Consider the following 57,671-nt stretch of genomic DNA (forward strand, 5'->3'; position numbering starts at 1 on the left):
ACCGGCGCACCCGACTCCACCAGCGCCCGCACCTGCGGATCCTCCGCAGCCCGCCCACCCGCACGACGCGTCGCACCGAACGCCACAAGCTCCGCATTCCGGAACGAGATCTCCTGCCGCGCCCGCGCGAAAAACTCCGTATCGCGCGGATTGGCACCAGGCCACCCACCCTCGATGAACCCCACCCCGAACTCATCCAGATGCCGCGCAATCGTCAGCTTGTCCGCCACCGTGAGGTTGATCCCCTCACGCTGCGCACCATCACGCAACGTCGTGTCGAAGACATGGAAGCTGTCGTCGACGCGAAGGCCGGCGGGAAGACTCTCCTCGGCGGCTTCGTGCGCCTCGTTGGTCGTCATGCTGATCTGACTCCTGTCGGGTGAGTGGCTCCGAACTCATGGCTCCACTTGCCCCCGTCGCCGCGCCGCTCGCTCCGGCCGAGGTGGGGCCGGGAAACGAAAAGACCCCTCGCGGGTGCGAGAGGTCTGCGCGCGGGTCTGGGGCACGATGGCCGCCGCCGCGGATGGTTCCACGGTTCAGCGATCACTGCGGACCGGCGCGCTGCTGTCCATAATCATGTCGGAAGCGAGCACGCTCGCAGTTTGCCATACGGGCCCGGGGCCCGGCGGTGGGGTCTCACCATCCGGGCGCCCACGACCTGCGCTAATGCGAAGGAACCGGTTCCGCTTCTGCTCGCCGGGGTTCTGATTCGACCCGGTTGAGATCGATATCGCGCGTCTCGCGCATGGTGAGGTAGACGACGAGGGACACCGCCGCGCATCCGGCCACGTACCAGTAGAAGCCGGATTCGATCCCCGCCTTCTTGAACCAGAGCGCCACGTATTCGGCCGTCCCGCCGAACAGCGCGTTCGCGACGGCGTACGGCAGGGCGACGCCCAGGGCGCGGATGCCGGTCGGGAAGAGCTCGGCCTTCACACAGGCGTTGATCGAGGTGTAGCCGGTGACCACGACCAGCGCGAGCAGGGCCAGGCCGAAGGCCGGCCAGAAGGTGCCCGCGTGCTTGAGCATCGTCATGATCGGCACGGTCAGGAACGTGGAGCCGACCGCGAAGGTGATCAGGAGCGGGCGGCGCCCGATCCGGTCGGAGAGCGCGCCCGCCAGCGGCTGCAGACACATGAAGACGAACAGGGCGCAGAAGCTGACGAGCGAGGCGGTGGACTTGTCCATGCCCGCGCTCTTGGAGAGGAACTTCGTGAGGTACGTCGTGTACGTGTAGTACGCGACCGTGCCGCCCATGGTGAGCGCCATGACGAGGAGGGCCTCGCGCTTGTGCCGCCACAGCGCCTTGAGGGTGCCCCGGTCCTCGTCGCGGGCCGCGCCCGACTCCTCGTACACCTCGGTCTCCAGCATGCTGCGGCGCAGGTAGAAGACGACGGCCGCGCCCAGGGCGCCCACGATGAAGGGGATGCGCCAGCCCCAGCTGTGCAGGGCCGCGTCCGAGAGGCCCCGCTGCATGACGATCTGGAGGCCGAGGCCGACGAGCTGGCCCGCGGTCATCGACACGTACTGGAAGCTGGAGGCGAAGCCGCGCCGCTTCGGGTCGGACGCCTCGGTGAGGTAGGTGGCGCTCGCCGCGTACTCGCCGCCGACCGAGAGGCCCTGCAGGAGCCGGGCGACCAGGAGCACCGCCACTCCCCCGTAGCCGGCGACCGCGTACGTCGGGGCGATCGCGATCAGGATCGCGGAGGCGGACATCAGGGTGACGGTCAGCGTGAGGGCGGCCTTGCGGCCCTTGCGGTCGCCGATCCGGCCGAGCAGCCAGCCGCCGACCGGCCGCATGAAGAAGCCGACCGCGAAGATCCCCATGGTGTTCATGAGGTTGGCGGTCTCATTGCCCTTCGGGAAGAACGCGTCCGCGAAGTACACCGCGAACGTCGCGTAGACGAACCAGTCGAACCATTCGACCATGTTGCCGGCCGAACCGACCCAGATCTTCTTCCAGTGCTCTCGTCCCATGGACGCTCACGGTGGCCCAGGCCGCCCCGACCGGCAAGGCATGCGGGCGCAACGATCGGGCCTACTTACGTGCGTTGCGTTCCCCGCATCAGCGACTCGTCCACGAACTCCCTTACGTGGTCGAGGACTTGGGGCCGTCCCGTGCCGGGGAGGCCGACCGCGACATGCACGCTGAACCCGTCGAGCAGCGCGCGAAGGCGGGCCGCGAAGCGGTCGGCGTCCACCGGGCGGAACTCGCCGCGCGAGACGCCCTCGGCGATTATCGCGACCAGGTCGCGGTGCCAGGCTCCCTCGATGGCGGCCTGCCGGGCGCGGGCGGTGCCCTCGGCGTTCTGCGAGCGGTTCCAGACCTCCAGCCACAGGATCCAGTGCGGATCCCGGGGCCCGTCGGGGACGTACAGGTCGACGTAGGCGTCCAGGCGTTCGCGGGCCGTGCCCGGCCGCGAGAGGAGTCCGCGCCGCTCGGCGCCCAGCCGGCCCTCGCTCCACTCCAGGGTCTGGAGCAGCAGCTCGTCCTTGGTGCGGAAGTAGTAGAGGAGGTGGCCGCTGGACATGCCGACCTCCCGGCCGAGCCCCGCCATGGTGAGCCCGTCCAGACCCCGCTCGGTGATGGTGGCCATGGCGGCGGCGAGGAGCTCCTCGCGGGGCGGGGCGGTGTTGCGGCGGCGGGGGGCGGGACTCATCACCCGTATGTTCTACCCGATGCCCGCCCCGCCGGACCGCGCGGTCAGACCTTCGGCTGCTGCTGGGTGATGCAGTGGATACCGCCCCCGCCTGCGAAAATCGTGCGGGCGTCGACCAGGGTCACCGTCCGCTCGGGGAAGAGGCGGCGGAAGATGCCCGCCGCGATCTCGTCGCGCGGGTCGTCGAAGGCGCACAGCACCACTCCGCCGTTGCAGAGGTAGTGGTTGATGTACGAGTAGTCGACCCAGCCGTGCTCGTCCGTCACGACGGTCGGAGCGGGGATTTCGACCACGTCGAGGGCGCGGCCGCGCGCGTCGGTCTGGGAGCGGAGCAGCGCCACGTTCTCCTTGCAGAGCTCGTGGTCGGGGTGGGCCGGGTCGGGCTGGGTGTGGGCGACGACGACACCGGGGCGGGCGAAGGCGGCCACGATGTCGACGTGGCCGAGGGTGCCGTAGCCGTGCGGGGGGTAGTCGGCGGTCAGGCCGCGCGGCAGCCAGATCGCCTTGCGGGTGCCGAGCATCGAGTGGATCTCCGCCTCGACCTCCTCGCGGCTCCAGCCGGGGTTGCGCTCGGGGCCGAGCTGGACGGTCTCGGTGAGCAGCACCGTGCCCTCGCCGTCGACGTGGATGGCGCCGCCCTCGTTGACGAGCCGCGAGGTGTACGTCCGCGCGCCGGCCAGGTCCGAGACGTGGGCGCCGATCTTCGCGTCGTGCTCCCAGGTCGCCCAGTCCTGGGCGCCCCAGCCGTTGAACATCCAGTCGACGGCGGCCAGTTGCCCCGTGCCGTCGGTGAGGAAGGTGGGTCCGATGTCCCGCATCCAGGCGTCGTCGAGCTCGCGCTCCACCACGTCGATGCCGTCGCCCAACAGGGCCCGCGCGTCGGCCAGTTGACCGGGGCCCGCGATCACGGTGACCGGCTCGAAGCGGCGTACGGCGCGGGCGACGGACGCCCAGGCCGCGCGGGACTCGGCAAGCTCGGCGTCGTTCGGGAAGGTGACGTTGGGGCCCGGCCACGCCATCCAGGTCCGCTCGTGCGGGGTCCACTCGGCGGGCATGCGGAAGCCGTCGGCGGCAGCAGACATCAGGGGGTCCTTACAGGAAGTAGAGGCGGTTGAGGGACACGGAGTCGGCGGGCTCGGAGCGCAGCGGGTCGCCGTCCAGGGTGACGAGGCCGGTGCGGCCGTCCACTGCGACGGCTCCGGTACGGGAGTTGAGCAGCAGGTCGGCGGGGCCGATGCCGCGGGTGCCGCGCACCGCGACCCGGCGGCGGCGGGTGGGCAGCCGGTCGTTGCCCTGGTCGAGGGCGGCGCGGGCGACGAACGCGACGGACAGTTCGGCCGCCGCGGCGCCATGGGCGCCGAACAGCGGGCCGAGGACGAGCGGTTCGCAGGTGTCGGTGGCCGCGTTGGGGTCACCGGTGACGCCCCAGGCGGGGAAGCCGGACTTGAGGACCATCTGCGGTTTGGCCCCGAAGTAGGCCGGGCGCCACAGCACGATGTCGGCCATCTTGCCGACCTCGATGGAGCCGATCTCGTGCGAGAGCCCGTGCGCGATGGCCGGGTTGATGGTCAGCTTCGCCATGTAGCGCAGCACGCGCGCGTTGTCGTCCTCGGGGCCGTCGCCCTCCAGGGGGCCGAGCTCCGCCTTCATCTTGCCGGCCATGGCGAAGGTGCGGCGCACGGTCTCGCCCGCGCGTCCCATGCCCTGCGCGTCGGACGAGGTGATGCCGATGGCGCCCAGATCGTGGAGCACGTCCTCCGCGCCCATCGTGCCGGCCCGGATGCGGTCGCGGGCCATCGCCGCGTCGCCGGGCAGATCGGTCTTCAGGTCGTGGACCGAGACGATCATGCCGTAGTGCTCGGCCACCGCGTCCCGGCCGAACGGCAGGGTGGGGTTGGTGGAGGAGCCGATGACGTTCGGGACGCCGGCCATCTTCAGGACGTTGGGCACGTGCCCGCCGCCGCAGCCCTCGATGTGGAAGGCGTGGATGGTGCGGCCTTCGAGCACCTTCAGGGTGTCCTCGACCGAGAGGCACTCGTTCAGCCCGTCGCTGTGCAGGGCTACCTGGACGTCGTGCTCCTCGGCGACGCGCAGGGCCGTGTCGAGCGCCCGGGTGTGCGCGCCCATGTCCTCGTGCACCTTGAACCCCGAGGCGCCGCCCTCGGCGAGCGCTTCCACCAGCGGGGCGCCGTCGGAGGACGAACCCCGGCCCAGGAAGCCGATGTTGACGGGCCAGGCGTCGAACGCCGCGAACGCGTTGCGCAGCGCCCAGGGCGAGTTGACACCGACGCCCCAGACCGGGCCGAACTCCTGGCCGATGACGGTGGTGACACCGGAGGCGAGCGAGGCCTCCATGATGCGCGGGGAGAGCAGGTGGACGTGGGTGTCGACGGCTCCGGCGGTGGCGATGAGCCCCTCGCCGGAGACGATCGAGGTGCCGGTGCCGACGACCACGTCGACGCCGTCGAGGGTGTCGGGGTTGCCGGCCCGCCCGATGGAGCAGATCCGTCCCTCGCGGATGCCGATGGACACCTTCCGGATGCCCTGCACCGCGTCGATCACCACGACGTTGCTGATCACGACGTCACAGGTCGCGCGGACGGCGGCGGCCTTCAGGTGCAGTCCGTCGCGGGCGGTCTTGCCGAACCCGGCCAGGAATTCGTCGCCGGGCCGCTGGGCGTCCGACTCGACCCGGACGGTCAGGCCCGAGTCCCCGAGCCGGATCCGGTCGCCGGTGCGGGGGCCGTGCACACCGGCGTACTCGTACGGGTCCATCACTTGTCTCCCTCGCCGGGGCCGGTTCCCAGGTATCCGCAGGCGGCGGCCCTGCGCAGGGCCTCCTGCTTGGCGCCGGGCGCGTCCAGCGGTCCGTCGACCAGGCCCGCGAAGCCGATCGCGATCCGGTCGCCGCCGATGGGGACCAGGCCGATCTCCTCGCTCTCGCCGGGCCCGAACCGCACCGAGGACCCGGCGGGCACGCAGAGCCGCATGCCGTAGGCCGCCGCGCGGTCGAAGTCGAGCCGCGGGTTGGCCTCGAAGAAGTGGAAGTGCGAGGTGACCGAGACGGGCACGGCGGCGGTGTTGGTCACGGTGAGCCGTACCGCCGGAGCCGTTTCCCGGTAGCCGTCGCCGGGCAGCAGCGCGCCGGGGGCGGCCGGTCCCGCCGTGCCGCCGATGGGGTCGGACACCACCGCGAGCCGCGAGCCGTCGTCAAAGACGGCCTCCACATGGACCTCGGTGACCACGTCGGACACGCCGGGCAGCACGTCGTCGGGGCCGAGCACGGACCGGGCCGCCTCGATGGCCTCGGCGAGCCGCCGGCCGTCCCGGGCCGCCTCGCAGACGGTGTCCGCGATCAGCGCGGTCGCCTCGGGCACATTCAGCCGCAGCCCGCGAGCCCTGCGGGCCCTGGCCAGTTCCGCCGCACCGAACAGCAGCAGCCGGTCACGCTCCGTCGGGGTCAGTCGCACGCCACCACACCTCCTGTTTGAACGTCACTCTAACCAGAGATTTCGCAGACCGAAAGCATTGACGTCCGAGCTTGACATGGGTCACATTGAGCGCCACTCAAACCCCCCGGGAGCCTTGAGAGCTTGGGGCAGGTCTTCAACCGCCGTGCGCGGGGCGGCGGCTACTGGTACCGGTCCGGCTGGAACCCGCGTGCCGTGGGCGTGGGCGTTCGGCGCGGGGCTGCTGGCTGCCTCACTGCCCAACTGCCGGGGCCCCCTGCTGACTTGGACCGGCGGGGCGGACTGCGGCTTCCTGCTGTCGTGGGTGGTGGGAGGGGCGGCGTACCTGGCGCTGACGGCCCGGCCCCGGGCAAACAGAAGGGCCGCCACGGACGCGAAGTCCGAGGCGGCCCTGATGGAGAGCTGAGGGCCCAACCAGCGCCCCAAGGGGCGCGGGGAACTGCGCGACCAGCCCCCGACGGCCCGCGGTCGACATACAACCGGCCGTTCGCTCAGCCGAGCTGATGCATCCAGCCGTGCGGGTCCGCGGCCCGCCCGGTCTGAAGGTCGAGCAGCGCCTTGCGGAGCTTCATCGTGACCTCGCCGGGCTGCCCGTCGCCCTGGGTCCAGCCCGCGCGGGCCGACTTGACCGAGCCGACCGGGGTGATCACCGCGGCGGTGCCGCAGGCGAAGACCTCGGTCAGGGTGCCGTTCTCGTTGTCGCGCTTCCAGTCGTCCGTGGAGATGCGGCCCTCGACGGCCTCGTAACCGAGGTCGCGGGCGATCTTCAGGAGGGAGTCGCGGGTGATGCCGGGGAGCAGCGAGCCGGTCAGCTCCGGGGTGACGATCTTGGGCTTTTGATCAGACGCGGCTCCGTACACGAAGTACAGGTTCATGCCGCCCATTTCCTCGATCCAGCGGTGCTCCACCGCGTCCAGCCAGACCACCTGGTCGCAGCCGTGCTGGGCGGCCTCGGCCTGGGCGACGAGGGAGGCCGCGTAGTTGCCGCCGGTCTTGGCCGCGCCGGTGCCGCCCTTGACGGCACGGACGTACTCCTCGGACAGCCACACCGAGACGGGCTTCACACCGCCGGGGAAGTAGGCGCCGGCCGGGGAGGCGATCACGATGAAGAGGTACTCGTTGGCGGGCTTCACGCCGAGGCCGACCTCGGTCGCGATCATGAAGGGGCGCAGGTAGAGGGAGGCCTCGCCGGTGGACGGAACCCACGCCTTGTCCTGCTGGATCAGCGCGTCGCAGGCCGCGATGAACAGGTCGACGGGCACCTCGGGCATGGCGATGCGGCGGGCCGAGGACTGGAAGCGCTCGGCGTTGGCCTCCGGGCGGAAGGTGGCGACCGTGCCGTCCGGCTGGCGGTACGCCTTGAGCCCCTCGAAGATCGTCTGCGCGTAGTGCAGCGTCATGTTCGCCGGGTCCATGGAGAGCGGCGCGTACGGCACGAGCTGGGCGTCGTGCCAGCCGCGGCCCTCGGTCCACCGGGCCGTCACCATGTTGTCGGTGAAGTGGCGGCCGAAACCGGGGCTGGCCAGGATCGCCTCGCGCTCCGCGTCGGACAGCGGGTGCGAGGTGGGCTTGAGCTCGATCGTGGGCGTCGTCATGAGTGCTGTGTCCTTCACCGGTGGATAGTGACGGACCGCGCTCACGCCGCGTTGTGCCTGGACGTCCGAGCTGCTCCGGATGCCGCGGCCCACGTCCGATTATCGCTCGTGGTGGGGCCTTGGACATAACGGTGTGATGTGCGGTCCGGGGATGATGGTGTCACCCGTTGGCCGCATGCGAAAAGCCGCCGGGTGCGAAACGCGACCCGGCGGCTGTGCTTGTGAGACGCGTGGGGTCAGCCGGCCACGCGTACGGCGAGCGCGTCGCCGATCTCTTGCGTCGTACGGACCGAGCTGCCGCGGGCCGCCAGGTCGGCGGAGACGGCGGCCTCGATGCGGGCGGCCTCGGGCTCGTGTCCGAGGTGGCGCAGCAGCAGGGCGACGGAGAGGATCGTGGCCGTCGGGTCGGCCTTGCCCTGTCCCGCGATGTCCGGCGCGGAGCCGTGCACCGGCTCGAACATCGAGGGGAACTCGCCGCTCGGGTTGATGTTGCCGGAGGCGGCGACGCCGATGCCGCCGGAGACGGCCGCGGCGAGGTCGGTGATGATGTCGCCGAAGAGGTTGTCGGTGACGATCACGTCGAAGCGGGCCGGGTCGGTGACGAGGAAGATCGTCGCCGCGTCGACGTGCAGGTAGTCGGTGGTGACCTCGGGGAACTCCTCGGCCACCTGGTTGAAGATGTTGGTCCACAGGTGCCCGGCGTAGGCCAGCACGTTGTTCTTGTGGACCAGGGTCAGCTTCTTGCGGGGGCGGGCCTGGGCTCGGGCGAAGGCGTCCCGGACCACGCGCTCGACACCGAAGGCGGTGTTGACCGAGACCTCGGTGGCGACCTCGTGCGGCGTTCCGGTGCGGATCGAACCGCCGTTGCCGGTGTACGGGCCCTCGGTGCCCTCGCGGACCACGATGAAGTCGATCTCGGGCTGACCGGCCAGCGGGGTCGCGACGCCCGGGAGCAGCTTCGACGGCCGCAGGTTGACGTAGTGGTCGAAGAGGAACCGGAGCTTCAGCAGGAAGCCGCGCTCCAGGACGCCGGACGGGACCGAGGGGTCGCCGATCGCGCCGAGCAGGATCGCGTCGTGCTGCTTGAGGGCGGCGACGTCGGCGTCGGTGAGGGTCTCACCGGTGGCGTGGTAACGCCGGGCGCCGAAGTCGAACTCCCTTGTCTCCAGCTTCACATCCGACGGAAGGACGGCGGTCAGGACCTTGAGGCCCTGGGCCACGACCTCCTGGCCGATGCCGTCACCGGGAATCACTGCGAGATTGATGCTGCGAGAACTTGCCGACATGGTGGCACCCTACTCCTCGTCCCAGCCACTGACACGCGGTGTCCATATGGTGGACGGCCTGGAACTCTGCCCAGTGAAACACGGGAAAAGCATGGGGAGTTGTACGCCCCCCGTTCATCCTCTCGTCCATCCTTCGGTGAGCATCACGTCGCCTCGAAGGAGGACGTTTCCCGCCATGGACATTCCGAGATTCGGCATCCCCGAGAAGCTCGCGGGCCGCATGAGCATGGCCGAACAGCACGAGTACCTGCGCGGCAGGCTGACCCGTCGCGGGGTGCTGCGCACCACCGTCGCCACCGCCGCGGCCGCCGGGGCCACTGTCGCCACGGCCGGCGCGGCCTCGCCCGCCTACGCGGCGCCGACCGCATTCACCTCCAACTCCCGCCACGGGGTGGACGGTTCGCTGGCCGCGCCGTTCGGCAGGCATCTGGCGTACGGCGCGGACCCCAAGACCCAGATGCGGGTCTCCTGGCAGGTCCCCTTCGCGGTGAAGAGGCCGTACATCCGCATCGGTACGGCCCCGTGGTCGCTGAGCCGGAAGATCGACGCCGAGGTGCGCCACCTCGCCACGCCCGCGCTGAACGGCGGGAAGATCGCGGCCGCCGAGCAGTTCTACGTACACGCGGGCCTGGACCGGCTGCGGCCGGGCCAGACGTACTACTACGGGGTCGGCCACGACGGCTTCGACCCGGCGGACCGCCGCAACCTGGGCACGCTCGGCACCTTCACCACCGCGCCCGCGCACGCCGAGAACTTCACCTTCACGGCCTTCGGCGACCAGGGCGTCAGCTACCACGCCCTCGGCAACGACCAGGTGATCCTGGGCCAGAACCCGGCCTTCCACCTGCACGCGGGCGACATCTGCTACGCCGACCCGTCGGGCTCGGGCCAGTCCTCGGACACCTACGACGCGCGCACCTGGGACCAGTTCCTCGCGCAGACCGAGTCGGTCGCCAAGACCGTGCCGTGGATGGTGACCACCGGAAACCACGACATGGAGGCCTGGTACTCGCCGCAGGGCTACGGCGGCCAGAACGCCCGCTGGTCGCTGCCGGCCAACGGTCCGGACCCGGTCAATCAGCCCGGTGTGTACTCCTTCGTGCACGGCAACGTCGGCGTCGTGGCGCTGGACGCCAACGACGTCTCGTACGAGATCCCCGCCAACTTCGGCATCAGCGGCGGGAAGCAGACGCGGTGGCTGGACAAGCGGCTCGGCGAGCTGCGCGCCGACCACGCCGTCGGCTTCGTCGTGGTCTTCTTCCACCACTGCGCGTTCTCGACCACCAGCTCGCACGGCTCCGAGGGCGGGGTGCGCGACGCGTGGGTGCCGCTCTTCGAGAAGCACCAGGTGGACCTGGTGATCAACGGCCACAACCACGTGTACGAGCGCACCGACGCCATCAAGGGCAACAAGGTGGGCCGCAAGGTCGCGATCGGCGAGCGCACCGACCCGACGCGCGACGGCATCGTGTACGTCACGGCTGGTGCGGCGGGCCGTTCGCTGTACAGCTTCCCCGTGCCGGACTCGTACGAGGGCCATGTCGCGGACCGCGAAAGCGTGGACACGTACCACTGGGTCAAGGGCGGCGCGAAGGCCACCGAGACCGTGGAGTGGTCGCGGGTCCGCTACACCAACTACTCGTTCCTCGCGGTGGAGGTCGAGACCGGGCGGCATCCGAGGATGAAGGTCAGCGCACTCGCCGAGACGGGTGAGCGCATCGACCACTTCGAGATCGCGCGCGGGCGGTAGGGGCTCAGTGCCCCGTGGCGCCGCCGTTGTCCCTGCGGTCCAGTGCGCGCTGGAGGGCGGCGGCGGCGTTCTTGCGCTCGGACTCGCTGCTGCGCGAAGAGTGACGGACGCGGCGGACGGGCTGCTTGGTCATGGGAATTCGACTCCTCTGCTGGGAGGTCCGGGGCAGGCCCCGGCGGATGCAGTGAGGTGCCGGAAGGGGCGGGGAGCGCTGCCGCAGGGGTTGCCTGCCTGGGGGCACTGCGCTCACGACCGCCATTCGCCGGATCAGCGAGACGTTCGGCTCCTACAAAGCTAAGCGCTGGGCTCGCGTCTGTCTCCACAATTACTCGGACTTCCTACTATCTGAGACGGACTGCCGGGCAGAGGTGGCGCCCGGCGCGCCCGGCCGTTGACCGAGTGTTCACACATCCCTCCCCGCAGAGGTCTGGCTCCAGACCAATGAGCGGCGCACTCTTGCGCTCGATGTGCCGCTGGGGCACCGGAGAGGCGCGGGCGGATGACACCGATCAGTCGTAGGGGATTCGTGGCACTCGGCGCGGGCGTGGCGGCCGGAGCCGTACTGCCCTCGGGGACGGCCGGGGCGGTCGGCTCGGCCGCCACCGGCACGGCGGCCGCCTCGGCGACCGGCACCATCAAGGACGTCGGGCACGTGGTGATCCTGATGCAGGAGAACCGCAGCTTCGACCACTACTTCGGCCGCCTCAAGGGCGTCCGGGGCTTCGGCGACCGCAGCGGGATCCTGCTGCCGGGCGGGCAGCCCGTCTTCAACCAGCCGAACGGACTCGGCCGCCAGTACCCGTGGAAGCTCAGCGCGACCCCGGCCGCGGGCGGCGCCGACGGCGAGACCCTCGCGCAGTGCGACGGCGATCTGCCGCACAGCTGGTCCTCGCAGCACTCGGCGTGGAACAAGGGCCGGATGGACAACTGGGTCTCGGGCGTCGGCAACGTCCGCAGCCTCGGCCACCTCGACCGGGACGACATACCGTTCCACTACGCGCTGGCCGACAACTACACCATCTGCGACGCCTACTTCAGCGCCACGCTCAGCGCCACCGGCCCCAACCGCACCTACCTGTGGAGCGGCAGGGTCGACGGCTCCAGCTACGACGGCGCCGACGAGTCGGGCCTGACCTGGGAGGCGTACGCCGAGGCCCTTCAGCGCGCCGGGGTGAGCTGGAAGGTCTACCAGAACGCCGGCGACAACTACGGCGACAACGGCCTCGCGTACTTCTCGAAGTTCGCCTCCGCGCCCGCCGGCGACCCGCTGCACGACCGGGGCATGGGCTCCGTCCCGGCCGTCACCGGCTCGACCCCCGACGACATCGCCGCCGCCATCCAGGCGGACGCGCTCGCCGGGACGCTCCCCCAGGTGTCCTGGGTGGTCGCCAACCAGGCCTTCTCCGAGCACCCGTACGCCCCGCCCGGCGACGGCGCGCACTTCGTCGACCTGGTGTACCGCGCGCTCGCCGCCGCCCCCGACGTCTTCGACTCGACGGTCCTGTTCCTCAACTACGACGAGAACGACGGCTTCTTCGACCACGTACCGCCGCCGTCCCCGCCCGCCGGGACGGCCGGGGAGTTCCTGGGCGGCATCCCGTACGGCCTCGGCTTCCGGGTGCCGATGCTGGTCATGTCGCCCTGGACGCGCGGGGGTTGGGTCTCCTCGGAGGTCTTCGACCACACGTCGGTACTGCGCTTCATGGAGACCTGGACCGCCGCCATCGGCACCCCGGCGGCCTGCCCCAACATCAGCGACTGGCGCCGCAAGGTCACCGGCGACCTGACCGGCGTCTTCGACTTCGCGTCGCCGGTGTACGGCATGCCGTCCGGGCTGCCCGCGACCTCGGTCATCGGCATCGGCACCTGCGGCCCGCTGCCCAACCCCGCGCCGCAGACCAACGCGCTGCCCGCGCAGGAGCCCGGCACCCGCCCGGCCCGCGCGCTGCCGTACCAGCCCAACGGCAACCTCGACCGGTTCGAGTTCGGGTCCGGCGGGCAGATCCTGGCCTGGTTCGCCATGGCCAACCAGGGCGCCCCGGCGACCAGCGCCGCGCACTTCTCCCTCCACCCCAACGCCTACCGCGACACCACCCCGTGGCAGTACACGGTCGACGCGGGCGCCATCGCCACCGACTCCTTCAACATCGGTACGGGCGCGGGCTCGGGCAGGTACGACTTCACCATGGTCGGCCCGAACCGCTTCCTGCGCCGCTTCACGGGCGACGCGACGAGCGCGGGCAAGTCCATCGAGGTGGCGGCCCGTTACGGAGTGGAGCCCGGCACGGGCAAGCAGGCCGTCTGGTTCAGGATGACCAACTCCTCCGCCGCTGCGGTGAAGTTCACCATCACGTCGAACAACTACCGCGCGGACGGCCCCTGGACGTACACGGTCCCGGCGGGCGGATCCACCGAGGACTACTTCAACGCGGTGGCGTACCAGAACGGCTGGTACGACTTCACGGTCACGGCCGATGCCGACGCGGCGTGGTCGCGCCGGTACACGGGCCACATCGAGACCGGCGCGGTGTCGGTGAGCGGCTGACGGCCCCCGCGCACCGGGGTGCACACCGTCCCCATCCGCCGCCGAGCTCAAGCTGCTTATGAGTACGAGCGCGGATGTGGCGAGGTGCACCCCGCAGCACAGTGGAGGCCATGAACGGCCTCTACGCACTCAAGCCCTGGTACGCGGACCGCCTCGGCGGCATCCGCGGGGCGCTGGCCCGGCGCGGGGTGTCGCCCGACACCCTGACCGCGGCCGGCGTGGCGAGCGCCGCGGGCGCGGCCGCCGCGCTCGCCCTGCTGCCCGCACCGCTCGCCGCACTTCCGGTGGCCGTGCTGCTCGCGGCCCGCCTGGCCTTCGCGAACCTGGACGGGGCACTCGCCCGCGACACGGGACGTACGACGAGGCGCGGCGCGCTCCTGAACGAACTGGGCGACCGCGCGGCCGACTTGACGGTGCTCGCGGGCTTCCTCCCGCTCGCCCCGCTGTGGCTGGTGGCGACCGCGGCGCTCGCCGCGACCCTGCCCTCGTGGATCGCGCTGGCGGGCGCGGCGGCCGGCGCCCCGCGCCGCAACGGCGGCCCGGTCGGCAAGACCGAGCGCTGCCTCCTGGTGGTCGTGGCGGCCGCCTCGGGCTGGGCGGTCCCGGTGCTGGCGACCGTGGCGATCGGGTCGGCGCTCACCGCGGCGGTCCGATTCGGCTGGCTGTGGCGGGAGTTGGCGGCATGAGCACGCCGGGTCGTACGGTCGCGGTGGTCGCCGGGGTGCTCGGCGCGGGCGGTCTCGCGGTGGCGGTGCTGCCGGCCCGGGTGCGCATGCGGGCGGAGCTGCGCAAGCGCTGGCGCACCTGGGCGCTGGCGGCGCCGGTCTGTCTCGGCGCGCTGTTCCTGGGCGGCGGCGGGGCGTGCGCCCTCGCGGCGGCACTGGGTGTGGTCGCGGTGACGGAGTACGTACGGATGGCGGGCCTGGGCCGGGCCGAGCACGCGGTGCTCGCCGCGGCGGCGGTGGCGCTCCCGGCGCTGGCCTGGACGGCCCCCGCGGCCCTCGACCCGCGCACGGCGGGCCTGCTGCTGCTCGCCGGGGCCCTCCCCGCCCTCCTCTCCGGCAACACGGAATCCGGCTTCACCGGCGCCGCGCGCACGGTCTTCGGACTGCTGTGGACCGCGGTCCCGCTGACCGGTCTGGTGACGCTCGGGGACACGGCGGTCGCGGTGGGCCTCGCGGTGGCGCTTGGCGATGTGGGCGCGTGGTGCGGCGGTACGTTCCTGGGCCGCTGGGGCATCCTGGCCCGCCGGCTCTCGCCGCTCTCCCCCGGCAAGACCTGGGCGGGAGTGCTGGGCACGGCCGTCGCAACTGCCGCCGCACTCCTGGCGGTCGGGGCCTGGACGCCCGCCCTCTGGGCGGCGGTGGCCCTCGGCTGCGTCCTGGGTGACCTGCTCGAATCGCTGGTGAAGCGGGAGGCCGGGCTGAAGGACGCGGGCAGCTGGCTCCCCGGCTTCGGCGGCCTCCTCGACCGGATCGACTCCCTGCTCCTGGCGCTGCCGCTCGCGCTGGCGGTGACCCGATGACCATCACCTCGACCCGTGTCACCCCGGCCCGGCCGCGCCTGGCCGCATCGCTCCGGCGCGCCCTGTGGTGGTGTGCGCTGACCGTGACCGGCGGCGTCGAACGGCGCGGGCACCTGCCGCGCGGCGGCTGCGTCGTGGTGGCGAACCACTCCTCGCACGCCGACACCGCGGCCCTGCTCGCCGCGCTCGACGCCCGGCACACCCCGGCGATCGGGGCGGCCGCCGACTACTGGTTCGCCTCGCCGTGGCGGCGCCGGATCTGCCGCAGGCTGGCGGCGGGCTTTCCGGTACGGCGCTCCGGCGGCGGCATGGACGACCTGCTCGCCATGGCCGAGGGGCTGCGCGCGGGCCGGGCGGTGGTCCTCTTCCCCGAGGGCACCCGGGGCCGCGACGGCGAGCTCGGCCCCTTCCATCGGGGTGCGCTGGTCCTGGCGGAGCACGCGGGCGTGCCGGTGGTGCCGGTCGGCATCGCGGGCACGGACCGGCTGCTCCCCAAGCACGGCCGGTTCCGGTCCGCCCTGATCCGGGTGCGGATCGGCGCGCCGCTGCCGCCGTCGGCCACGCCCGAACAGGCGCGGGCGGCGGTGGCCGCGCTCCACGCCCGTACGAACGCGGAGGCGCTGCGGGACTCGGCCGTGCGGCGCCGGGTGGCGGCGGTGGCGGCCTCCCGGGCGGGGCTGCTGCTCGCGTTCGGCTGGGCGTTCGCGGAGGCGCTGAGCTGGCCGCTGATGCCGGAGCTGCTGCTCGCGGCGCTCTGCGCGGCGGCACCCCGCCGGGCCCTGGCCCTCTCCCTGACAGCCCTGGCGGGCAGCCTCGCCGGAAGCATGCTGGCCCTCCAACTCGCCCTGTCCGGCGTCCACTTGCCCGCCCCGCTCACCACCGACCGCATGCGCGCCGAGGTCCGCCACGAGCTCGCGGCCGAGGGCGCGTCCGCCGTGCGCCACCAGCCGTGGGACGGCATCCCGTTCAAGGTGTACGCGGCGGAGGCCGGCCGCGCCCGGATCCCGGCGGGCGACTGGCTCGCGGAGGCGGCCGCGGCCCGGGGCGCCCGCACGGTGACGGTGGCCCTGGCCTTCGCCACCCTCGCCCTGCTGGCCCGCCGCTGGCGGCGCCTGTACGGCTGGTATCTGGTGATGCTGGGCGGCGCGTTCACGACGGGTCTTGCCGTGATCGTGCGGGCCTGGGCGTGACCCCGGCCCGTACGCCTCGCGTACGCGTCTGCTCCTTTCAAGTCACGTACGCATCAAGCCACTTGGAGCGGGGCTCGCCCGGCGGCCAGACTCTTCCCATGCCCACACCCACCGAGCAGCACTGGACCCCGATCCACGGCGAGCCGTACCGGCCCGTCCCCTACCGCCCGGCGCGGATGCCGACCGCCGAAACCCTCGCGCGGGCCGCCGAGTTGCGCGAGCGCATGGACGAGCGCCGCACCGTACGCCGGTTCTCCACCGACCCGGTCCCCGAGCAGGCCGTCCGCGACGCGGTCGCCTGCGCCGCGACCGCGCCGTCCGGCGCCCACCAGCAGCCGTGGACGTTCGTGCTGGTCAAGGACCCGGACGTACGGCGCCGGATACGCGAGGCGGCCGAGGAGGAGGAGCGGATCTCCTACGACGGGCGGCTCGGCGAGGAGTGGCTGGCGGCGCTGCGGCCGATCGGCACGGACGCGGTGAAGACCCACCTCACCGATGCCCCGGCCCTGCTCGTCGTCTTCCAGCAGCGGTACTGGCTGGCCGACGACGGCACCAAGCACAAGCACTACTACGTCGACGAGTCGGTCGGCATCGCCGTCGGCATGCTGCTGTCCGCCCTGCACCAGTCGGGCCTCGCGGCCCTGGTGCACACCCCGAGCCCGATGCGCTTCCTGTCCGAGGTGCTCGACCGGCCCGCGAACGAGAAGGCGTTCGCGGTGATCCCGGTCGGCTATCCGGCCGACGACTGCGAGGTCCCGGACCTGGTGCGCAAATCGCTCGACCAGGTACTGATCGAAATCTGAGCGGGCCCCGCCACCTCCTGCGGCACGGGGTCGGCGGGGCCCTCCCCGGCGGTCCGCCGCTCGCGCGCGCGGCGGACCGCCGGGGACGACTGCCGTCACCCATCGCCGCCAAGGTGACGGACCATCAAACCTAACCACTCACCAACCCTTGACAAGTTATCCAGTGACGCGATTACCTGTTCCCCGGCAAGGTAAACCAGTGAAAGAAACTTCGGGGGTTAGAGACATGAGCGCGCTGCCGGTCCACTACCGCACCACGACCGTCCGGGGCCACGAGATCTTCTACCGGGAGGCGGGCCCGGCCGACGCACCCGTACTGCTCCTGCTGCACGGCTTCCCGACCAGCTCGCACATGTTCCGCGACCTGATCCCGCGGCTCGCCGACCGCTACCGCCTGATCGCCCCCGACCACCTCGGCTTCGGCCGCTCGGCGGCCCCGAGCGCCGCGTCCGTGAAGTACACCTTCGCCGAACTGGCCGCGATCACCGAGGAGTTCACCGAGCAGCTCGGTCTGACCCGGTTCGCGATCTACATCCAGGACTACGGCGCCCCGATCGGCCTGCGTCTCGCCCTGAAGCACCCCGAGCGCATCACCGCGATCATCACCCAGAACGGCAACGCGTACACCGAGGGCCTCGGCGAGGCCTGGGCCGCGCCGCTCGCCCTGATCGCCGACCGCACCCCCGAGACCGAGGCGCCCGTCCGGGAGATCCGCTCCCTCGACGGAATCAAGTGGCAGTACCTGCACGGGGTCGAGGACCCGACGCTGGTCAGCCCGGACGCGTACCACCACGACGCGGCACTCATGGCCCGCCCGGGTCAGGACGAGATCCAGCTGGACCTGATGGCCGACTACGGCTCCAACTTCGACCTCTACCCGGCCTTCCAGGAGTACTTCCGCACCAGCCGGGTCCCGCTGCTCGCGACCTGGGGCGCCCACGACGAGATCTTCATCCCGGCCGGCGCCCAGGCCTTCAAGAACGACCTCCCCAACGCCGAAATCCACCTCCTCCCGACCGGCCACTTCGCACTGGAGACGCATGCGGCGGAGATCGCCGCCCTGATCGACGGATTCCTCGCCCGGACGTAGCCGCCCGGGACGTCGCCGGCCCTGACGGCCGCCGCGAACGGAAACCGCCCCCGTCCTCGGTTGGGGGACCAAGGGCGGGGGCGGGGTCTGTGTGACTACAGGTCAGCCCATGTGGGGGTAGGTGTAGTCGGTCGGCGGGACCAGGGTTTCCTTGATGGCGCGGGTCAGCGTCCAGCGCATCAGGTTCTGCGGGGCGCCCGCCTTGTCGTTGGTGCCCGAGGCGCGGCCGCCGCCGAAGGGCTGCTGGCCGACGACGGCGCCGGTCGACTTGTCATTGATGTAGAAGTTGCCCGCCGCGTAGCGGAGCTTGTCCATCGTGTACGCCGCCGCCGCGCGGTCGTTGGCGATGACGGCGCCGGTCAGGGCGTAGTCCGAGACCGACTCCATCTGGGCCAGCATCTCGTCGTACTTGGCGTCGTCGTACACGTGGATCGCCAGGATCGGGCCGAAGTACTCGGTCGTGAAGACCTCGTTCGCCGGGTCCGAGCACTCGATGACGGTCGGGCGGACGAAGTAGCCGACCGTGTCGTCGTAGGTGCCGCCCGCGACGATCGTGCAGGACGCGTCGGCCTTCGCGCGGTCGATCGCGGCCTTGTTCTTCAGATACGACCGCTCGTCGATGACCGCGCCGATGAAGTTCGACAGGTCGGTGACGTCACCCATGGCGATGCCGTCGACCTCGGCCGCGAACTCCTCCTTGAAGCCGTCGTTCCAGATCGAGGCCGGGACGTACGCACGCGAGGACGCGGAGCACTTCTGGCCCTGGAACTCGAAGGAGCCGCGGGTCAGCGCGGTCTTCAGGACGGCGCGGTCGGCGCTCGGGTGCGCCACCACGAAGTCCTTGCCGCCCGTCTCGCCGACCAGGCGCGGGTAGGTGCGGTACTTCTCGATGTTCGTGCCGACCGTCTTCCACAGGTGCTGGAAGGTCTTGGTCGAGCCGGTGAAGTGGATGCCCGCCAGGTCGCGGTGGTTCAGCGCGATCTCGGAGACCGCCAGGCCGTCGCCCGTCACCAGGTTGATGACGCCCTTGGGCAGGCCCGCCTCCTCCAGGAGCTGCATCAGCAGCACGGCGGCGTGCGTCTGCGTCGGGGACGGCTTCCACACGACCACGTTGCCCATCAGGGCCGGGGCGGTCGGCAGGTTGCCCGCGATGGCCGTGAAGTTGAACGGCGTGATCGCGTAGACGAAGCCCTCCAGCGGGCGGTGGTCCATGCGGTTCCACACGCCCGGGGAGTTCGCCGGGGGCTGCTCGGCGAGCAGGTTGCGGGCGTAGTGGACGTTGAAGCGCCAGAAGTCGACCAGCTCGCACGGGGTGTCGATCTCGGCCTGCTGCGCGGTCTTCGACTGGCCCAGCATGGTGGAGGCGGCGAGGGTCTCGCGCCAGGGGCCGGCGAGCAGCTCGGCGGCGCGCAGGATGATCGCGGCGCGGTCGTCGAAGGACATCGCGCGCCAGGCAGGGGCGGCGGCGAGCGCGGCGTCGATCGCGTCCTGCGCGTCCTGGGTGGTGGCGTTGGCGTACGTGCCGATGACGGCCTTGTGGTTGTGCGGCTGCACGACGTCGAAGCGCTCGCCGCCGCCCATCCGCTTCTCACCGTTGATGGTCATCGGCAGGTCGACGGGGTTCTCGGCCAGCTCCTTGAGCTTGGCTTCGAGGCGGGCGCGCTCCGGCGAACCGGGGGCGTAGCCGTGCACCGGCTCGTTGACCGGGGCGGGGACCTGGGTCACAGCGTCCATGAGTTACCTCTTCCGGGTGGATCCCTGACATCAGCCGGGACGAACTGGAGTGTTAGCCGTATGTTGCTCGGCGGTCAGGGCTTGACCGTCACGAGCTCGCTTCAGCGGGCGAGTGAGAAGCCCTTCGGGGCGGAGTCACGAGTTCCTTGACTCCTCTTCTTCGGGAGACGGAGCGGAACTGGCCCGGCTCACCCGGCCGACGAGCGGTGTTGTTGCCACCCAGGATGCACTTGGATGGCGACAACACCGCTCAGTTCTTAGTGATCATCGAGCGCACGAAGAACAGCAGGTTGGCCGGCTTCTCCGCGAGGCGCCGCATGAAGTAGCCGTACCAGTCGGTGCCGTACGCCGTGTAGACGCGCATCCGGTGGCCCTCGGCCGCGAGCCGGATGTGCTCCTCGCTGCGGATCCCGTACAGCATCTGGAACTCGTACTCGTCCAGCTTGCGCCCTGCGCGGCGGGCGAGCTCCTGGCCGATGGCTATGAGGCGCGGGTCGTGGGACCCGATCATCGGGTAGCCCTCGCCCTCCATGAGGATCTTCAGGATGCGGACGTACGCCTTGTCGATCTCGCCCTTGTCCTGGTAGGCGACCTCGGCGGGCTCCTTGTAGGCGCCCTTCACGATGCGCACCCGGCTGCCGGCGTCGGCCAGGCGGCGGGCGTCGGCCTCGGTGCGGAAGAGGTAGGCCTGAATGACGCAGCCGGTCTGCGGGAATTCCTTCCGCAGCTCCTCGTGGATGGCGAACATCGAGTCGAGGGTGGTGTGGTCCTCGGCGTCCAGGGTGACCGTGGTGCCGATCGCGGCGGCGGCCTCGACCACCGGGCGGACGTTGGCGAGGGCGAGCTCGTGGCCGCCCTCAAGTGCCTGGCCGAACATGGAGAGCTTGACGGACATCTCGGCCTTGGTGCCGTGGCCGAGTTCCTTGAGCCGCTCGATGAGTTCCAGGTAGGCGTCGCGCGCGTGGGCGGCCTGCTCGGGGGTGGTGATGTCCTCGCCCACCACGTCGAGGGTGACCTCAAGGCCCTTGCCGACGGTCTCCTCGATGATCGGGACGACCTGCTCGACGGTCTCGCCGGGGATGAACCGGTTCACCACGGGCTTGGTCACCGGGGCGGCCGAAACAAGCTTGCGCATCTTGTCGCTGCGCGAAGCGGCGAGGATCACGGGACCCAGCACGGGGCACCTCCACGGAAAGAACTAGACGGAGCCGCGACCGGGACCTGAAGGACGATGGACGCCTTCCGGACGAACCGGTAACGGCACGGAGAACCACCGTGAAACCTAAGGATCTCCCCGATCCTCTGCCATCGACAGCTGTCACGCATCCGTGGCCCCGATCTCATACACATGTCTGAAGCGGGCCGCCGCATGAGCGAGAATGGCCCCTGTGAAGGGCGACTACCAGGATCTGGTCGATGAAATCTCGGCGCTGCTCGGCGCCCCCGCGACGCTGGAGAACCGGGACTTCGGGCTGATCGCCTTCGGCGCGCACGACTCCGACGACGACCTCGCCATGGACCCGGTCCGCACCCGTTCGATCCTGACCAGGAAGTCGACGCCCGCCGTGCGCGCCTGGTTCGAGGGCTTCGGCATCACCCGGGCCACCGGCCCGGTCCGCATCCCGGCCGCCCCGGACGCGGGCGTGTTCCGGGGCCGCGTCTGTCTTCCGGTACGTCATCGGGGCATCGCCCTCGGATACGTCTGGCTGCTCGACGCCGAGCCGGGACCCGCCGATGACAAGCTCGCCGCGGCGATGGAGGTGGCCGCCCGGATCGGGGTGCTGCTCGCCGGCGAGGCGCAGGCCGGGGCGGACCTCTCCCGCGAGTTCCGGGCGGCGCTGACCGCGGAGCGCGGCAGGCCGCGCGACACCGCGACGGCCGCGCTGGAGAGCGCGCTCGGCCCGGACGCGGAGGGACTGCACGCGCTGGTCTGCGTCGCGCCCTGGCCCACCGAGGACGCCCCTTCGGTCCGTACGGTGCCGGGGGCGGCGGCGGTCTGCACGGTGCCGTGGCCGGATTCCGGCGCGGGCCGGGGCGGGGGTCTTGTGCTGGCCGCGCTGGTGCGGTTGCGGTCGGCGGAGGCGCTCGCGCCGGCCCGGGCGGCGGCGGAGCGGCTGCGCGGGAGCGCCGGGGCGGGTGCGGCGGCCGGGGTGGCCGTGGCCCGGCGCGGTCTCGCCGAGCTCGCTCTCGCCCGCCAGGAGGCAACCTCCGCCGCCCGTGCGGCACTTGCCGAACCCCGGCTCGGCCCGGTCGCCCAGTGGTCGGCGATCGGCCCGTACCGCCTGCTGACCGCACTGCCGACGGCGGGGGGCCAGGACCCGGCGGTGCGGGCCCTGTTGACCCCCGCGCACACCGAACTGGCCCGTACCGCCGAGGTGTTCCTCGACTGCGCGGGCCAGGCGGGGCGCGCCGCGGCGATGCTGGGCGTCCACCGCCAGACGCTCTACTACCGGCTCTCGCGCGTCGAGCACCTCACCGGTCTCGACCTGGACCAGGGCGAGGACCGGCTGCTGCTGCACATGGCGCTGAAGGCCGCGCGGCTGTGACGCTCAGCGCCCGTCGATCCCCATGACGATCTTCAGCCCCTCGGTCAGGTCCCGCGCCGAGGGCGCCGTCTCCGGGTCGACCATCCACTGGACCATCACCCCGGCGAGCAGCGCCTGACAGAAGGTGCCGGCCAGGCGCGCCCGCTCGGGGTCGGCCTTCGCGTCCAGGCCCAGGAGGTTCTCGGCGAGGCCGCCGCGTCCTGCCAACTGCGGCCCGGCTAGGGCCTGTTGGAGCTCGGGGTCGCTGTCGATCCGGGAGACGATCTCCATCTGGAGCTTCCAGACCGGGCGGCTCTCCGCGTACGAGCCGATGACCTTCGACCAGGCCCGCTCGAAGCGTTCCAGCGACGGCAGGTCCTCGGCGGCGCGCTCGCCCGGACCCTCGGCCACCACCTCGCCCCACTCCTCGGTCAGCTTCAGGAAGGCCAGGTTGAGCAGGGCCTCCTTGGAGCCGTAGTGGTAACCGATGGAGGCCAGATTGGTGCCGGACTCGGCGACGATGTCGCGGGCGGTGGTGCGGGCGTAGCCCTTGTCCAGCAGGCAGCGCTTGGCGCCTTCGAGCAGATCCTCACGGTGTCCCATGACAGCAGCGTACCCGGCACCCAGACACCCGTATAAGACGGGCGTCTAGGGGCCGGGTACAGGACCGCGGGACCGGGAGGTCAGTCGGTCAGGTTCACCGAGCGGGCCGAGTTGGCGCCGATCTCGGCGGCGACCTCGTTCAGCACGTTCTGCGGAATGGTGTCGTCCACGGTCAGCACGGCGAGCGCCTCGCCGCCCTCCTCCGCGCGCGCCACCTGCATGCCCGCGATGTTGAGCCCGGCCTCGCCGAGGACCCGGCCGACGGTGCCGACGATGCCGGGACGGTCCTCGTAGCGGAGCACGATCATGTGGTCGGCGAGCGCCAGGTCCACGTCGAACTCGCCGATGGCGACGACCTTCTGAACGTTCTTCGGGCCGGCCAGGGTGCCGGAGACCGCGACCTCCTCGCCGCCCGAGAGGGTGCCGCGCACGGTCACCACATTGCGGTGGTCCGGGGACTCGCTCGACGTGGTCAGCCGGACCTCGACGCCGCGCTCCTGCGCGAACAGCGGGGCGTTGACGTAGGACACCGTCTCGTCCACCACGTCCTCGAACACGCCCTTGAGCGCGGAGAGTTCGAGCACCTTGACGTCGTGCTGGGTGATCTCGCCGTACACCTCGACGTCGAGGCGGACCGCGACCTCGCCCGCGAGCGCGGTGAAGATGCGGCCGAGGCGCTCGGCGAGCGGCAGGCCCGGCTTGACGTCCTCGGCGATCACACCGCCCTGGACGTTGACCGCGTCGGGCACCAACTCGCCCGCGAGCGCCAGGCGTACGGACTTGGCGACCGCGATGCCCGCCTTCTCCTGGGCCTCGTCGGTGGAGGCGCCCAGGTGCGGGGTGCAGACGACCTGGTCGAGCTCGAACAGCGGGGAGTCGGTGCAGGGCTCTTTCGCGTACACGTCCAGACCGGCGCCCGCGACGCGGCCCTCCTTGAGGGCGGAGAACAGCGCGGCCTCGTCCACGATCCCGCCGCGCGCGGCGTTCACGATCCGCACGTGCGGCTGCACCTTGTGCAGCGCCTCGTCGCCGATCAGGCCGATCGTCTCGGGGGTCTTGGGCAGGTGCACGGTGATGAAGTCGCAGACCTGGAGCAGTTCGTCGAGGCTGAGGAGCTTGACGCCCATCTGGGCCGCGCGGGCCGGCTGCACATAGGGGTCGTACGCGACGATCTTCATGCCGAAGGCCGACATGCGCTGCGCGACCAGGACGCCGATGCGGCCGAGGCCGACGACGCCGAGGGTCTTCTCGCTCAGCTCGACGCCGGTGTACTTGTTCCGCTTCCACTCGCCGTTCTTCAGCGCGGTGTTGGCCTGCGGAATGTTGCGCGCGGTGGCGACCAGGAGGCCGCAGGCGAGCTCGGCGGCGGTGACGATGTTGGAGGTCGGGGCGTTCACGACCATCACGCCGGCCTTGGTGGCGGCGGAGACGTCCACGTTGTCGAGGCCGACGCCCGCGCGGGCGACGACGCGGAGCTTCTTGGCGGCGGCGACGGCCTCGGCGTCGACCTTGGTGGCCGAGCGGATCAGGATCGCGTCGACATCGGCGATGGCGGGCAGCAGTTCGGCACGGTCGGCTCCGTTGCAGTGCCGGATCTCGAAGTCCGGCCCGAGGGCGTCGACGGTGGCGGGCGACAGCTCTTCAGCGATGAGTACGACAGGTTTCGAGCTCACGTGGGTCCTCACTGACATCCTTTGCGGACGGCCGTCCCGACGGCCGCAGGCGGGGTCGCTTGAGCCGCGTGGAAGACGCACGACGCTGTGGGCCTGACGCGTTTGTGTTGCTGAGCAGTGTAGTGCCGCTCCTTGGGTGGTTTTCCGCCATGACGGCGGGATCACCCATAGGGGGTTGGACTTGTTGTCCATTGAAGCGAGGGGGGCCGGACGGTGTGTCCGGCCCCCCTGGCCCGCAAGGCCTACGCCTCGTCGTTGGCCACCCAGCTCATGAGCTTGCGCAGCTCCTTGCCGGTGGTCTCCAGGAGGTGGTTCTCGTCCTGGGTCTTGTACTCGTTGTACTTCTTCAGACCGCCGTGGTACTCGTCCATCCAGTTCTTGGCGAACGTACCGTCCTGGATCTCGGCGAGGACCTTCTTCATCTCCGCCTTGGTGTCGGCGGTGATGATCCGCGGGCCGGTGACGTAGTCGCCCCACTCCGCGGTCTCCGAGATCGACCAGCGCATCTTCTCCAGGCCGCCCTCGTACATGAGGTCCACGATCAGCTTCAGCTCGTGGAGGCACTCGAAGTACGCGATCTCCGGCTGGTAACCGGCCTCGGTCAGCGTCTCGAAGCCCGCCTTGACCAGCGCCGCGGTACCGCCGCAGAGCACCGCCTGCTCACCGAACAGGTCGGTCTCGGTCTCCTCGGTGAAGGTCGTCTTGATGACGCCCGCACGCGTGCCGCCGATGGCCTTCGCGTACGACAGCGCCAGCGCGAAGCCGCCGCCCGTCGCGTCCTGCTCGACCGCCGCGATGCACGGAACGCCGCGACCCTCCTCGTACTGGCGGCGCACCAGGTGGCCCGGACCCTTCGGGGCGACCATGCACACGTCGACGCCGGCCGGGGCCTTGATGAACCCGAAGCGGATGTTCAGGCCATGGCCGAAGAACAGCGCGTCGCCGTCCTTCAGGTTGTCCTTGATGGACTCCTCGTACACCTGGGCCTGGATCGGGTCCGGAACCAGGATCATGATGACGTCGGCCTCGGCGGCCGCCTCGGACGGCGTCACCACGCGCAGGCCCTGCTCCTCGGCCTTGGCCTTGGACTTGGAGCCCTCGTGCAGACCGACGCGGACGTCGACACCCGAGTCACGGAGCGACAGCGCGTGGGCGTGGCCCTGGCTGCCGTAACCGATCACCGCGACCTTGCGGCCCTGGATGATGGACAGGTCGGCATCGTCGTCGTAGAACAGCTCGGCCACTGGGATATCTCCTTGGTGTGCTGGTGTTGCGTCCACCGTATCGGTGGAGATGGGTGAGGAATGGGTGAGTCTCGCGATACGGGCCGGATCGGGCCCGTGGGCGCGGACTCAGGCGCTGCGGTCCAGGGCGCGCAGCGACCGGTCCGTGATGGACCGGGCGCCTCGCCCTATGGCGATCGTCCCGGACTGGACGAGCTCCTTGATGCCGAACTGCTCCAGCATCTTCAGCATCGCCTCCAGCTTGTCGGCGCCGCCGGTGGCCTCGATGGTCACGGCCTCGGGCGAGACGTCCACGGTCTTGGCGCGGAACAGCTGGACGATCTCGACGATCTGGGAGCGCGTTTCGTTGTCGGCACGCACCTTCACCAGGACGAGCTCGCGCTGGATCGCAGCGCTGGGCTCGAGTTCGACGATCTTCAGGACGTTGACGAGCTTGTTGAGCTGCTTGGTCACCTGCTCCAGGGGCAGGTCCTCGACATTGACCACGATGGTGATGCGGGAGATGTCGGGGTGTTCGGTGACACCGACGGCGAGCGAGTCGATGTTGAAGCCGCGGCGGGAGAACAGGGCGGCGATCCGGGCGAGGATGCCGGGGGTGTTCTCGACCAGGACCGAGAGCGTGTGCTTGGTGGACATGAGCCTCTTACCTCTTCCTACAGCTCTCAGTCGTCTTCGTTGTCGCCGAAGTCGGGGCGGACGCCGCGGGCAGCCATGACTTCGTCGTTGGAGGTGCCGGCGGCGACCATCGGCCAGACCTGGGCGTCCTCGTGGACGATGAAGTCGATCACGACCGGGCGGTCGTTGATCGAGTTCGCTTCCTGGATCGCCTTGTCCAGGTCCTCGGGGCGCTCGCAGCGGATCGCGTAACAGCCCATCGCCTCGGACAGCTTGACGAAGTCCGGGACCCGGGTGCCGCCGCTGGGCTTGCCCTGCTCGGCGATGCCGTCCTCGGGGCCGGAGTGCAGCACCGTGTTGGAGTAGCGCTGGTTGTAGAACAGGGTCTGCCACTGGCGGACCATCCCGAGCGCGCCGTTGTTGATGATCGCGACCTTGATCGGGATGTTGTTGAGCGCGCAGGTGGTCAGTTCCTGATTGGTCATCTGGAAGCAGCCGTCGCCGTCGATCGCCCAGACCATCCGGTCCGGCTGACCGGCCTTGGCGCCCATCGCGGCCGGGACCGCGTAGCCCATCGTTCCGGCGCCGCCCGAGTTCAGCCAGGTGGCCGGGCGCTCGTAGTTGATGAAGTGGGCGGCCCACATCTGGTGCTGGCCGACGCCCGCCGCGTAGATGGTGTCCGCGTCCGCGAGCTCGCCGATGCGCTGGATGACGCGCTGCGGGGACAGCGTGCCGTCGTTCGGCTCGTCGTAGCCCAGCGGGTACGTCTCGCGCCAGCGGTTGAGGTCCTTCCACCAGGCGGTGTAGTCGCCCCGGTGGCCCTCGGAGTACTCGGCCTGGACGGCCTGGACCAGGTCGGCGATGACCTCGCGGGCGTCGCCCACGATCGGGACGTCGACCTCGCGGTTCTTGCCGATCTCGGCCGGGTCGATGTCCGCGTGGATGACCTTGGCGAACGGCGCGAAGCTGTCCAGCTTGCCGGTCACGCGGTCGTCGAAGCGGGTGCCGAGCGCGATCAGCAGGTCCGACTTCTGCAGTGCGGTGACGGCGGTGACCGCACCGTGCATGCCGGGCATTCCCACGTGCAGCGGGTGGCTGTCGGGGAAGGCGCCGAGCGCCATCAGGGTGGTGGTGACGGGCGCTCCGGTGAGCTCCGCGAGGACCTTCAGCTCGGCGGTGGCGCCGGCCTTCAGGACGCCGCCGCCGACGTACAGGACCGGGCGCTTGGCCGCCACGATCAGCTTGGCGGCCTCGCGGATCTGCTTGGCGTGCGGCTTGGTGACCGGCCGGTAGCCCGGCAGGTCGGTCTGCGGCGGCCACGAGAACGTGGTCTGCGCCTGGAGCGCGTCCTTGGCGATGTCGACCAGGACCGGTCCCGGGCGGCCGGTCGAGGCGATGTGGAAGGCCTCGGCGATGGTCCGCGGGATGTCCTCGGCCTTGGTGACCAGGAAGTTGTGCTTGGTGATCGGCATCGTGATGCCGCAGATGTCCGCCTCCTGGAAGGCGTCCGTGCCGATCGCCTTGGAGGCGACCTGGCCGGTGATCGCGACCAGCGGCACCGAGTCCATGTGCGCGTCCGCGATCGGGGTGACCAGGTTGGTGGCGCCCGGACCCGACGTCGCCATGCACACCCCGACCTTGCCGGTGGCCTGCGCGTAACCGGTGGCCGCGTGCCCCGCGCCCTGCTCGTGCCGGACCAGGACGTGACGGACCCGGGTGGAGTCCATCATCGGGTCGTACGCCGGGAGGATCGCACCGCCGGGGATACCGAACACGACCTCGGCCCCGACCTCCTCAAGAGAACGGATGAGGGACTTCGCGCCCGTGACGTGCTCAACGGTCGCGGACTGGTGTCCGCCGTTACGGGGCCGCGGCTGCGGATGGTGGGCCCCGGTGGCCTGCTCGGTCATCGGCATTCTCTTCTCGAAGCTGAGGGTTTATGCGGTGGTTTGATCGAGATCGCGGTGGTGCTTGAGGGGTGCCAGTGCAACAAAAAACCCCTCGTGCCGTGAGGCAAGCGAGGGGAGCGCGTCGGGTGCGGTCTGCGGAGCCTGCATGGGGCTCCGCTTCAGCCGACGCGCTTTCCAAGTACGAGAATTCGGGTGCGCATGGCATTGACCCTCCCCCCGGCGCGCAGGTGGTGTCAAGTAGGTGGGACGGGCGTCTCATTATTTGAGCTCAGCAGGGGCCGGGTCCGGCCGCTGAGCACGGGGAGCGCGGCCCCGCCCGGGACCGGGAACTCGCCGCGCACCAGGGCCCGCCGCAGCCGGTACTCGTCCAGCGGCCCGGAGAACGCCATGCCCTGCCCATGCGTACACCCCATGGCGCGCAGTGCCAAGACCTGTTCCGGCACATCGACGCCGTCGGCCACCGACTGCATGCCGAGATCGCAGGCGATCCTGAGCAGCCCGGCGGTGATCTTGTGCAGCCGGGCCGATTCGACCACGCCCTCGACCAGCCCCCTGTCCAGTTTCAGTACGTCGATGGGGAGCCGGCGCAGCGCGTTGATCGCCGCGTACCCGCTGCCGAAGCCGTCGAGCGCGATCCGGACGCCGAGTCTGCGCAGACCCACCAGGCGTCGCTCCAGCTCGTCGAAGGAGATCCTGGGGTCGCTGTCGGCGAGCTCGATGATCAGAGCACCGGAGGGCAGCCCGTGCCTGGTCAGCAGGGCTTCGAGGGAGCCGAGCGGCATCGACTTGTCGAGCAGCCGCCGGGCCGAGAGACGTACCGACACCGGGGCGTCGTGGCCCGCGCGCAGGCGTTCCGCGGCGCGCTCGACGGCCTCTTCGAGCAGCCAGCGGCCCAGCTCCGCGGCGCGCTCGCTCTCATCGGCGACCCGCAGGAATTCGGCCGGGGTGAACAGGATTCCCTGGGCTGATCTCCACCGCGCCTGGGCCGCGACGGCGGACACCTCGCCGGTGGTGAGGTCGACCACGGGCTGGTGCAGTACCGCGAATTCGCCCTCGTTCAGCGCGGTACGCAGCCGGGCCGCGAGCTCCGACTTGCGGACGACCTCGGCCTGCATCTGCGGCGCGTACAGCTCGACCCGGTTCTTGCCGCCGGACTTGGCGCGGTACATGGCGAGGTCGGCGTTGCGCAGCAGTTCCCCGGCGCCGATGCCCGGCTCGGCGAAGGCGACCCCGATGGAGGCGGCGACCCGCACGTCGTTGCCGTCGATCTGGTACGGCTGCGACAGGGTGAGGCGCAGCCGGTCGGCGATCTCTCTGACCTGGTACTCGCGGGCGGCGCGGTCGCGGGTGCCGTCGCCGAGGATCAGCGCGGCGAACTCGTCGCCGCCGAGCCGGGCCGCGGTGTCCCCGGCCCGTACGGACTCCTGGAGTCTGCGGGCGGCCTGGATGAGCAGTTCGTCGCCGGCCTGGTGGCCGATGGTGTCGTTGACCTGCTTGAAACCGTCGAGGTCGATGAAGAGCACGGCGGTGCCGGGGTCGGTGGTGCGGCGCCCGCCGAGCGCCTTGCGCACCCGCTTGGTGAACAGGGCCCGGTTGGGCAGGTCGGTGAGCGGGTCGTGCTCGGCGTTGTGCTCCAACTGCGCCTGGAGGCGCACCCGTTCGGTCACGTCGCGGCTGTTGAGAATGAGCCCGCCCTGGTGGCGGTTGACGGTCGACTCCACGTTGAGCCACTCGCCGGTCCCCGACTTGAAGCGGCATTCGATCCGCGTCGTGGGCTCCTCGGCGGGCGGCGCCGCCAGAAACCGGCGCACCTCGTGCACCACCCGGCCCAGGTCCTCCGGGTGGATGAGGGAGGCCAGTTCGGACCCGACCAGCTCCTCCGCGTCCCGCCCGTAGACGCCCGCGGCGGCCGGGCTGACGTACCGCAGTATCCCGGTGGGGGCGGCGATCATGATGACGTCGCTTGAGCCCTGCACCAGGGAGCGGAAGTGGTTCTCCTTCTGGGCCAGTTCATGGGTGAGCGCGATGTTGTCGAGCAGCATGATGCCCTGGCGGACCACCAGTGCGAGCACGACGGTGCAGCCGGTGAAGACGACCACGCGGTCGACCCGGCGGCCCTCGATGACGTTGTAGAGGATGCCCAGGGTGCAGACGGCGGCCGCGAGGTACGGCGTGAGCGCGGCCAGCGAGCTGGCGAGGGGGCGGGTCACCGGCAGGGCGGGCGAGCGGGGGGCGGCGCCCGGCGGGCCCGCGGCCCGGGGCGCGGCGACCGGCTGCGGCGGCGCGGCGGGGAATCTGCGCGCGCCCCAGGGGGCGTACGCGAGCAGCAGGGAGCCGGCGAACCAGCCCGCGTCGAGGAGCTGTCCCGAGCGGTAGTGCTCGCGCAGCAGCGGCGAGGTGAACAGGGCGTCGCACAGCACGGTCAGGGCGAGCGCCGCGATCGCGGTGTTCACCGCGGACCGGTTGGCCGACGAGCGCCGGAAGTGCAGCGCGAGCACCATGCTGACCAGGACGATGTCGAGCAGCGGGTAGGCGAGCGCGAGGGCGGCGTGGGCGGTGCTCTCGCCCGCGCCCTCCATGCGTGCGGTGTGCGCCAGCGCGAGGCTCCAGGACAGCGTGAGCAGGGAGCCGCCGATGAGCCAGGAGTCGAGGGCGAGGCAGACCCAGCCCGCCCTGGTCACCGGGCGTTTGGCGAGCACGAGCAGTCCGACGATGGCGGGCGGCGCGAAGCAGAGGAAGAAGAAGTCGGCGGGCGACGGCGTGGGTACGTCGCGGCGGAGCACCACCTCGTACCAGCCCCACACGCCGTTGCCGCAGGCGGCCATGGCGGAGGAGACGGCGAACAGCAGCCAGGCGGGCCGAAAACTGCTCTCGCTGCGGCCCGCGCCCCCCCGTGCGTACAGGAAGCAGGAGACCGCGGCGATCAGGGCCGCGCTGCAGAGGCCGAAGTCGCCCATGATCAGGGCGAGTTGATCGGAGCCCCAGCCCAGGAAGGCGCCGGTGCCGTATCCGGCGCAGATCAGGGCGAGCACGAGCTGGGAAACCACGCCGGCCCCGCCACCGCCGGACACCGGCGGCCGGCCCAGGATCGCTCCCGGGGCGCTCACCGGACCGCTCCATGCCACCGGGCGCGGGCCCGGCCCGCGCTCCGGGACCCGGCGCCGCGGCCCCACGGGGCGTACCGCTGCGTGGTGTTCGCCGTTCCGCCGCTTGTCGCTGTGGCGTGCGTCGCTGCGCCGCGGTGGAATGCTGCGCGATGCGCGCGGCGGGCCTGCCGCAGCCGGTTCCACCGCGTCGGATCGTTCGTCCATTGGCCGTGCATCGCCCGTCGCCCCCCTCGCAGTGATCGCTCCCCCGCGCCGAGACACACGGCGCAGCCCCCGGTCGGGACGATACACCAGTCTCGTCACTCAGGGACATAGCCCCTCTACGCTCAGTGACGGTCAGGAGTCAGGCGGGCACCGTGTGCACCCGTACTGCTCCGGAGCGTCACCGACCCGTTGTCAGAACGACGTTCGCCAGCGGTTCCCCGGCCGCGAAACGGGTCAGCTGAGCCGCGAGCAGACGCTTGGCGCGGGGCGGGAAAGCGGAGGTGGAACCGCCCACATGCGGGCTGATGAGGACATTCGGAGCGTGCCACAGGGGGTGCCCGGCGGGCAGCGGCTCGGGGTCGGTGACATCGAGTGCCGCGCGGATGCGGCCCGACTCCAGCTCGGCGAGCAGCGCCTTGGTGTCCACGACGGGCCCGCGCGCGACGTTCACCAGGAGCGCCCCGTCCTTGAGCCGGGCCAGGAAAGCGCCGTCCACCAGCCCCTTCGTCTGCTCGGTCAGCGGCGTGGAGAGGATGACGACGTCCGCTTCCGGGAGCAGTTCGGGCAGATCGGTCAATGCGCGCACTTCGCCGCGCTCCGTTGTGCGCCAGGAGCGCGCGACGCGCGCCACCCGCGCGCACTCAAACGGCGCGAGCCGGTCCTCGATGGCGGCCCCGATCGACCCGTACCCCACGATCAGAACCGACTTGTCGGCCAGCGCCGGATAGAAACCGGACCGCCACTCCTCCTTCTGCTGCCCCTGGACGAACCCGGGGATCCCGCGCAGCGAGGCGAGGACGAGGGTCAGGGCCAGCTCGGCGGTGGACGCCTCGTGGACACCGCGCGCATTGCACAGGAGCACGCCAGGCGGCAGCAGGCCGAGGCCGGGCTGTACGTGGTCGATGCCGGCGGTCAGCGTCTGCACGACCCGGACGCCGGTCATCGCGGCGAGCGGGCGCACCGCGACCCGCGTGCTCTTCATGTACGGGACCACGTAGAAGGCGCAGTCGGCGGGGTCGGCCGGGAAGTCGGGGCCGCCGTCCCAGAACCGGTAGTCGAGGGACCCGGGCAGGCCCTGGATCCCGGCGGCCTCGAAGGGGAGCCAAACGTCTGCAGTCATGGTCAGGAGGCTATGCGAAGGGCGGTCCTGACCAGAGGTTAGTTTGGGGAGCGACGAGGGAGGGATCCGGGCAGGTGGAGCGCAGGACAATCGGTGCGGGGGCCCTGCGGGCGGGTGCGATCGGGCTCGGCTGCATGCCGATGAGCTGGGGGTACGCCCGCTCGCAGCAGGACCTGGAGCGCTCGCTGCGGGCCGTGCACGCAGCCCTCGACGCCGGCTCTGACCTGCTCGACACGGCCGACATGTACGGGCCGTTCACCAACGAGCTGCTGATCGGGCGGGTGCTGAAGGAGCGGCGGGACGAGGCGTTCGTGGCCACCAAGTGCGGGCTGCTCGTGGGCGTCGACCGGCATGTGGTCGCCAACGGCCGCCCCGGGTACGTGCGTCGGGCCTGCGACGCGTCGCTGCGGCGCCTGCACACCGATGTCATCGACCTCTACATGCTGCACCGCGTCGACCCCGAGGTCCCCGTCGAGGAGACCTGGGGGGCGATGGCGGAGCTGGTGACGGCGGGGAAGGTGCGGGCGCTGGGGCTCAGCGCGATGGGGGCGCGGGCGGTGCGGCGGCCCGGGTCCTGGGCCGGGGTGTACGGGCTGCACGAGGGCCGGTACGAGGAGACGGTCCGGCTGCTCGAACGCGTTCAGCAGGTCTTCCCGGTCGCGGCGGTGCAGGCCGAGCTGTCCGTCTGGTCGCGGGAGGCGCTGGACGCGCTGCTGCCGTGGTGCACGGTCCGGGGAGTGGGCTTCCTCGCCGCGATGCCGCTGGGGAACGGGTTCCTGACGGGCACGCTCACCCCTGGGCAGGGGTTCGAGCCGGACGACATCCGGGCCCGGCATCCCCGCTTCACGGCGGAGATGATGGCGGCGAACCAGCCCGTGGTGGCGGGGCTGCGGCGGGTTGCCGCACGGCACGGGGCGACGCCGGGGCAGGTGGCGCTGGCGTGGCTGCTGAGGCAGGGGCGGCAGGTGATTCCCGTGCCGGGGGCGAAACGGGAGGAGTGGGTACGGGAGAACGCCCTGGCGGCGGCCCTGCGCCTGACCTCGCGGGACCTGACGGCTCTGGCCGCGCTGCCGGCGGCGCGGGACTGACCGGAGCCGCACGGGTGGGCGGAGCCCCCAGAATGGAGGCCTGCCGACCCCGTCGAAGGGAACCGCACCGTGCGACGAACCTCCGTCGTCACCGCCCTCGCCGCCGCCACGCTCGTGCTCGCGGCCGGCTGCTCCTCCGGGGCCGCGCAACCCTTCCCCCGCGCCACCCCCGGCTCCACCACGCCCCCGGCCGCGGAACCCGGCACCCGGCTCCCGCCCGCCAAGGGCTCCGTGAAGGTGGCCAGGACCGTCACGGACGGGCTGAAGGCGCCCTGGGGCATCGCGGCCCTCCCCGAGGGCGGGCTCCTCGTCGGGTCCCGGGACGACGGTTCCGTCGTACGCGTCGACACCGAGAGCGGCAAGAAGACCGCCGTGGGCAGCGTGCCCGGCGTCGACCACCAGGGCGAGGGCGGTCTGCTCGGGCTCGCCCTGTCCCCCTCGTACGCCTCGGACCACCTCGTCTACGCGTACTTCACCACCGAGTCCGACAACCGCATCGCCCGGATGATCTACGACCAACAGCGCCCGGAGGGACAGCAGTTGGGGGCGCCGGACACCATCCTGCGCGGCATCCCCAAGGGGCACAACCACGACGGCGGGCGCATCGCCTTCGGTCCGGACAAGATGCTGTACGCCGGGACCGGCGAGACGGGCGACCGGGCGCTCGCCCAGGACAGGAAGTCGCTGGGCGGGAAGATCCTGCGGATGACGCCCGACGGGCAGCCCGCGTACGGCAACCCGGAGGCGGACTCCGTCATCTACTCCTACGGCCACCGCAACGTCGAGGGCCTCGCCTGGGACGGCCAGAACCGGCTGTGGGCCTCGGAGTTCGGGCAGGACACCTGGGACGAGCTCAACCTCATCGAGCCCGGGAAGAACTACGGCTGGCCCATGGTGGAGGGGAAGGGCGGCAAGGCGGGGTACGTCGATCCCGTGGTCCAGTGGAGGCCGTCCGAGGCCTCGCCCAGCGGGATCGCGTACGCGGACGGCTCCGTGTGGATGGCCGCGCTCAGGGGCGAGCGGCTGTGGCGCATCCCGCTCGCCGGCACCAACCCGCTCGCGGCGCCCGAGGCCTTCCTGACCGGCCAGTACGGACGGCTGCGCACCGTCGTTCCGGCCGGGCCCGGCAAGCTCTGGCTGCTCACCAACAACACCGACTCCCGCGGCAGGCCGAAGCCCGGCGACGACCGCATCCTGGAGTTGGACGTCACCTAGGGGGGCGCGAGCGGGTCAGGGAGCGGCCTTGATCGCCACCTTCTCCGCCTTCGCCGGGAACAGGTTCAGGCGGTGGGCCAGCGCCGCCGCCTCCCCCCGGCCCGAAACCCCCAGCTTGGCCAGGATGTTGGAGACGTGGACGCTCGCCGTCTTCGGGGAGATGTAGAGCTCCTCGGCGATCTGGCGGTTGCTGTGGCCCGCCGTGACCAGGCGCAGGACGTCCTGTTCGCGGCTGGTGAGGCCGAGCGCTTCGGCCGGGTCGGCGGGCTCGTCGGGCAGCACGGGGTCCGGGGCGGTCAGCGGGACACGGGCCCGGCGGGCCAGCAGCTCCAGCTGTTCGCTCAGCGGGCGGGCGCCGAGGCGTACGGACTCGGTGTGGGCCTGGCGGAGCAGCGAGGCGATGGTGTCGCGGTCGCCGCCCTCGGCGAGCAGCGCGGCGGCCCAGCGGTGGCAGATCCGGGCCAGCTCATGGGGACGTTCGAGGGGCTGGAGGGCGACGACGGCCGCCTCCCAGCGGGCCGCGGAGTCCCGGCCTTCGGCGCGGTCCAGTTCGGCGGCGACGACGAGGGCGAGCGCCGCGCACCAGGGCACGGCGATGGGGAGCCGTTTCGCCGCCGCACGGATCGTGTCCAGGGTGGCGGCCCGGCCCGGTTCGGCCGAGGGAAGGCCTCGTACGTCGGCCTCCACGGCCGCTGCGGCGGCGAGCAGCGGCCAGGCGTAGCGCTGGGTGCCGGGCGGGAAGCCGGGTTCGACGGCGCGGGCGAGTTCGGCGCGGGCGTCGGCGATGCGGCCCTGCGCGGCCGCGATGCCCAGGCCGATCCGGGCCAGCGGTATGGCGTGCTGGGCCATCGGGTCGTAGCTGCCGAAGGCCGCGTGGGCCTCGGCAAGGGAGGCCGCGGCGGACTCCGACTCGCCCCGGAGCAGCGCGAGATCGGCCCGGCGCATCAGGGCGTTGCCGAGCGGCTTGCTGCTCACGGCGGTGCGCTGGACCCGCTCGATGGAGTCGACGGCCTCGTCCCAGCGGCCGAGGTTGAACAGGGTCTCGGCACGGTTGGCCTGCACCCAGGCCTCGTTGTCCAACAGGCCGTACTTCTGGGCCAGTTCGACGCCCGCTTCGGCGATGCGCACCGCTTCGGCGGAGCGGCCGATGGACTCCAGGCTGGAGGCGAGGTTCACATGGCCGCGGCCCGCCTCGGCGACCAGGCCGAGTTCGAGGGAGCGGTCGATGACGGCCCGCATCATGGCGAGCCCGTCCTCGGCCGAGCCGGAGTCGACCATGAGGCCGCCGAGGGTGAGCCGCACATTGAGCTCGATCTCCTCGGCCTGCACCAACCGGGCGTACTCCACGGCCCGTTCGGCCTCGGCCAGGGTTTCCGCGCCGGGCTTGTGCAGCATGCCCCAGCCGGCCGAGGTGGCGAGGACCTCGGCGTGCACGGCCGACGGCGGCAGCCCGCGCACCAGCTCCTGCGCGGTGGCGATCTCGGCCCAGCCGTCGCCGCGCCCCAGGTTCTGCACCAGGCGGGAGAGCTGGATCCAGAACCACGCGGCGCGCAGCGGGTCGCTTCCGGAGGGGCCTTCGTTCTCGGCGTCGATGAGCCGCAGGGCCTTCTTGGCGATCTTCATGGCGCGTTCGCGGTCGCCGCAGAACCGGGCGGCTTCGACGGCCTCGGCGAGCAGGTCGAGGTAGCGCAACGGCGCCGCGGCCTCGGGGTCGCAGCCGCAGGCCGGGTAGGAGCCCGCGTGGTCGAGCGGCCGGAGCCCGTCGCGTATCTCCTCCGGGACGGAGTCCCACAGCTCCATGCTCCTGGACAGCAGGCGCAGTTGCTCGGCGTAGGCGTGTCTGCGGCGGGCCTCGACGGCGGCGCGCAGCACCACGGGCAGCGCCTTGGCGGCGTCGTGCGCGAGGTACCAGTAGGTGGCGAGCCGGGTGGTCTGCTCGTCGGCCCGGACGAGCGAGGGGTCTGCCTCCAGCGCTTCGGCGTAGCGGCGGTTGAGGCGCGAGCACTCGCCGGGCAGCAGGTCGTCGCTGACTGCCTCGCGGACCAGGGAGTGGCGGAAGCGGTAGCCGTCGCCGTCCGGCGCGGGCAGCAGGATGTTCGCGCCGACGGCGGCCCGCAGGGCCTCGATGAGCTTGTCCTCGGGGAGCCGGGCGACCGCGGCGAGCAGGGGGTATTCGACGGTGGAGCCGCCTTCGGCGACGACCCGCACCACCCGCTGGGCGTCCTCGGGCAGGCTCTCGACGCGGACGAGCAGCAGATCGCGCAGGGAGTCGCTCAGGTCCGGGCAGCCGCCGTGGGGGTCGTGGCAGACGACGAGTTCCTCCACGAAGAAGGCGTTGCCGTCGGAGCGCGCGAAGATCTCGTCCACCAGGCGCTGTTCGGGTTCGGCGGCCAGGATTCCGGTGAGCTGGTGGTGCACCTCGGCGCGGTTGAAGCGGGCGAGCTCGATGCGCCGTACGGTACGCAGCCGGTCGAGCTCGGCGAGCAGCGGGCGCAGCGGGTGGCGGCGGTGGATGTCGTCGGCGCGGTAGGTGGCGACGACCACGAGGCGGCCGCGCCGCAGGGTGCGGAAGAGGTAGGCGAGCAGGTGGCGGGTGGAGGCGTCCGCCCAGTGCAGGTCTTCGAGGACGAGGACGACGGTGCGGTCGGCGGCGATCCGCTCCAGCATCCGCACGGTGAGCTCGAAGAGCCGCGCGGTGCCGTCCTCGCGCGGGATGTGCCGTCCCGTGTCGGCCAGTTCGGGCAGCAGCCGGGCCAGCTCTTCCTCCTGGCCGTCGGCCGCGGCGAGGAGCTCGTCGGGCAGTTGGCGGCGCAGGGCGCGCAGCGCGGCCGAGAACGGGGCGAAGGGCAGCCCGTCGGCGCCAACCTCGACGCAGCCGCCGATGGCGATCACGGCGCCCGCCGCGCGGGCGGCGCCGGTGAACTCCTCGACGAGCCGGGTCTTGCCGACCCCGGCCTCGCCGCCGATGAGCAGCGCCTGCGGCTCTCCCCCGGGGCCTTCGGCCAGGGAGGTGCCCCCGGCGGCGCGGGCGAGCGCTTCGTTCAATACCGTCAGCTCACCGGCTCGGCCGACGAACACGGGGCTGACTGACCTGGTCTCCACGCTGCCGAGCATCGCACAGGCCTCTGACAACGCGGCACCGGACGGTCCGTCCCCGGCTGGGGAGGCGGCCCCGGAGGAGGTCGGGGCGGCGGCCGGGGACGGAATCCCGGGGCGGGTCGGGGTGGTCGTCATCGCGGTCGGCCGGGGCACTCAGGCGGCCCGTACGAACCGGTCCCGCAGTGAACTCACCCGCCCCTCCGGCCCGTTGTCGCCGGTCCGGCGGCCGAAGCGGCGCCCGGCCCGGCGGGCCTGGTTCACCAGGCGCTCGCGGTCGGCGCGGCGCAGCAGCTCGGTCTCGCGGGACTTGTGCATCTCGTACTCGAACATCTCGGTACTCCTGGGTTGCGATCCGGTTGGGGTCTTCCTCGCTCGGGCCCGGTGTTCCGGGCTCCTTGCGATGCCTCAACTCTCGTCTCCCAGGGGCCTCTCCCGCATCGGGCGAGTGCCGCATCTGCACGCACCCGCTGCCTTAGGCGGCCCGGATACCGGGCAGGTCCCGCCTAAGGCAGGGGGCTGAGTGCCTTAGGCGGTGTCCCGACGGCGGTGATCCGCCGGACACCCCCTAGGCATGCCTCAGCCCTTGGCGCTCGGCAGGGCCGCGAACAGGTCCAGGTACATGGCCGCGGAGATCAGCAGCCCGAGCACGCCGAGAACGACTCCGGCCAGGGCGACGGCCTTGACCCACACCGGCTGGTCGGCGCGGCCGGGGGTGCCGAACGCGGGCCGGGCCAGCGCGCAGCCGCCGACGACCAGGGCGAGCAGCGCGAAGACACCGTTGACCAGGGCGGTGGTGTGCCAGGAGTTGCCGTAGATCTCCTGGATCTGCTGGGCCGCGGTGCTGCTCTGGGCGGTTTTGATCTGCCCGATCAGGGTCTGCCGCTCGGAGAGCGTCTTGCCCATCCAGGTGCCGCTGAGCGACACCGCGCCGAGCGCGCCCGCGACGACGGCCGCGGCGCCCGTGCCGAATCCGGCCCGCGCGGGGGCGGGCTCGTCGTCCGGTTCCGCGTCGAGCCCGTCGTCCTCCGCGTCGTGCGCTTCGGCGGACTCGGGGGCCGCTTCGGCGGCCTCTCCCCCGGTGGTGGACGCGGCCTCGGTCTCGGTCTCGCCCTCCGTCTTGGGCTCGGTCTCGGCGTCGGTCTTCGTCGTGGCGGGGGTGGCGTTCATGCCCGGCACGCTAGGTGCCGTTTCTGAGAGGCCGCTGAGAGCTTCCTTAACGCCCCGCCCGTGTCAGCGCCCCGCCCGTGCCGTACGCCAGTCGTCGGCGAGCACCGACCAGATCTCGCTGTCGTGGCGCACCCCCCGGTAGGGGTAGCTCTCGCGGAGCACCCCGTCGCGGACCATGCCGAGCCGCTTGGCGACGTTGATGCTCGCGGTGTTCTCGGCGGACGTCACCCATTCGACGCGGTGCATGCCCCGTACGTCCACAGCCCAGTCGATCAGCACCCGGATCGCGCGGGTGATCAGGCCCCGTCCGACGGCGCTCTCCTCCAGCCAGCAGCCGACCTCGCAGTTGCCCTGCCCGGTGTCGAAGATCCGGAACAGCACGCCGCCGACGAGGGTGCCGTCGGCCCAGATCCCGTACAGGCGGCCGGAGTCGGCGGCGGCCTTGTCGGCGTACGACTGGAGGTAGGAGCGTGCCGAGTCGAGGTCGGCCACGATGTCGGGCAGTTGGATGTGGGTGCCGATGTAGTCGCGGCCCCGGTCCATGTGGGCGAGGAACTCCTCGGCCTGCCACGGCTCAAGGGGGCGCAGTTCGGCCCCGTCGTCTCCCAGCGCCTTTGTGAACATCCCGCTCCTAAACCTCTGCGTACGCCATCGGTTGCTACGGCACCGGCTGGTCCGCCCTTTCGGCCGCCCGCCGCCCCGGAATCGTCGCACGGCGGCACTCGGGGGCCTCGATGCTGATCCGTGGGAGCCGTCGGTCCAGCCAGGCCGGCAGCCACCAGTTGGCGCCGCCGAGCAGATGCATGAGGGCGGGGACGAGGAGGGTGCGCAGGACGAAGGCGTCGAGGGCCACGGCCGCGGCGAGCGCTATGCCGAACATGGCGATCACTCGATCACCGCTGAGAACGAACGCGAGAAAGACCGAAATCATGATCACGGCCGCGGAGTTGATCACGCGGCTGGTCTCGGCGAGGCCGACCCGGACCGCCCGCCGGTTGTCGCGGGTCTCCAGCCACTCCTCGTACATGCGGCTGACCAGGAACACCTGGTAGTCCATGGACAGGCCGAAGAGCACCGAGACCATGATCACGGGCAGGAACGGTTCGATCGGGCCCGATCGGCCGAGGCCCATGGACTCGCTCCCCCAGCCCCACTGGAATATCGCGACGACGATGCCGAAGGAGGAGGCGACCGCCGCCACGTTCATCGCGGCCGCCTTGAGCGGAATCCCGATCGAACGGAAAGCGATCAGCAGCAGAACGCACCCCAGCGCGATCACCACGCCGACGAACAGCGGGAGTTTGCCCACGATGATCGCCGCGAAGTCGTCGTAGCTGGCGGTCACCCCGCCCACGTGCGCCTTCAGGGAGCTGCCCCGCTCGGCCGCCGGGAGCACCTCGTGGCGCAGCCGGTCGACCAGGGCGCTGGTGCGCTGCGACTGCGGTGCCGAGTCCGGCACGACGGTCAGGACGGCGGTGCTGCCGCTGCCGTTGTACGTCACCGGGCTCACCGATGCGACGCCGCCGGTGGCGCGCAGCACGTCCGGCAGCCGGTCCATCGCGAGCCGGTCGCCGGGGCCTTCGAGTTCGGCGACCACGGTCAGCGGCCCGTTCACGCCGGGCCCGAAGCCCTCCGCGAGGAGGTCGTACGCCTGGCGCGTGGTCGTCCTGGCGGGGTTGTTGCCCTGGTCGGAGGTGCCCAGGTGCAGGGAGAGCGCGGGCAGCGCCAGGGCCAGCATCACCACGGCGGCGACCGCGCCGAGCAGCTTCGGACGGCGTTCGACGAACTCGGCCCAGCGGGCGGCGAACCCGGTGGGCTGCTCGGGCCGGGGGCCGTGTTCGGCGAGCCGGCGCCGTTCGCGGCGGCTCAGCGCCCGCGTCCCGATGAAGGACAGCAGGGAGGGCAGCAGCGTGATGGAGGCGGCGACGGTCAGTACGACGGTGAGCGAGGCGGCGACGGCGACGCCGTTGAGGAAGCCGAGCCGCAGGATGAGCATGCCGAGCAGGGCGATGCACACGGTCGCGCCCGCGAAGACGACGGCCCGCCCGGTGGTCGCGACGGCGGCGCGCGCCGCGTCCTCGACACCGAGGCCGCGCCGCAGTCCGCGCCGGTGCCGGGTCACGATGAACAGGGCGTAGTCGATGCCGACGCCGAGCCCGATCAGCATGCCGAGCATGGGCGCGAAGTCGGCGACGGTCATGGCGTGGCCGAGCAGTCCGATGCCCGCGTACGCGGTGCCGACGCCCACCAGCGCGGTGGCGATCGGAAGCAGACTGGCGGCGAACGAGCCGAAGGCGAGGAACAGCACGACGGCCGCGACGACCACCCCGACGACCTCGCTGAACTGCGGGGACGGAGCCTCGGTGAGCGCCACGGCGCTGCCGCCGAGTTCGGCGTCGAGGGAGGCGGAGGCGGCGGACCTGGCGGTGTCGACGACGGCCTGGGCCTGAGCCTTGGGGATGTCGCCGGCCTGCCGGTCGAAGGTGACCGTCGCATAGGCGGTGCGTCCGTCGGCGCTGATCTGCGCCGCGCCCTGGGAACCGTACGGGCCGGACACCGACGCGACCCCGGGGAGCTTCGCGACCTGTGCGAGCGCCGCGGTCATCCGGTGCCGTACGGCGCTGTCGCGGACGGAGCCTGAACCGGTGTGCCAGACGATCGAGTCGGTGTCGCCGCCCCGGCCGTGGAAGCCGGCGTCGAGCAGGGCGCTCGCGCGGCCGGACTCGGTACCGGGAGCCTCGTAGTCGTTGGAGTACGCCGTACCGGCGACGGCCGCGGCGGCGGTGGTGGCGCCCAGCGCGAGGAGCCAGAGCAGTACGACGACGAGGCGGTGCCTGACGCACCAGCGCGCGAGGGCGGCCAACGTGAGTGCTCCCGGTTGATTTTGTGGCTCTTTGACCGGGAACAGCCCGCAAAGAACGGAGGCGCGCAGGAACTGCGCGTCAGCCACTCTGGCAGCCAATAGTGATCGTTTGCCCGCTTCGTGGCCTTACTCACAGGGCCTTCCCCCTCAGGGGGGCTAATGGCCCATGCTCAGCGGCGAAGGGCTTCGGCGGGTTCGATGCGGGCGGCGCGCAGCGCGGGGTAGGCGCCGGCGAGCAGTCCGGTGAGAGTGCCGATCAGCGGCGCGGGGAGGGTGGTCCAGGGGTCGAGGATGGCCGTCCAGTGGTGGGCGAGGGCCACCGAGAGGGTCACGACGATGCTGACGGCCGTGCCGAGCAGGCCGCCGAGGGTGCCGAGCGCCGCCGATTCGGTGAGGAACTGGGCGGCGATGTGGCGGGGCCGCGCCCCGAGCGAGCGGCGCAGACCGATCTCCCCGGTGCGCTCCAGGACGGAGACCAGGGTGGTGTTGGCGATGCCTACGGTGCCGATGATCAGGGTGATGCCCGCGAGCAGCAGGAAGAGGGAGTCGAGGCTGCCGGTGACGCTGTCCTGGAGCGCGTGGGGCTCGGGCGGCGGCACGGCCTGGAGGTGGTCGGGGCGGTCGGGACGCAGGGCGAGCGGGGCCTGCTTCGCGATGAGCCGGGCGGCGCCGACGCGGGTCTGGATGAGCATGGTGGCGGCGTAGTCGGGCGCCGGGTCGCCGTAGTCGGCGCGGGCCGTGCGGTCGGGGATGATCACCGACAGCAGCAGGTCGGGGAGGCGTTCGACGTTCCCGAGGATGCCGACGACGGTGTACGGGGTGCCGTTGATGAAGACGGCGGGCTGGGCGGCGAGGTTGCTGATGCCGAGGTGGCGGGCGACGGCCGAGCCGATGACGGCGACGTGCATGCGCCTGCTGTCGTGGAAGGTGTTGTAGAGGGTGCCGCCGCCGAGGGTGGGGCCGACGGCCTGGAGGAGGCCGGGGCTCGCGGCGTACACGGTCAAGCCCTCGGAGCCGGTGGCCGCCGCGGCGGCGGGTCCGGAGCGGGTGGAGACGGCGGGCGGGGTCTTGAACACCTGCCAGTACGTTCCGGCGTGGACGGCGCCGTTGAGGCGCTCGGCGCGCTGGTCGGCGTCGTCGGAAAAGTCGTAGCGGGTGGTCGCGGCCGCCTGTTGCGCGGGGTCGGGGGCACCGACGTCCTTGACGGTGACCTGGGTGGCGGCGAGCACCGTGAAGTCGGAGCTGATCTGTCCCCGGGCGGTGGCGGTGAGCCCGAGAATGGCCACGAACGCGCCGACGCCGAGCAGGGTGCCGAGGATGGTCAGGGCGGTACGGGCGGGCCGTTGCAGGATGCCCGCGACGGATTCGGCCGCCAGGTCCCTGAAGGCCAGGCGGGTGCGGGGAATGTCCGGATGGCGCGGGCGCCGCGCGGCTCGCCTCACGCCGGGCTCCTCGCGTCCGCGCGTCCGCCGCGCCGGGCACCCAACTGGCCGCTGTCCTGGGCGAGTTCGCCGTCCAGGATGGTGAGGGTGCGGCGGGCGCGGGCGGCGACGGCCGGGTCGTGGGTGATGACGACGAGGGTGATGCCGCTCGCGTTGAGCGCGTCGAGGGTGTCCATGACGCGGCCGGCGGAGACGGTGTCCAGGTTGCCGGTGGGCTCGTCGCAGAGCAGCAGGCTGGGGCGGTTGACGAGCGCGCGGGCGATGGCCACGCGCTGGCGTTCGCCGCCGGACATGGCGGAGGGCAGCGCGTCGAGCCGGTGCCCGAGTCCGACGGTGAGCAGCGCGGCCACGGCTTCGGCACGGCGCCGGGCGCGCGGGGTGCCGAGGTAGACCTGGGCGAGCATGACGTTCTCGGTGGCGGTGCGGTAGGGCAGCAGGTGGAAGGACTGGAAGACCAGCCCGATGCGGTGCCCGCGCAGCGCGGTCCGGTCGGCCTCGGGAAGGCCGCCGGTGTCGATGCCGTCGAGCCGGTAGTGCCCGCCGGTGGGCCGGTCGACGAGCCCGACGACATTGAGCAGCGTCGACTTCCCGGACCCGGAGGGGCCGACCACGGCGATGTACTCGGCGCGTTGGACGGTGAGGTCGGTGGGCCGCAGGGCGTGCACGGGCGGCGGCCCGGGGTAGGTGCGGGCGGCACCGGCCAGCTCGATGACGGCGGGGGTGCGGTCCGTGCCGTACCCGGCGGGGCCTGCCTCAGGAGCGGCGCCGTCTGCGCCGGGGCCTCCGGCTGGGGCAGCGCCGTCCCCGGCTCCCGCCCTCACTGGCCCACCACCACCGCGTCCCCGGCGGCGAGCCGGAAGCCCGGCCCGGCCGTGACGGCCACGTAGCCGTCGGCGTCCATGCCCGCGGTGACCGGGACGCGGCGCTGGGGGCCTCCCGCGTCGCGTACGGACACCGAGGTGCGGCCGTCGGCGCCCGCGCTGACCGCGGTCGCCGGGACGACGAGGACCGGCCCGTCGCTGGACGCGGCGGTGACGGTCACGCGGACGTCCAACCCGAGCCAGGGCGCGGGGAGTTCGGTGGCCGGGGTGATGGTGAGCGGGTACCCGGCCCGCGCCTGCGGGGTGTCGCCGCTGTTCTGCCCGCCGCCGGTGGAGCCGTTCTGCCCGCCGCCCGAACCGCCGTTGCCACGGACGCCGTTGGGGACGCCCGTGGTGTACGCGCCGAGTGCGGTGATGGCGCCCTTGGCCTCCTGGCCGAGCACTTCGGCGGAGAGCTGGACCTTCATGCCCTCGCGCAGCGCCGACTTCTGGTCCTGGGTGAGGACGGCCGTCACGACGGGCCGCCCCGAGTCGACGGTGAGCAGCGGCGGCGCGACGGCGGAGCCGACGGCGCCGTTGACGGCCGAGAGCCGGGCGGGAAACGCGGGTACGAAGGTGAATTCGGCGAGCGGGAGCATCACTCCGGTGCGGGCGACGAGGTCGCCGAGTGCCTTCTGAGCTGTCGTCAAATCCTGTTCGGAGTAGTCGAGTTGGGTGGCCGCGGCGCCGATCGCGGCGGCCCCCTTGGCCGTGTCGCGGGTCGCGCGGGCGGCGGTGACGGCGCGCTGCGCGGTGGTGACGGCCTGCCGGGCGGCCGTGAGCGTCTGCTGGTCGGCGGCGCCGTGCGGGCCGCCGGTGTTCGGCGGGTCGTAGCCCCGGTCGGCGTAGAGCGCGGCGACGGCGGTCTTGGTGTGCGGGCCGAAGGAGCCATCGGGGTCGCCGTCGGCGTACCCGAGGCGGCGCAGCGCGTCCTGGAGTTCGCCGACGTCCTTGCCGGTGTCGCCCGGTTTGAGGTCGCGATAGGCGGGGACCGCTCCGGCCAGCGCGATCACGGGACGCCCCGACACCTCGACCAGGACATCGCCGGGGGCCACGGCGCTGCCGGTCTTCTTGCGGATCCCGGTCAGGACCGGCGTCCCGGCCGCGCCCTGCGACTGCCCTTGTACGGGAGTGAAGCTGACGCTGCCGCCCGCGGTGACGGTGCCGCGCAGGATCACCGACTTGGTGAGGATCCGCTGCTGCACGGGAGCGGTGAGCACGGTGGGCTCGGGGGCCCGGCGCGCGGCGGCGTCCTGCTCGGGCGAGCGGACGAAGACCGAGGCGACGAGCCCGCCGACGGAGAGCAGCGCGGCGCCCGCGGTGACGATCAGCAGAATGCGCTGACGCCTGATCAGAGCCGATGCGGTGCCCGGAATTTCAGGCTCCGGGGAACGTGGTGCGGGCACGGCCGGCCGGACTTCCGGCTCGGAGTCCAGGACAGTCGGAATCCCCGATTCGGGCACGGAACTGTCTGCCATTCGGTCCGCCTGCCAGGTAGCCGCCCGGTCCGATCGCGGGATCGGGCGTCAGCTTGATGTCCTCGCCGAGGCCCCGTCAAGAGGGAATTCCTTCGGACGCCGGACGCAGTGTGGCCGAATCATGGGTACGGGTTTCGCGCGGCACGACTACACCGGATCACCACACGATCTTTTCCATCCCCTTTCAACTGCGGCTCCCTCCAAGGGAATTGAGAACTCCGGACCGCGGCCGCCCCAGGACTCGGACCGTTCCGGCCATGATTTCCCTCCGTAGGACGTCTCTGCCGTTCCTTTAATCCCGTGGAGCCCCGCAGTCCGCAAACTCTCCATTGACCGCCCGGTCGGCACCACTTACGGTTCTCCTGCCTTGGGAGACATCCCGGGACACAGCGGTCTCCGGCCGGAACCGTGCGCGAAAGAGCACGAACCCGCGAAAGCGCAGCCGCACGTCAAAAGATCGGCCGCACGTCAATTCGCCAGCCACTGGAGGAGATTCGCTGTGAGATCCAGATATGTGTTAGCCGTAGCCGGCATCGCGGTCGCCGCGATGACCGGCCTCGCCACCCCCGCCTCGGCCGCGAGCGCCGGGGCCGCCACCTCGGCCACCTCGGCCACCCCTGCCTCGACGGTCATCGGCATCGAGTTCGTCGACGCCAACTACCAGGGCGCCACCTACACCGTGACCGGCGGCACCTGCACCTCGACCCTCTCGGACGTCGACTGGTACATCAACTCCATGCCGGCCGGCTGGAACGACGTCATCTCCTCGTTCCACAGCTACGCGAACTGCTGGACCAAGCTGTACGAGAACATCAACCGCACGGGCGCGACCTACGGCTTCATCGGCGACTCCAGCTACGTCGGGGACGCGATGAACGACCGCGCCAGCTCCATCGAATGGAGCTGACCGAACCCCACTCGGCTGCCGCCGCGGACCAGGGCACGGTCCGCGGCGGCGGCCGGCCGGCGTACCGGCGGGCTCCCCACCCCAGTCCCTGCGGGCACGAAGTCTGAAAGGCGGCCATGGACGCGCGAGTTCCACAGGGAAGGCGCCCGGGGGCGATCGCGCCGCCGACAGGGGCCTCCAGGGTATCCGGCCCGCTGATCGCCGTTGCGGCGGCCGCGGCGCTGCTGTTCGCGGCGGGCTGTTCGAGCGCGCCGCAGAAGGCGGAGCCGCCGAAGACCGGCCCCATTCCCAAGATCACTGACGCTTCGCAGATCCAGCCGCTCCCGCTGGACGCGTACACCCTCAATCAGCAGCAGTATCTGGACACGCTCAATGCCCAGCGGGTGCTGGCCCGGCGCTGTATGACGCCCTACGGAATCGACTGGCACGGCAGCGACGTGATCGACCCCGCGCCCGTCGGCCAGAAACTCGCCACCCTGTTCCTGATCGTCGACGAGAACCGTGCCGCGCAGTACGGCTACCACTCGCCCGACGATCATTCCAAGGGCGGAAAGAAATCCAGCACCGGCAATGATCCGACCCCGGTCGAGAAGTCGGTCTTCAACGGCACCTACAAAGGCCCGGACATCAATGGGCATCCCGTACCCAAGGGCGGCTGCAATGCCGTGGTGGAAGCCGAGTTGACCAAGGGCGGCGCCTCCGGAGTGGGCATCTTCGACGCCTCGAACGTCATGCTCGGCCCCTATCAGCAGTCGAAGTCGGACAGCCGGGTGGAGGACGTGTTCGGCGCCTGGAGTACGTGCATGAAAGGCAAGGGGTACGCCTACAAGAGCCCCAATGACGCCGTCAACGACCCGGCGTGGCGCTCCCCGCAGCCGAACCCCACCGAGATCGCGACGGCCCGCGCGGACGTCGCCTGCAAGCAGCAGACCAATGTGGTCGGCATCTGGTGGGCGGTGCTGACCGCGTACGAGAACCGGTACATCGAGCAGCACGCCGAGGACCTCGCCAAGGTGAAGCAGCAGGTCGACGCCACCCTGCGCAATTCGGCGACGGTCCTCGCGACGGGAGGCTGAGACACGGCGCGGCTCCCGGGCCAGGGAACCGCGCCGGGCCCGGGGACCGACCCGGTCAGCCGGAGACGCTCGGCCGCCCGTTCTCGATGTGGCCCATCAGCCTGCGGCGGAACCCGCTGCCACCGTCCGCGGTCACTTCGAGGTCGTACCAGCCGTGCGCGTCCGCGGCGGAGTGCACGAGGGTGCGGCTGCGCCCCGGCTTGACGGTGACGCTCCGCTTCCAGTCCCGCAGATCGGCCTCGTCGGCGTACCCGAGGGGCAGTACGACGAAGGTGACCGGCTCGCTGCCGCGGTTGCGCAGCGTCAGATGGACGTCGCGGTCGTGGTGGTCGAGGTACGTCGTCACCTCGGCGGCGTCGACGGCCCCCGCCCCCTCGAACTCCCGCCGGAACCCGTTCGGCCCGGTGACCGTGAACCTATAGGCGCCGTTGGCCCCTCCGGTAAGGGGCACGCTCCATTGCGCCTTGCCCCTTACGTCCTTGTGCTGCGGCGCGGCGAACTCCTTGGCGTACGGGTAGAGCGCGAAGTGGGCGCTGCGCCGGCCGTTGTTGCTGAGCTGCACCTGGAGCGCGCCGTCGGCGACCCGGGCGCAGGCGTCCGGCTGGTACGGCAGCGGCCGGGCGGGCCGGGTGCCCTCTTCCTGTACGGGCATGCGCTGCTGGGCGGGCGGCTCCGGCCGCCAGCGGCCGGACAGCGGCGGGATGGGACCGGGGTGGGTCACCGCGGGCTGCGGCCTGCCCCGCTCGAAGTCGAAGGCGGAGGTCAGGTCGCCGGTGACACTGCGGCGCCACTGGCTGATGTTGGGCTCGCGCACCCCCGTCCACTTCTCCAGGAAGCGGATCACCGAGGTGTGGTCGAAGACCTCGGAGCAGACGTATCCGCCGACGCTCCACGGCGAGACGACGAGCAGCGGCACCCGCGCGCCGAGCCCGGTGGGCTTGCCCTCCCACTGCTCGTCGGCCACCTCGGGCGGGGCGACGGGCGGCGGTACGTGGTCGAAGAAGCCGTCGTTCTCGTCGTAGTTGATCAGGACGACGGTGTGCCGCCAGACGTCCGGATGCCTGCCGAGCGCGTCGAGCACCTTGTAGACGATGGTGGCGCTGTGCACGGGCGAGGAGACGCTCGGGTGCTCGGAGTCGAGCGCCGAGGGCACCAGGTAGGAGACCTCGGGCAGGGTGCCGGCGGCCACGTCGTGGCCGAACGCGTCGGCGAGCGTACCGGTCGGGACCCGCCTCAACCCTCGCTCGAACAGGCTGCGTTCGGCCTTGCCGAGGGTCGCGACGCCCTGGTCGAGCAGGCCGAGCAGCCGCTCGCGCTCGGCGCTGTCAGTGGCGTCGCGTACAACGGAGTAGAAGGACTCCATGTACGTGTGTCCGCCGGTCTTCGCGAGGGCCTTGCGGGCGATGGCCTTGAAGGTGGTGAAGAACTCGATCTGGTTGTCGGTGAAGTTCTCCCACTCGGTGTACGTCTTCCAGCTGCGCCCGGCCTTTTCGAGCCGCTCGGCGTAGGTGCCCCAGCCGTACCCCGGGTGCGTGCCCTCGTCGTACGCGTCGTTCCCGACGGCGCGCTTGCCGTTCGCCTCATAGCCCGTCTTGCCACTCCACAGGTGGTTGCGGTTGGGGCTGGTCGAGCTGTGGATGGAGGAGTGGTAGGCGTCGCAGACGGTGAAGGTGTCGGCGAGTTCGTAGTGCAGCGGGATGTCCTGGCGGTCGTAGTAGGCCATGGTCGCCGAGGTCTTCGCGGAGACCCAGTTGTCCATCCAGCCGCCGTTCCAGGCCTTGGCGCCGCCGCTCCAGGAGTGGTCGAGGGCGCCTATGTACTGGAGGTCCTTCTTCTGCGCGGCCGCCGCCCCGCGCACGGGGAAGGGCAGCACGGTGGTGCCGAGCGGGCCCGGCTGCTCGAACACGGGCTTTCCGCCGGGGAGTTGGATCGCATTGCGGTCACCGAAGCCGCGGACGCCGCGCAGGGTGCCGAAGTAGTGGTCGAAGGACCGGTTCTCCTGCATCAGGATCACCACGTGCTTGACCGCGCTCAGCCCGCCGGCCGGGGGTTCCGCGGCCATGGCCGCCTGCAGCGAGGGCGGCAGCAGCGAGCCGGCCGCGGCCGCGCCTAGGGCGCCGCCGCCGAGGGCGAACAGCCGTCGCCGTGAGATGTCCGTGACCAACTGATCCTCCCGAGCCGTGTGTTCTGACGGGGAGGCTAGTGACCCGGGATGTCCGCCGAAAGTACCGAACCCAGCCACCCGATGAACGCCCCACACACCACCTGGGGGCTCGCCCCCGGACCCCCGCTCCTCAAACTCCCCCGAGGACTACGTCCAGGGGGACCCCCAAGGGGCTGGATTTCGCGCCCCCGGAGGCCAGGCGGCGGAGCCGCAGAGTGTCACAGCGGGAAGGGCCGGGGTGGGGCCGGAAAAGGGGCGGTCCCCGCCGGCAACTCACCGGTGGGGGCCGCCCCTTGGCGGGACGGAAGGGCTCAGCCCTCCACGCCCAGCCTCTCCAGGATCAGCTGCTTCACACGCGCCGCGTCGGCCTGGCCACGCGTGGTCTTCATGACCGCACCCACCAGCGCCCCGACCGCCGCCACCTTGCCACCCCGGATCTTGTCCGCGATCGCCGCGTTGCCCGCAATCGCCTCGTCCACGGCCGCGCCGAGCGCACCCTCGTCCGAGACGACCTTCAGGCCGCGCTTCTCGACCACCGCGTCCGGGTCGCCCTCACCCGCGAGGACGCCCTCGATGACCTGGCGCGCCAGCTTGTCGTTGAGGTCTCCGGCGGCCACCAGGGCGGCGACCCGGGCGACCTCCGCCGGGGTGATCGCCAGCTCGTCGAGCGCGACGCCCGACTCGTTGGCGTTGCGGGCCAGTTCGCCCATCCACCACTTGCGGGCCGCAGCGGCATCCGCGCCGGCCTCGATGGTGGCGACGATCGGGTCGACCGCACCGGCGTTGAGCATCGACTGCATGTCGTGCTCGCTGACGCCCCACTCCTCGCGGAGCCGGTTGCGGCGCACCCGCGGCATCTCGGGAAGCGCCGAGCGCAGCTCCTCGACCCAGGCACGGGCGGGCGCCACCGGCACCAGGTCGGGCTCCGGGAAGTACCGGTAGTCCTCGGCGTTGTCCTTGATGCGGCCGGAGGTGGTGGAGCCGTCCTCCTCGTGGAAGTGACGGGTCTCCTGCACGATCGTGCCGCCCGAGGAGAGCACCGCGGCGTGCCGCTGGATCTCGAAGCGGGCCGCACGCTCCACCGAGCGGAGCGAGTTGACGTTCTTCGTCTCCGAGCGGGTGCCGAACTTCTCGACGCCGTGCGGGCGCAGCGACAGGTTCACGTCGCAGCGCATCTGGCCCTTGTCCATCCGGGCCTCGGAGACGCCGAGCGCCTTGATGACCTCGCGCAGCTCGGCCACGTACGCCTTGGCGACCTCGGGCGCGCGCTCGCCCGCGCCCTCGATCGGCTTGGTGACGATCTCGATGAGCGGGATGCCCGCGCGGTTGTAGTCCAGGAGGGAGTGCGAGGCGCCGTGGATGCGGCCGGTGGCACCGCCGACGTGCGTCGACTTGCCGGTGTCCTCCTCCATGTGGGCCCGCTCGATCTCCACCCGGAAGATCTCGCCGTCCTCCAGCTGGACGTCGAGGTAGCCGTTGAAGGCGATCGGCTCGTCGTACTGCGAGGTCTGGAAGTTCTTCGGCATGTCCGGATAGAAGTAGTTCTTCCGGGCGAAACGGCACCATTCGGCGATGTCGCAGTTCAGCGCGAGGCCGATCTTGACGGCCGACTCGACACCGATCGCGTTGACGACGGGCAGCGAGCCGGGCAGGCCGAGACAGGTGGGGCAGGTCTGCGAGTTGGGCTCGGCGCCCAGCTCGGTCGAACAGCCGCAGAACATCTTGGTCTTGGTGCCGAGTTCGACATGGACCTCAAGGCCCATGACGGGGTCGTACGACGCCAACGCGTCCTCGTACGACAGGAGTTCGCTAGTCACGGTGAAACTTTCCCTCTCAGCCCAGCAGGACGTCGTCGTCGCCCAGGCGCCTCAGCTCGCGGTACAGCAGAGCGATGCCGGTGGCGATGGCGGCGGCGGAGACGATCGCGTCGACGAGCTTCAGCGTGTCGTGCTCCAGGCGGGCCTTCTTGACCTGCTTCGCCACGCTGATCGCGCCGAAGGCGGTGGTGCCCATGGACAGGTACGTACCGGCCTTGGACTTCTTGAAGCCCTTGGCCTTGGTCAGTGCGCTCACAGCGACGGAGCCTCCTCAAGCAGCGGGTGGCCCCACTTTTCCACGAAGGCGGCCTCGACGGCGGCGCCCACCTTGTACAGGCGGTCGTCCTTCAGGGCGGGGGCGATGATCTGCAGCCCGACCGGCAGCCCGTCCTCCGGCGCGAGGCCGCAGGGCAGCGACATGGCGGCGTTGCCCGCCATGTTGGTCGGGATGGTGCACAGGTCGGCCAGGTACATCGCCATCGGGTCGTCGGCGCGCTCGCCGATCGGGAAGGCGGTGGTGGGCGTGGTCGGCGAGACGATCACGTCGACCTGCTCGAAGGCCTTCTCGAAGTCCCGCGTGATGAGCGTGCGGACCTTCTGCGCCGAGCCGTAGTACGCGTCGTAGTAGCCGGAGCTCAGGGCGTACGTACCGAGGATGATGCGGCGCTTGACCTCGTCGCCGAAACCGGCCTCGCGGGTCAGCGCGGTGACGTCCTCGGCGGACTTCGTGCCGTCGTCGCCGACCCGCAGGCCGTAGCGCATGGCGTCGAAGCGGGCCAGGTTGGAGGAGCACTCGGACGGCGCGATCAGGTAGTACGCGGAGAGCGCCAGGTCGAAGGACGGGCAGTCCAGCTCCACGATCTCGGCGCCGAGCGACTCAAGCAGCTCGACCGACTCGTTGAAGCGCTGGACGACGCCGGCCTGGTAGCCCTCGCCCGAGAACTGCTTGACGACGCCGACGCGCATGCCGGCGACCGAGCCGTTGCGGGCGGCCTCGACGACCGGCGGGACCGGCGCGTCGATGGACGTCGAGTCGAGCGGGTCGTGCCCGGCGATGACCTCGTGCAGCAGCGCCGCGTCCAGGACGGTGCGCGCGCAGGGCCCGCCCTGGTCCAGGGAGGACGAGAAGGCGACCATGCCGTAGCGGGAGACCGCGCCGTAGGTCGGCTTGACGCCGACGGTGCCGGTGACGGCGGCGGGCTGGCGGATGGAGCCGCCGGTGTCCGTGCCGATGGCGAGCGGGGCCTCGTACGCGGCGAGCGCGGCGGAGGAGCCGCCGCCGGAGCCGCCGGGGATGCGGGTGAGGTCCCAGGGGTTGCCGGTCGGACCGTACGCGCTGTTCTCGGTGGAGGACCCCATGGCGAACTCGTCCATGTTGGTCTTGCCGAGGATGACGACGTCGGCGGCCTTGAGGCGCTTGGTGATCGTCGCGTCGTAGGGCGGGATCCACCCTTCGAGGATCTTCGAACCGACGGTGGTGGGAATCCCCTCCGTCGTGAAGATGTCCTTCAGCGCCAGGGGCACACCGGCCAGCGGGCCGAGCTTCTCGCCCGCCGCGCGCTTGGCGTCGACGGCGCGGGCCTGCGCGAGCGCGCCCTCGCGGTCCACGTGCAGGAAGGCGTGGACCTTCTCGTCCACGGCCTCGATGCGGGCCAGGTGGGCCTCGGTGACCTCGACGGCGGTGAGTTCGCCGGACGCGATCTTGGCGGCGGTGTCCGCCGCCGTGAGCTTGATGATGTCCGTCATGGTGATTAGTCCTCCCCCAGGATCTGCGGCACCTTGAAACGCTGCTGCTCCTGGGCCGGGGCGCCGGAGAGCGCCTGCGCGGGGGTGAGCGACGGACGGACCTCGTCCGCGCGCATGACATTGGTCAGCGGCAGCGGGTGGGAGGTCGGGGGTACGTCTTGGTCGGCGACCTCGGAGACGCGGGCGACCGCGCCGATGATGTCGTCGAGCTGTCCGGCGAAGTGGTCGAGCTCTTCGCCCTTCAGCTCCAGACGCGCCAGCCGGGCGAGGTGGGCGACCTCCTCGCGCGTAATGCCAGGCATGCAGCGATCCTCAGGGGTGAGTGATTGTGGTTTGGGCCCAATCCTATGGGGCGCGGCACCCTCACCACGAAACGGATTACCCGCTCACCCTCGGTCACCGCCCCGGCGCTCCTTCACGACCGGCGCGTACGCGGCCGGAGCGCCGTATCCATAGCGGTCACTGGACAGGCTGGCCGGAAGCCCGGCCCGCCTCCGCCTCCGCCCGCGCGGCGGCCTCGGCCGCGATCTCGGCCGGACGGTGCCACCCCGTGGAGCCCCGGGCGAGCAGCCAGGCCGTCGCCTCCGCCGGCGGCATCGCGGCGGCCACCAGCCACCCCTGCACCGCATCGCAGCCCAGGTCCCGCAGCCGCTCCCACGTCTCGTCGTCCTCGACGCCCTCCGCGACCACCAACAGGCCGAGCGAATGGGCGAGATCGACGGTGCAGCGGACGATTTCCGCGTCCTCGTTGTCGACGGCGAGGCGGGCGACGAAGGAGCGGTCGATCTTCAGCTCGCTGACCGGCAGCCGCCGCAGGTGCACCAGCGACGAGTACCCCGTACCGAAGTCGTCCAGGGACATCTTCACTCCGTGGCCGGTGAGCCCGGCCAGCGTGTCCGCGGCCCGCTGCGGGTCCTCCAGCAGGACGTGTTCCGTTATCTCCAGCTGGAGCGCGCCCGCCGGGACGCCGTGCCTGGCCAGCCGGGCGGCGACGGACCCCGCGAAGCCGGGCGTGTGGACGTCGCGCGGGGAGACGTTGACGGCGACCGGCACATTGAGGCCCTGGGCGCGCCACCGCGCCACCTGGGCGAGCGCGGTCTCCAGGACGTACTCGGTGAGGTGCGGCATCAGCCCGCTCGACTCGGCGATGGCGATGAACTCGTCCGGAGGGACCCGCCCGCGCTCCGGGTGCACCCAGCGCACCAGCGCTTCGAGCCCCGCCACCTGGCCGTCGAACTGGACCTTCGGCTGGTAGTGCAGCTCCACGTCCCCGGCGTCCAGCGCCCGCCGCAGATCGCCCAACAGGCCCAGCCGGTCAGGGGTGTTGGAGTCCCGCTTGGACTCGTACACCTCCACGCCCGTACGGTCCCGCTTGGCCTGGTACATCGCCACGTCGGCCCGGCGCAGCAGGCCCTCGGCGTCCAGCGCGTGGTCGGGGAAGAGGGCGACGCCCGCGCTGGCCTCCAGGACGAGCGTCAGACCGTCCAGGTCGAGCGGTGAGGACAGCTCGGCCACCAGGCCGCGGGCTGTCCGCATGGCGCTGGTCGCGGAGTCGCAGACGGGCAGCAGCACGGCGAACTCGTCGCCGCCGAGCCGGGCCGCCTCCGCGCCGCGCGGCAGCGCGGTCCTGAGCCGTTCGGCTATCTGGAGGAGCAGGCGGTCGCCGGCGAGGTGCCCGAGGGTGTCGTTCACCGACCGGAAGCGGTCGAGGTCTATGAGGAGGAGCGCGGAGCGGGTGCCGCTGCTCTCGGCCTCCTCCAGGGCCGACCAGGTGCGTTCCAGGAGCCACTGGCGGTTGGGGAGACCGGTGAGCGGGTCGCGCAACTGCTCCTCGGCACGCGCGCGGGCGATCCAGAGCGTCGAGTCCAGGGCGACGAGCGGCACCGCGAACAGCGGCAGCAGGATCGGCACCGACATGGCGACGACGCAGATCAGCGGGGCGATCCCGAGCAGCGCGACGGCTACAAGACCCTGCCTGAGCAGGGCGGTACGGGCGACCGTGGGCAGCCCGCCGCCGCGGGGGGCGAGCGCGAACCAGAGCATCATCCTGGTGAGCAGCAGATAGGTCCCGGCCGCAAGGACGACTTCGGGGACGGTGGTGATGCTCCATTGGGTGGGCCACCAGGGGTGCGCGACCGACGGAACGACGCCGAACGCGGCCAGGACCAGGCCCGCCGCCCCTATGCCGAGGATGTCCACGGCGCCGTGCAGCACGCCCTGGCGCCAGCGGTTGCGGCGCGCGGCGCCGACGAGGACCACCACCGCCAGGCTGACCAGCGCGGCCGGCAGCCAGCCGTACAGCAGCAGCACGGCGATGGAGAGGGCGGCTCCGGAGCCGGTGCCGCCCCACCAGCGCTCACGGCCGAGCGCCACCAGATGGCCCACGATGATGCCGGTGAGGACGGCCAGCGACCAGCCCGTCGTCCCGCTCGGGAACAGGGCGTCGCCCTCCTGGACGGCCCGGTAGAAGCCGGTGGCGAGGACCACGCCCGCGAGGCCTGTGACGACGGCCGTCAGCCTGGACGAAAAGCCCGTGAACCCGCGCAGCCTCACGGCCGGGGCGGTGCTCTCGGTCGGTTTCATTCCCGTCCCTCTCACAGCCGGCGGTGCCCGTGCACGCGATGGCCCCGATGTCATGCCACCACGGCTGCGTGCCTTCCCCAAGCTCTGTACGAGCAGGGGCCGTCAGCCGTGCACGACAGGCGTACATCCCAACAGTAGGCCGCAGAAGGCTCTGCCGGGCAGCGGTCTACAGCTCTTGCCCGAATGCGACCCAGCCACCCGCATCGGTCTGCTATGCGCCGAACGGGTGACTCCGTGCAGCCTCCCGGCCCCCTGTTACTACCCTCGTTTGTGTCTCATTCCCCTTCTTGGGCGGTCGGCATCGCGGCTTCCCGTGCCGCGTCGGGCCCTTGTGCCAACAGCACGGCGAAGCCGTCCTCGTCCAGAACCGGAACCTTCAGCTGCATCGCCTTGTCGTATTTCGAACCCGGGCTGTCGCCGACGACAACGAAGGACGTCTTCTTGGAAACGGAACCGGTGACCTTGGCTCCGCGGCTCTGCAGGGCCTCTTTCGCGCCATCTCTGGTGTGCCGCTCAAGAGTTCCGGTCACCACGACGGTGAGACCCTCCAGCGGGCGCGGCCCCTCGTCCTCGCCGGTGCTCTCGTCCTCCATGCGGACGCCGGCGGCCTTCCACTTGCGCAGGATCTCCTGGTGCCACTCCTCGGCGAACCACTGCTTGAGGGAGGCCGCGATGATCCCGCCCACGCCTTCCACCGCGGCGAGTTCGTCCTCGGTGGCCTGCTCGATGCGGTCGATGGAGCGGAATTCGCGGGCCAGCGCCTCGGCGGCGACCGGGCCGACGTGGCGGATGGAGAGCCCGGTGAGGATGCGCGCGAGCGGACGCTCCTTGGCCGCCGCGATGTTCTCCAGCATGGAGACGGCGTTCTTGCGCGGCTCCCCGTTCATGTTGGCGAAGACCAGGGCGGTCTTCTCCTCGCCGGTCTTGGGGTCGCGCTTGGGCAGCCCGCTGTCCTGATCGAGGACGTACGCACGGATGGGCAGGAGCTGTTCCATGGTGAGGTCGAAGAGATCGCCCTCGTCGCTCAGCGGCGGGGCGGAGGGCTCCAGCGGCTTGGTGAGGGCGGCTGCCGCGACGTATCCGAAGTTCTCGATGTCGAGGCTCTTGCGCCCCGCCAGGTAGAACAGCCGCTCCCGCAACTGGGCGGGGCAGGACTGGGCGTTGGGGCAGCGGAGGTCGATGTCGCCCTCCTTCATCGGACGCAGCGCGGTCCCGCACTCCGGGCACTCGGCGGGCATCTCGAAGGGGTACTCGCTGCCGTCGCGCAGGTCGGCGACGGGCCCGAGGATCTCCGGGATGACGTCCCCGGCCTTCCTCAGCACCACGGTGTCGCCGATGAGGACGCCCTTGGCCTTCACCACGTCCTGGTTGTGGAGGGTGGCGAACTCGACCTCGGAGCCGGCCACGGTGACCGGCTCGACCTGTGCGTAGGGGGTGACGCGGCCCGTGCGGCCCACGCCCACACGGATGTTGACGAGTCTGGTGTTGACCTCTTCGGGCGCGTACTTCCAGGCGAT

General features: G+C 71.5%; 45 protein-coding genes and 1 pseudogene (1 of these 46 running past the window's edge). 13 read left to right on the forward strand and 33 right to left on the reverse strand.

The window, feature by feature from the left end; all coding sequences use genetic code 11:
* The 6 genes and pseudogenes from ACIQ8J_RS19340 to ureA all read right to left on the reverse strand — a co-directional run.
* Window positions 1–359, reverse strand: a pseudogene (locus tag ACIQ8J_RS19340) (citramalate synthase); the annotation flags it as partial.
* 304 nt (window positions 360–663) lie between these two features.
* Window positions 664–1,977: an MFS transporter gene (locus ACIQ8J_RS19345; RefSeq protein ID WP_403273037.1), complete on the reverse strand. Its 1,314-nt coding sequence runs from the start codon at window positions 1,975–1,977 to the stop codon at window positions 664–666.
* 65 nt (window positions 1,978–2,042) lie between these two features.
* A complete protein-coding gene (locus ACIQ8J_RS19350; RefSeq protein ID WP_403273036.1) occupies window positions 2,043–2,660 on the reverse strand; it encodes a TetR/AcrR family transcriptional regulator in 618 nt (205 codons plus the stop codon).
* A gap of 44 nt (window positions 2,661–2,704) precedes the next feature.
* Window positions 2,705–3,742 carry an agmatine/peptidylarginine deiminase gene (locus tag ACIQ8J_RS19355; RefSeq protein WP_403273035.1) on the reverse strand — a complete coding sequence of 346 codons (1,038 nt, stop codon included), beginning with the start codon at window positions 3,740–3,742 and terminating at the stop codon, window positions 2,705–2,707.
* 10 nt (window positions 3,743–3,752) lie between these two features.
* The gene (locus ACIQ8J_RS19360) at window positions 3,753–5,435 is read right to left on the reverse strand and encodes an urease subunit alpha (protein ID WP_403273034.1); all 1,683 of its coding nucleotides are present in this window, start codon (window positions 5,433–5,435) and stop codon (window positions 3,753–3,755) included.
* Complete coding sequence (ureA, locus tag ACIQ8J_RS19365) at window positions 5,435–6,130, reverse strand: urease subunit gamma (RefSeq protein ID WP_403273033.1); 696 nt, start codon at window positions 6,128–6,130, stop codon at window positions 5,435–5,437. Before ureA ends, ACIQ8J_RS19360 begins: the two co-directional genes overlap by 1 nt.
* A gap of 190 nt (window positions 6,131–6,320) precedes the next feature.
* Here ureA and ACIQ8J_RS19370 point away from each other — a divergent pair, with 190 nt between their 5' ends.
* A complete protein-coding gene (locus ACIQ8J_RS19370; protein WP_403273032.1) occupies window positions 6,321–6,536 on the forward strand; it encodes a hypothetical protein in 216 nt (71 codons plus the stop codon).
* Window positions 6,537–6,621: 85 nt separating this feature from the next.
* On the opposite strand, the gene ACIQ8J_RS19375 is transcribed toward ACIQ8J_RS19370, so the two are convergent.
* Window positions 6,622–7,725 (reverse strand): branched-chain amino acid aminotransferase, encoded by a 1,104-nt coding sequence (locus ACIQ8J_RS19375; RefSeq protein ID WP_403273031.1) that lies wholly within the window; start codon window positions 7,723–7,725, stop codon window positions 6,622–6,624.
* Window positions 7,726–7,961: 236 nt separating this feature from the next.
* Window positions 7,962–9,011 carry a 3-isopropylmalate dehydrogenase gene (locus ACIQ8J_RS19380; RefSeq protein WP_403273030.1) on the reverse strand — a complete coding sequence of 350 codons (1,050 nt, stop codon included), beginning with the start codon at window positions 9,009–9,011 and terminating at the stop codon, window positions 7,962–7,964.
* Window positions 9,012–9,186: 175 nt separating this feature from the next.
* Between ACIQ8J_RS19380 and ACIQ8J_RS19385 the strand changes: the two genes are divergently transcribed.
* On the forward strand, window positions 9,187–10,761 hold the full coding sequence (locus ACIQ8J_RS19385; RefSeq protein ID WP_403273029.1) for a purple acid phosphatase family protein: 1,575 nt from the start codon (window positions 9,187–9,189) through the stop codon (window positions 10,759–10,761).
* Window positions 10,762–10,765: 4 nt separating this feature from the next.
* Here ACIQ8J_RS19385 and ACIQ8J_RS19390 read toward each other — a convergent pair whose 3' ends face one another.
* Window positions 10,766–10,894 carry a hypothetical protein gene (locus ACIQ8J_RS19390; protein ID WP_403273027.1) on the reverse strand — a complete coding sequence of 43 codons (129 nt, stop codon included), beginning with the start codon at window positions 10,892–10,894 and terminating at the stop codon, window positions 10,766–10,768.
* A 366-nt stretch (window positions 10,895–11,260) separates the two neighbouring features.
* On the opposite strand from ACIQ8J_RS19390, the gene ACIQ8J_RS19395 reads away from it, so the two are divergent.
* The 6 genes from ACIQ8J_RS19395 (at window position 11,261) to ACIQ8J_RS19420 (ending at window position 17,914) form a co-directional block, all read left to right on the forward strand.
* Window positions 11,261–13,306: a phosphocholine-specific phospholipase C gene (locus ACIQ8J_RS19395; protein ID WP_403273025.1), complete on the forward strand. Its 2,046-nt coding sequence runs from the start codon at window positions 11,261–11,263 to the stop codon at window positions 13,304–13,306.
* A 110-nt stretch (window positions 13,307–13,416) separates the two neighbouring features.
* A complete protein-coding gene (locus ACIQ8J_RS19400) occupies window positions 13,417–13,992 on the forward strand; it encodes a CDP-alcohol phosphatidyltransferase family protein (protein ID WP_403273024.1) in 576 nt (191 codons plus the stop codon).
* Window positions 13,989–14,831: a phosphatidate cytidylyltransferase gene (locus tag ACIQ8J_RS19405; RefSeq protein ID WP_403273023.1), complete on the forward strand. Its 843-nt coding sequence runs from the start codon at window positions 13,989–13,991 to the stop codon at window positions 14,829–14,831. The genes ACIQ8J_RS19400 and ACIQ8J_RS19405 overlap by 4 nt, the downstream gene beginning before the upstream one ends.
* A complete protein-coding gene (locus ACIQ8J_RS19410) occupies window positions 14,828–16,021 on the forward strand; it encodes a lysophospholipid acyltransferase family protein (protein WP_403273022.1) in 1,194 nt (397 codons plus the stop codon). The genes ACIQ8J_RS19405 and ACIQ8J_RS19410 overlap by 4 nt, the downstream gene beginning before the upstream one ends.
* A 98-nt stretch (window positions 16,022–16,119) precedes the next feature.
* The gene (locus ACIQ8J_RS19415; RefSeq protein WP_403273020.1) at window positions 16,120–16,824 is read left to right on the forward strand and encodes a nitroreductase family protein; all 705 of its coding nucleotides are present in this window, start codon (window positions 16,120–16,122) and stop codon (window positions 16,822–16,824) included.
* Window positions 16,825–17,050: 226 nt separating this feature from the next.
* Entirely contained in the window at window positions 17,051–17,914 is an 864-nt protein-coding gene (locus ACIQ8J_RS19420; protein WP_403273018.1) for an alpha/beta fold hydrolase, read from the forward strand.
* 102 nt (window positions 17,915–18,016) lie between these two features.
* Here the strand turns inward: ACIQ8J_RS19420 and pruA are convergent, their stop codons facing one another.
* Both pruA and ACIQ8J_RS19430 read right to left on the reverse strand, forming a co-directional pair.
* Entirely contained in the window at window positions 18,017–19,648 is a 1,632-nt protein-coding gene (gene pruA / locus ACIQ8J_RS19425; protein WP_403273017.1) for an L-glutamate gamma-semialdehyde dehydrogenase, read from the reverse strand.
* Window positions 19,649–19,898: 250 nt separating this feature from the next.
* Window positions 19,899–20,825 carry a proline dehydrogenase family protein gene (locus ACIQ8J_RS19430; protein WP_403273016.1) on the reverse strand — a complete coding sequence of 309 codons (927 nt, stop codon included), beginning with the start codon at window positions 20,823–20,825 and terminating at the stop codon, window positions 19,899–19,901.
* A gap of 211 nt (window positions 20,826–21,036) precedes the next feature.
* On the opposite strand from ACIQ8J_RS19430, the gene ACIQ8J_RS19435 reads away from it, so the two are divergent.
* Window positions 21,037–22,194 (forward strand): PucR family transcriptional regulator, encoded by a 1,158-nt coding sequence (locus tag ACIQ8J_RS19435; protein WP_403273057.1) that lies wholly within the window; start codon window positions 21,037–21,039, stop codon window positions 22,192–22,194.
* 3 nt (window positions 22,195–22,197) lie between these two features.
* Here ACIQ8J_RS19435 and ACIQ8J_RS19440 read toward each other — a convergent pair whose 3' ends face one another.
* From ACIQ8J_RS19440 to ACIQ8J_RS19470, 7 genes are all read right to left on the reverse strand, one after another.
* On the reverse strand, window positions 22,198–22,776 hold the full coding sequence (locus tag ACIQ8J_RS19440; protein WP_403273014.1) for a TetR/AcrR family transcriptional regulator: 579 nt from the start codon (window positions 22,774–22,776) through the stop codon (window positions 22,198–22,200).
* Between the two features lie 80 nt (window positions 22,777–22,856).
* Window positions 22,857–24,449, reverse strand: a complete 1,593-nt coding sequence (gene serA, locus ACIQ8J_RS19445) for a phosphoglycerate dehydrogenase (RefSeq protein WP_403273013.1) — start codon at window positions 24,447–24,449, stop codon at window positions 22,857–22,859.
* Between the two features lie 242 nt (window positions 24,450–24,691).
* Window positions 24,692–25,693: a ketol-acid reductoisomerase gene (gene ilvC / locus ACIQ8J_RS19450; RefSeq protein ID WP_403273012.1), complete on the reverse strand. Its 1,002-nt coding sequence runs from the start codon at window positions 25,691–25,693 to the stop codon at window positions 24,692–24,694.
* Window positions 25,694–25,801: 108 nt separating this feature from the next.
* Window positions 25,802–26,329: an acetolactate synthase small subunit gene (ilvN, locus tag ACIQ8J_RS19455; protein ID WP_114038318.1), complete on the reverse strand. Its 528-nt coding sequence runs from the start codon at window positions 26,327–26,329 to the stop codon at window positions 25,802–25,804.
* A gap of 26 nt (window positions 26,330–26,355) precedes the next feature.
* The gene (locus ACIQ8J_RS19460) at window positions 26,356–28,224 is read right to left on the reverse strand and encodes an acetolactate synthase large subunit (RefSeq protein WP_403273010.1); all 1,869 of its coding nucleotides are present in this window, start codon (window positions 28,222–28,224) and stop codon (window positions 26,356–26,358) included.
* A gap of 227 nt (window positions 28,225–28,451) precedes the next feature.
* Window positions 28,452–31,325 (reverse strand): putative bifunctional diguanylate cyclase/phosphodiesterase, encoded by a 2,874-nt coding sequence (locus tag ACIQ8J_RS19465; RefSeq protein WP_403607890.1) that lies wholly within the window; start codon window positions 31,323–31,325, stop codon window positions 28,452–28,454.
* 382 nt (window positions 31,326–31,707) lie between these two features.
* Window positions 31,708–32,649: a 2-hydroxyacid dehydrogenase gene (locus ACIQ8J_RS19470; protein WP_403273008.1), complete on the reverse strand. Its 942-nt coding sequence runs from the start codon at window positions 32,647–32,649 to the stop codon at window positions 31,708–31,710.
* Between the two features lie 74 nt (window positions 32,650–32,723).
* Here ACIQ8J_RS19470 and ACIQ8J_RS19475 point away from each other — a divergent pair, with 74 nt between their 5' ends.
* Window positions 32,724–33,737: an aldo/keto reductase gene (locus tag ACIQ8J_RS19475; protein ID WP_403273007.1), complete on the forward strand. Its 1,014-nt coding sequence runs from the start codon at window positions 32,724–32,726 to the stop codon at window positions 33,735–33,737.
* A 69-nt stretch (window positions 33,738–33,806) separates the two neighbouring features.
* Entirely contained in the window at window positions 33,807–34,952 is a 1,146-nt protein-coding gene (locus ACIQ8J_RS19480; protein WP_403273006.1) for a PQQ-dependent sugar dehydrogenase, read from the forward strand.
* Between the two features lie 15 nt (window positions 34,953–34,967).
* Here the strand turns inward: ACIQ8J_RS19480 and ACIQ8J_RS19485 are convergent, their stop codons facing one another.
* The 8 genes from ACIQ8J_RS19485 to ACIQ8J_RS19520 form a co-directional block, all read right to left on the reverse strand.
* Window positions 34,968–38,066 (reverse strand): helix-turn-helix transcriptional regulator, encoded by a 3,099-nt coding sequence (locus ACIQ8J_RS19485; protein WP_403273056.1) that lies wholly within the window; start codon window positions 38,064–38,066, stop codon window positions 34,968–34,970.
* Window positions 38,067–38,204: 138 nt separating this feature from the next.
* Window positions 38,205–38,381, reverse strand: a complete 177-nt coding sequence (locus ACIQ8J_RS19490; protein WP_403273004.1) for a hypothetical protein — start codon at window positions 38,379–38,381, stop codon at window positions 38,205–38,207.
* A gap of 246 nt (window positions 38,382–38,627) precedes the next feature.
* The gene (locus ACIQ8J_RS19495; RefSeq protein ID WP_403273003.1) at window positions 38,628–39,218 is read right to left on the reverse strand and encodes a hypothetical protein; all 591 of its coding nucleotides are present in this window, start codon (window positions 39,216–39,218) and stop codon (window positions 38,628–38,630) included.
* 63 nt (window positions 39,219–39,281) lie between these two features.
* On the reverse strand, window positions 39,282–39,842 hold the full coding sequence (locus tag ACIQ8J_RS19500) for a GNAT family N-acetyltransferase (RefSeq protein ID WP_403273002.1): 561 nt from the start codon (window positions 39,840–39,842) through the stop codon (window positions 39,282–39,284).
* Between the two features lie 34 nt (window positions 39,843–39,876).
* Complete coding sequence (locus tag ACIQ8J_RS19505) at window positions 39,877–42,081, reverse strand: MMPL family transporter (protein ID WP_403273001.1); 2,205 nt, start codon at window positions 42,079–42,081, stop codon at window positions 39,877–39,879.
* Between the two features lie 170 nt (window positions 42,082–42,251).
* Window positions 42,252–43,523 carry an ABC transporter permease gene (locus ACIQ8J_RS19510; protein ID WP_403273000.1) on the reverse strand — a complete coding sequence of 424 codons (1,272 nt, stop codon included), beginning with the start codon at window positions 43,521–43,523 and terminating at the stop codon, window positions 42,252–42,254.
* Entirely contained in the window at window positions 43,520–44,344 is an 825-nt protein-coding gene (locus tag ACIQ8J_RS19515) for an ABC transporter ATP-binding protein (RefSeq protein ID WP_403272998.1), read from the reverse strand. The genes ACIQ8J_RS19510 and ACIQ8J_RS19515 overlap by 4 nt, the downstream gene beginning before the upstream one ends.
* Window positions 44,341–45,861 carry a peptidoglycan-binding protein gene (locus ACIQ8J_RS19520; RefSeq protein ID WP_403272996.1) on the reverse strand — a complete coding sequence of 507 codons (1,521 nt, stop codon included), beginning with the start codon at window positions 45,859–45,861 and terminating at the stop codon, window positions 44,341–44,343. The genes ACIQ8J_RS19515 and ACIQ8J_RS19520 overlap by 4 nt, the downstream gene beginning before the upstream one ends.
* A 514-nt stretch (window positions 45,862–46,375) precedes the next feature.
* On the opposite strand from ACIQ8J_RS19520, the gene ACIQ8J_RS19525 reads away from it, so the two are divergent.
* Both ACIQ8J_RS19525 and ACIQ8J_RS19530 read left to right on the forward strand, forming a co-directional pair.
* Window positions 46,376–46,768, forward strand: a complete 393-nt coding sequence (locus ACIQ8J_RS19525) for a hypothetical protein (RefSeq protein WP_403607892.1) — start codon at window positions 46,376–46,378, stop codon at window positions 46,766–46,768.
* A gap of 116 nt (window positions 46,769–46,884) precedes the next feature.
* On the forward strand, window positions 46,885–47,844 hold the full coding sequence (locus tag ACIQ8J_RS19530; protein ID WP_403272993.1) for a hypothetical protein: 960 nt from the start codon (window positions 46,885–46,887) through the stop codon (window positions 47,842–47,844).
* Between the two features lie 55 nt (window positions 47,845–47,899).
* On the opposite strand, the gene ACIQ8J_RS19535 is transcribed toward ACIQ8J_RS19530, so the two are convergent.
* The 7 genes from ACIQ8J_RS19535 to ligA form a co-directional block, all read right to left on the reverse strand.
* Complete coding sequence (locus ACIQ8J_RS19535; protein ID WP_403272991.1) at window positions 47,900–50,008, reverse strand: phosphocholine-specific phospholipase C; 2,109 nt, start codon at window positions 50,006–50,008, stop codon at window positions 47,900–47,902.
* Between the two features lie 311 nt (window positions 50,009–50,319).
* Window positions 50,320–51,825, reverse strand: a complete 1,506-nt coding sequence (gene gatB / locus ACIQ8J_RS19540) for an Asp-tRNA(Asn)/Glu-tRNA(Gln) amidotransferase subunit GatB (protein ID WP_403272990.1) — start codon at window positions 51,823–51,825, stop codon at window positions 50,320–50,322.
* A 16-nt stretch (window positions 51,826–51,841) separates the two neighbouring features.
* Entirely contained in the window at window positions 51,842–52,081 is a 240-nt protein-coding gene (locus tag ACIQ8J_RS19545; RefSeq protein WP_403272989.1) for a hypothetical protein, read from the reverse strand.
* Entirely contained in the window at window positions 52,078–53,571 is a 1,494-nt protein-coding gene (gene gatA, locus ACIQ8J_RS19550; protein WP_403272987.1) for an Asp-tRNA(Asn)/Glu-tRNA(Gln) amidotransferase subunit GatA, read from the reverse strand. The genes ACIQ8J_RS19545 and gatA overlap by 4 nt, the downstream gene beginning before the upstream one ends.
* Before the next feature lie 5 nt (window positions 53,572–53,576).
* Window positions 53,577–53,873, reverse strand: a complete 297-nt coding sequence (gene gatC, locus ACIQ8J_RS19555) for an Asp-tRNA(Asn)/Glu-tRNA(Gln) amidotransferase subunit GatC (RefSeq protein ID WP_003966094.1) — start codon at window positions 53,871–53,873, stop codon at window positions 53,577–53,579.
* A gap of 157 nt (window positions 53,874–54,030) precedes the next feature.
* Window positions 54,031–56,154, reverse strand: a complete 2,124-nt coding sequence (locus tag ACIQ8J_RS19560; RefSeq protein ID WP_403272985.1) for a putative bifunctional diguanylate cyclase/phosphodiesterase — start codon at window positions 56,152–56,154, stop codon at window positions 54,031–54,033.
* Window positions 56,155–56,429: 275 nt separating this feature from the next.
* Window positions 56,430–57,671, reverse strand: partial view of an NAD-dependent DNA ligase LigA gene (ligA, locus tag ACIQ8J_RS19565; RefSeq protein WP_403272983.1) — the 3' portion only. 954 nt of this gene lie beyond the right edge of the window; the window shows 1,242 of its 2,196 coding nt (coding positions 955–2,196); its start codon lies beyond the right edge, outside the window — the gene reads right to left on this strand; it ends in the stop codon at window positions 56,430–56,432.

This window comes from Streptomyces sp. NPDC094147, from assembly GCF_044764265.1.
Classification (GTDB): Bacteria; Actinomycetota; Actinomycetes; order Streptomycetales; family Streptomycetaceae; genus Streptomyces.

What these genes read in the sequence shown, in the direction of transcription:
- ACIQ8J_RS19345 (WP_403273037.1), bottom strand. Translation starts at nt 1,977, where the DNA reads ATGGGACGAGAGCACTGGAAGAAGATCTGGGTCGGTTCGGCCGGCAAC.
- ACIQ8J_RS19350 (WP_403273036.1), bottom strand. Translation starts at nt 2,660, where the DNA reads ATGAGTCCCGCCCCCCGCCGCCGCAACACCGCCCCGCCCCGCGAGGAG.
- ACIQ8J_RS19355 (WP_403273035.1), bottom strand. Translation starts at nt 3,742, where the DNA reads ATGTCTGCTGCCGCCGACGGCTTCCGCATGCCCGCCGAGTGGACCCCG.
- ACIQ8J_RS19360 (WP_403273034.1), bottom strand. Translation starts at nt 5,435, where the DNA reads ATGGACCCGTACGAGTACGCCGGTGTGCACGGCCCCCGCACCGGCGAC.
- ACIQ8J_RS19375 (WP_403273031.1), bottom strand. Translation starts at nt 7,725, where the DNA reads ATGACGACGCCCACGATCGAGCTCAAGCCCACCTCGCACCCGCTGTCC.
- ACIQ8J_RS19380 (WP_403273030.1), bottom strand. Translation starts at nt 9,011, where the DNA reads ATGTCGGCAAGTTCTCGCAGCATCAATCTCGCAGTGATTCCCGGTGAC.
- ACIQ8J_RS19385 (WP_403273029.1), top strand. Translation starts at nt 9,187, where the DNA reads ATGGACATTCCGAGATTCGGCATCCCCGAGAAGCTCGCGGGCCGCATG.
- ACIQ8J_RS19390 (WP_403273027.1), bottom strand. Translation starts at nt 10,894, where the DNA reads ATGACCAAGCAGCCCGTCCGCCGCGTCCGTCACTCTTCGCGCAGCAGC.
- ACIQ8J_RS19395 (WP_403273025.1), top strand. Translation starts at nt 11,261, where the DNA reads ATGACACCGATCAGTCGTAGGGGATTCGTGGCACTCGGCGCGGGCGTG.
- ACIQ8J_RS19400 (WP_403273024.1), top strand. Translation starts at nt 13,417, where the DNA reads ATGAACGGCCTCTACGCACTCAAGCCCTGGTACGCGGACCGCCTCGGC.
- ACIQ8J_RS19405 (WP_403273023.1), top strand. Translation starts at nt 13,989, where the DNA reads ATGAGCACGCCGGGTCGTACGGTCGCGGTGGTCGCCGGGGTGCTCGGC.
- ACIQ8J_RS19410 (WP_403273022.1), top strand. Translation starts at nt 14,828, where the DNA reads ATGACCATCACCTCGACCCGTGTCACCCCGGCCCGGCCGCGCCTGGCC.
- ACIQ8J_RS19415 (WP_403273020.1), top strand. Translation starts at nt 16,120, where the DNA reads ATGCCCACACCCACCGAGCAGCACTGGACCCCGATCCACGGCGAGCCG.
- ACIQ8J_RS19420 (WP_403273018.1), top strand. Translation starts at nt 17,051, where the DNA reads ATGAGCGCGCTGCCGGTCCACTACCGCACCACGACCGTCCGGGGCCAC.
- pruA (WP_403273017.1), bottom strand. Translation starts at nt 19,648, where the DNA reads ATGGACGCTGTGACCCAGGTCCCCGCCCCGGTCAACGAGCCGGTGCAC.
- ACIQ8J_RS19440 (WP_403273014.1), bottom strand. Translation starts at nt 22,776, where the DNA reads ATGGGACACCGTGAGGATCTGCTCGAAGGCGCCAAGCGCTGCCTGCTG.
- ilvN (WP_114038318.1), bottom strand. Translation starts at nt 26,329, where the DNA reads ATGTCCACCAAGCACACGCTCTCGGTCCTGGTCGAGAACACCCCCGGC.
- ACIQ8J_RS19460 (WP_403273010.1), bottom strand. Translation starts at nt 28,224, where the DNA reads ATGCCGATGACCGAGCAGGCCACCGGGGCCCACCATCCGCAGCCGCGG.
- ACIQ8J_RS19470 (WP_403273008.1), bottom strand. Translation starts at nt 32,649, where the DNA reads ATGACTGCAGACGTTTGGCTCCCCTTCGAGGCCGCCGGGATCCAGGGC.
- ACIQ8J_RS19485 (WP_403273056.1), bottom strand. Translation starts at nt 38,066, where the DNA reads ATGCTCGGCAGCGTGGAGACCAGGTCAGTCAGCCCCGTGTTCGTCGGC.
- ACIQ8J_RS19490 (WP_403273004.1), bottom strand. Translation starts at nt 38,381, where the DNA reads ATGTTCGAGTACGAGATGCACAAGTCCCGCGAGACCGAGCTGCTGCGC.
- ACIQ8J_RS19495 (WP_403273003.1), bottom strand. Translation starts at nt 39,218, where the DNA reads ATGAACGCCACCCCCGCCACGACGAAGACCGACGCCGAGACCGAGCCC.
- ACIQ8J_RS19500 (WP_403273002.1), bottom strand. Translation starts at nt 39,842, where the DNA reads ATGTTCACAAAGGCGCTGGGAGACGACGGGGCCGAACTGCGCCCCCTT.
- ACIQ8J_RS19520 (WP_403272996.1), bottom strand. Translation starts at nt 45,861, where the DNA reads ATGGCAGACAGTTCCGTGCCCGAATCGGGGATTCCGACTGTCCTGGAC.
- ACIQ8J_RS19530 (WP_403272993.1), top strand. Translation starts at nt 46,885, where the DNA reads ATGGACGCGCGAGTTCCACAGGGAAGGCGCCCGGGGGCGATCGCGCCG.
- gatA (WP_403272987.1), bottom strand. Translation starts at nt 53,571, where the DNA reads ATGACGGACATCATCAAGCTCACGGCGGCGGACACCGCCGCCAAGATC.
- gatC (WP_003966094.1), bottom strand. Translation starts at nt 53,873, where the DNA reads ATGCCTGGCATTACGCGCGAGGAGGTCGCCCACCTCGCCCGGCTGGCG.
- ACIQ8J_RS19560 (WP_403272985.1), bottom strand. Translation starts at nt 56,154, where the DNA reads ATGAAACCGACCGAGAGCACCGCCCCGGCCGTGAGGCTGCGCGGGTTC.